Origin of the sequence: Streptomyces caeruleatus (genome assembly GCF_001514235.1) — a bacterium.
Classification (GTDB): Bacteria; Actinomycetota; Actinomycetes; order Streptomycetales; family Streptomycetaceae; genus Streptomyces; species Streptomyces caeruleatus.
The window spans coordinates 1,080,737-1,138,407 of sequence record NZ_KQ948924.1 but is presented as its reverse complement, the minus strand read 5'-3'; the positions used below and the strand labels follow the sequence as shown (position 1 = coordinate 1,138,407).

General features: G+C 70.6%; 46 protein-coding genes and 5 pseudogenes (1 of these 51 cut by a window edge). 27 read left to right on the top strand and 24 right to left on the bottom strand.

The features are described from left to right. Positions 1-6 precede the first annotated feature (6 nt). Both AQJ67_RS04950 and AQJ67_RS46570 read left to right on the top strand, forming a co-directional pair. Positions 7-669 (top strand): riboflavin kinase, encoded by a 663-nt coding sequence (locus tag AQJ67_RS04950; RefSeq protein WP_062716709.1) that lies wholly within the window; start codon positions 7-9, stop codon positions 667-669. A 24-nt stretch (positions 670-693) separates the two neighbouring features. Beyond that, positions 694-798 (top strand): annotated as a pseudogene (locus AQJ67_RS46570) (IS5/IS1182 family transposase); the annotation flags it as partial. A 124-nt stretch (positions 799-922) separates the two neighbouring features. Here the strand turns inward: AQJ67_RS46570 and AQJ67_RS04945 are convergent. Both AQJ67_RS04945 and AQJ67_RS04940 read right to left on the bottom strand, forming a co-directional pair. Further along, complete coding sequence (locus AQJ67_RS04945) at positions 923-1,195, bottom strand: hypothetical protein (protein WP_062716708.1); 273 nt, start codon at positions 1,193-1,195, stop codon at positions 923-925. After that, entirely contained in the window at positions 1,192-2,478 is a 1,287-nt protein-coding gene (locus AQJ67_RS04940; RefSeq protein WP_062716707.1) for a cytochrome P450, read from the bottom strand. Before AQJ67_RS04940 ends, AQJ67_RS04945 begins: the two co-directional genes overlap by 4 nt. 198 nt (positions 2,479-2,676) lie before the next feature. Between AQJ67_RS04940 and AQJ67_RS04935 the strand changes: the two genes are divergently transcribed. The 10 genes and pseudogenes from AQJ67_RS04935 to AQJ67_RS04890 all read left to right on the top strand — a co-directional run. Continuing rightward, complete coding sequence (locus AQJ67_RS04935; RefSeq protein WP_062716706.1) at positions 2,677-2,895, top strand: MbtH family protein; 219 nt, start codon at positions 2,677-2,679, stop codon at positions 2,893-2,895. Between the two features lie 35 nt (positions 2,896-2,930). Continuing rightward, the gene (locus AQJ67_RS04930) at positions 2,931-10,235 is read left to right on the top strand and encodes an amino acid adenylation domain-containing protein (RefSeq protein WP_159058711.1); all 7,305 of its coding nucleotides are present in this window, start codon (positions 2,931-2,933) and stop codon (positions 10,233-10,235) included. Between the two features lie 4 nt (positions 10,236-10,239). Next, positions 10,240-10,956 carry an iron-containing redox enzyme family protein gene (locus AQJ67_RS04925; protein ID WP_062716704.1) on the top strand — a complete coding sequence of 239 codons (717 nt, stop codon included), beginning with the start codon at positions 10,240-10,242 and terminating at the stop codon, positions 10,954-10,956. Positions 10,957-11,085: 129 nt separating this feature from the next. Beyond that, positions 11,086-12,279, top strand: coding sequence for an aminotransferase class I/II-fold pyridoxal phosphate-dependent enzyme (locus AQJ67_RS04920; protein ID WP_062716703.1), 1,194 nt, complete (start codon positions 11,086-11,088; stop codon positions 12,277-12,279). 48 nt (positions 12,280-12,327) lie between these two features. Continuing rightward, entirely contained in the window at positions 12,328-13,605 is a 1,278-nt protein-coding gene (locus AQJ67_RS04915; protein WP_062716702.1) for a cytochrome P450, read from the top strand. A 17-nt stretch (positions 13,606-13,622) separates the two neighbouring features. Beyond that, entirely contained in the window at positions 13,623-14,612 is a 990-nt protein-coding gene (locus AQJ67_RS04910; protein WP_062716701.1) for a beta-ketoacyl-ACP synthase 3, read from the top strand. A 33-nt stretch (positions 14,613-14,645) separates the two neighbouring features. After that, positions 14,646-15,143, top strand: a complete 498-nt coding sequence (locus tag AQJ67_RS50140) for a hypothetical protein (protein WP_341846138.1) — start codon at positions 14,646-14,648, stop codon at positions 15,141-15,143. After that, complete coding sequence (locus tag AQJ67_RS50135; RefSeq protein ID WP_341846141.1) at positions 15,046-16,590, top strand: BTAD domain-containing putative transcriptional regulator; 1,545 nt, start codon at positions 15,046-15,048, stop codon at positions 16,588-16,590. The genes AQJ67_RS50140 and AQJ67_RS50135 overlap by 98 nt, the downstream gene beginning before the upstream one ends. A gap of 275 nt (positions 16,591-16,865) precedes the next feature. Beyond that, positions 16,866-17,324: pseudogene (locus AQJ67_RS44715) on the top strand (class I SAM-dependent methyltransferase); the annotation flags it as partial. A 109-nt stretch (positions 17,325-17,433) separates the two neighbouring features. Then, a pseudogene (locus tag AQJ67_RS04890) lies at positions 17,434-17,646 on the top strand (ATP-binding protein); the annotation flags it as partial. 383 nt (positions 17,647-18,029) lie between these two features. On the opposite strand, the gene AQJ67_RS04885 reads toward AQJ67_RS04890, so the two are convergent. From AQJ67_RS04885 to AQJ67_RS04875, 3 genes are read right to left on the bottom strand one after another with little or no spacing between them, the layout of a single operon-like run. Beyond that, positions 18,030-18,410 carry a cupin domain-containing protein gene (locus tag AQJ67_RS04885; protein ID WP_062716696.1) on the bottom strand — a complete coding sequence of 127 codons (381 nt, stop codon included), beginning with the start codon at positions 18,408-18,410 and terminating at the stop codon, positions 18,030-18,032. Positions 18,411-18,439: 29 nt separating this feature from the next. Next, complete coding sequence (locus tag AQJ67_RS04880) at positions 18,440-19,408, bottom strand: LLM class flavin-dependent oxidoreductase (protein WP_062716695.1); 969 nt, start codon at positions 19,406-19,408, stop codon at positions 18,440-18,442. Then, the gene (locus AQJ67_RS04875; protein WP_062716694.1) at positions 19,405-21,459 is read right to left on the bottom strand and encodes an aminotransferase class I/II-fold pyridoxal phosphate-dependent enzyme; all 2,055 of its coding nucleotides are present in this window, start codon (positions 21,457-21,459) and stop codon (positions 19,405-19,407) included. The genes AQJ67_RS04880 and AQJ67_RS04875 overlap by 4 nt, the downstream gene beginning before the upstream one ends. Before the next feature lie 166 nt (positions 21,460-21,625). On the opposite strand from AQJ67_RS04875, the gene AQJ67_RS04870 reads away from it, so the two are divergent. Then, on the top strand, positions 21,626-22,393 hold the full coding sequence (locus AQJ67_RS04870) for a methyltransferase (protein ID WP_159058710.1): 768 nt from the start codon (positions 21,626-21,628) through the stop codon (positions 22,391-22,393). Positions 22,394-22,532: 139 nt separating this feature from the next. Here AQJ67_RS04870 and AQJ67_RS44710 read toward each other — a convergent pair. Further along, positions 22,533-22,898, bottom strand: a pseudogene (locus AQJ67_RS44710) (FAD-binding oxidoreductase); the annotation flags it as partial. A 74-nt stretch (positions 22,899-22,972) separates the two neighbouring features. On the opposite strand from AQJ67_RS44710, the gene AQJ67_RS04860 reads away from it, so the two are divergent. Next, positions 22,973-23,284 (top strand): HAD-IA family hydrolase, encoded by a 312-nt coding sequence (locus tag AQJ67_RS04860; protein ID WP_425264134.1) that lies wholly within the window; start codon positions 22,973-22,975, stop codon positions 23,282-23,284. Positions 23,285-23,523: 239 nt separating this feature from the next. Next, entirely contained in the window at positions 23,524-23,808 is a 285-nt protein-coding gene (locus tag AQJ67_RS44705; protein WP_341846140.1) for a helix-turn-helix domain-containing protein, read from the top strand. A 319-nt stretch (positions 23,809-24,127) separates the two neighbouring features. Here AQJ67_RS44705 and AQJ67_RS04855 read toward each other — a convergent pair whose 3' ends face one another. Next, the gene (locus AQJ67_RS04855; protein WP_079055756.1) at positions 24,128-25,288 is read right to left on the bottom strand and encodes a magnesium and cobalt transport protein CorA; all 1,161 of its coding nucleotides are present in this window, start codon (positions 25,286-25,288) and stop codon (positions 24,128-24,130) included. Positions 25,289-25,491: 203 nt separating this feature from the next. Here AQJ67_RS04855 and AQJ67_RS04850 point away from each other — a divergent pair, with 203 nt between their 5' ends. Next, positions 25,492-26,616 carry a winged helix DNA-binding domain-containing protein gene (locus tag AQJ67_RS04850; RefSeq protein ID WP_062716690.1) on the top strand — a complete coding sequence of 375 codons (1,125 nt, stop codon included), beginning with the start codon at positions 25,492-25,494 and terminating at the stop codon, positions 26,614-26,616. A gap of 73 nt (positions 26,617-26,689) precedes the next feature. On the opposite strand, the gene AQJ67_RS04845 is transcribed toward AQJ67_RS04850, so the two are convergent. The 4 genes from AQJ67_RS04845 to AQJ67_RS04830 form a co-directional block, all read right to left on the bottom strand. Beyond that, positions 26,690-27,346 carry a LysE family translocator gene (locus tag AQJ67_RS04845; protein WP_062716801.1) on the bottom strand — a complete coding sequence of 219 codons (657 nt, stop codon included), beginning with the start codon at positions 27,344-27,346 and terminating at the stop codon, positions 26,690-26,692. A 159-nt stretch (positions 27,347-27,505) separates the two neighbouring features. After that, on the bottom strand, positions 27,506-28,294 hold the full coding sequence (locus tag AQJ67_RS04840) for a S1 family peptidase (protein WP_062716689.1): 789 nt from the start codon (positions 28,292-28,294) through the stop codon (positions 27,506-27,508). Between the two features lie 304 nt (positions 28,295-28,598). After that, positions 28,599-31,424, bottom strand: a complete 2,826-nt coding sequence (locus AQJ67_RS04835; RefSeq protein ID WP_062716688.1) for a helix-turn-helix transcriptional regulator — start codon at positions 31,422-31,424, stop codon at positions 28,599-28,601. Between the two features lie 156 nt (positions 31,425-31,580). After that, a complete protein-coding gene (locus tag AQJ67_RS04830; RefSeq protein ID WP_062716687.1) occupies positions 31,581-32,420 on the bottom strand; it encodes a helix-turn-helix transcriptional regulator in 840 nt (279 codons plus the stop codon). A 129-nt stretch (positions 32,421-32,549) separates the two neighbouring features. On the opposite strand from AQJ67_RS04830, the gene AQJ67_RS04825 reads away from it, so the two are divergent. Then, complete coding sequence (locus AQJ67_RS04825; RefSeq protein ID WP_062716686.1) at positions 32,550-34,220, top strand: AMP-binding protein; 1,671 nt, start codon at positions 32,550-32,552, stop codon at positions 34,218-34,220. Beyond that, positions 34,196-35,806 (top strand): AMP-binding protein, encoded by a 1,611-nt coding sequence (locus AQJ67_RS04820; RefSeq protein ID WP_425264136.1) that lies wholly within the window; start codon positions 34,196-34,198, stop codon positions 35,804-35,806. Before AQJ67_RS04825 ends, AQJ67_RS04820 begins: the two co-directional genes overlap by 25 nt. Positions 35,807-35,821: 15 nt before the next feature. Here the strand turns inward: AQJ67_RS04820 and AQJ67_RS04815 are convergent, their stop codons facing one another. Then, a complete protein-coding gene (locus AQJ67_RS04815; RefSeq protein ID WP_062716684.1) occupies positions 35,822-36,373 on the bottom strand; it encodes a GNAT family N-acetyltransferase in 552 nt (183 codons plus the stop codon). A gap of 41 nt (positions 36,374-36,414) precedes the next feature. After that, a pseudogene (locus AQJ67_RS04810) lies at positions 36,415-36,804 on the bottom strand (hypothetical protein); the annotation flags it as partial. A gap of 1,214 nt (positions 36,805-38,018) precedes the next feature. Between AQJ67_RS04810 and gcl the strand changes: the two are divergent. Beyond that, positions 38,019-39,803 carry a glyoxylate carboligase gene (gcl, locus tag AQJ67_RS04800; protein WP_062716683.1) on the top strand — a complete coding sequence of 595 codons (1,785 nt, stop codon included), beginning with the start codon at positions 38,019-38,021 and terminating at the stop codon, positions 39,801-39,803. A gap of 631 nt (positions 39,804-40,434) precedes the next feature. On the opposite strand, the gene AQJ67_RS04795 is transcribed toward gcl, so the two are convergent. The 3 genes from AQJ67_RS04795 to AQJ67_RS04785 form a co-directional block, all read right to left on the bottom strand. Continuing rightward, entirely contained in the window at positions 40,435-41,892 is a 1,458-nt protein-coding gene (locus AQJ67_RS04795) for a catalase (RefSeq protein ID WP_062716682.1), read from the bottom strand. 211 nt (positions 41,893-42,103) lie between these two features. Then, entirely contained in the window at positions 42,104-42,994 is an 891-nt protein-coding gene (locus AQJ67_RS04790; RefSeq protein WP_062716681.1) for a 2-hydroxy-3-oxopropionate reductase, read from the bottom strand. 143 nt (positions 42,995-43,137) lie between these two features. Further along, a complete protein-coding gene (locus tag AQJ67_RS04785) occupies positions 43,138-43,995 on the bottom strand; it encodes a TIM barrel protein (protein WP_062716680.1) in 858 nt (285 codons plus the stop codon). A gap of 135 nt (positions 43,996-44,130) precedes the next feature. On the opposite strand from AQJ67_RS04785, the gene AQJ67_RS04780 reads away from it, so the two are divergent. The 8 genes from AQJ67_RS04780 to AQJ67_RS04745 all read left to right on the top strand — a co-directional run bounded on the left by AQJ67_RS04780 (position 44,131) and on the right by AQJ67_RS04745 (position 51,641). After that, complete coding sequence (locus AQJ67_RS04780) at positions 44,131-44,382, top strand: YkoF family thiamine-binding protein (RefSeq protein WP_062716679.1); 252 nt, start codon at positions 44,131-44,133, stop codon at positions 44,380-44,382. Beyond that, entirely contained in the window at positions 44,379-44,747 is a 369-nt protein-coding gene (locus tag AQJ67_RS04775; protein WP_062716678.1) for a helix-turn-helix domain-containing protein, read from the top strand. The genes AQJ67_RS04780 and AQJ67_RS04775 overlap by 4 nt, the downstream gene beginning before the upstream one ends. Positions 44,748-44,881: 134 nt before the next feature. Further along, positions 44,882-45,394, top strand: coding sequence for a 2-oxo-4-hydroxy-4-carboxy-5-ureidoimidazoline decarboxylase (gene uraD / locus AQJ67_RS04770; RefSeq protein ID WP_062716677.1), 513 nt, complete (start codon positions 44,882-44,884; stop codon positions 45,392-45,394). A gap of 4 nt (positions 45,395-45,398) precedes the next feature. Then, positions 45,399-45,791, top strand: coding sequence for a hydroxyisourate hydrolase (gene uraH, locus AQJ67_RS04765; RefSeq protein WP_062716676.1), 393 nt, complete (start codon positions 45,399-45,401; stop codon positions 45,789-45,791). A gap of 5 nt (positions 45,792-45,796) precedes the next feature. Continuing rightward, positions 45,797-46,720: a factor-independent urate hydroxylase gene (gene pucL, locus AQJ67_RS04760; RefSeq protein WP_062716675.1), complete on the top strand. Its 924-nt coding sequence runs from the start codon at positions 45,797-45,799 to the stop codon at positions 46,718-46,720. A gap of 137 nt (positions 46,721-46,857) precedes the next feature. Continuing rightward, positions 46,858-48,237, top strand: coding sequence for an 8-oxoguanine deaminase (locus AQJ67_RS04755; protein WP_062716674.1), 1,380 nt, complete (start codon positions 46,858-46,860; stop codon positions 48,235-48,237). A gap of 223 nt (positions 48,238-48,460) precedes the next feature. Continuing rightward, entirely contained in the window at positions 48,461-49,852 is a 1,392-nt protein-coding gene (locus AQJ67_RS04750) for a nucleobase:cation symporter-2 family protein (protein ID WP_107122771.1), read from the top strand. Positions 49,853-49,994: 142 nt separating this feature from the next. After that, positions 49,995-51,641 (top strand): serine/threonine-protein kinase, encoded by a 1,647-nt coding sequence (locus AQJ67_RS04745; protein WP_062716672.1) that lies wholly within the window; start codon positions 49,995-49,997, stop codon positions 51,639-51,641. Between the two features lie 27 nt (positions 51,642-51,668). Here AQJ67_RS04745 and AQJ67_RS04740 read toward each other — a convergent pair whose 3' ends face one another. The 8 genes from AQJ67_RS04740 to AQJ67_RS04710 form a co-directional block, all read right to left on the bottom strand. Then, positions 51,669-52,118, bottom strand: coding sequence for a hypothetical protein (locus AQJ67_RS04740; protein ID WP_062716671.1), 450 nt, complete (start codon positions 52,116-52,118; stop codon positions 51,669-51,671). Between the two features lie 73 nt (positions 52,119-52,191). Then, positions 52,192-52,368, bottom strand: coding sequence for a hypothetical protein (locus AQJ67_RS46550; protein WP_244190359.1), 177 nt, complete (start codon positions 52,366-52,368; stop codon positions 52,192-52,194). A 7-nt stretch (positions 52,369-52,375) separates the two neighbouring features. Next, positions 52,376-52,798, bottom strand: a complete 423-nt coding sequence (locus AQJ67_RS04735; RefSeq protein ID WP_062716670.1) for an acyl-CoA thioesterase — start codon at positions 52,796-52,798, stop codon at positions 52,376-52,378. Positions 52,799-52,849: 51 nt separating this feature from the next. After that, positions 52,850-53,479, bottom strand: coding sequence for a hypothetical protein (locus tag AQJ67_RS04730; protein WP_062716669.1), 630 nt, complete (start codon positions 53,477-53,479; stop codon positions 52,850-52,852). Between the two features lie 130 nt (positions 53,480-53,609). Next, positions 53,610-54,218, bottom strand: coding sequence for a histidine phosphatase family protein (locus AQJ67_RS04725; protein ID WP_062716668.1), 609 nt, complete (start codon positions 54,216-54,218; stop codon positions 53,610-53,612). A gap of 126 nt (positions 54,219-54,344) precedes the next feature. Next, positions 54,345-54,746 carry a DUF5955 family protein gene (locus AQJ67_RS04720; protein WP_062716667.1) on the bottom strand — a complete coding sequence of 134 codons (402 nt, stop codon included), beginning with the start codon at positions 54,744-54,746 and terminating at the stop codon, positions 54,345-54,347. Between the two features lie 11 nt (positions 54,747-54,757). Then, complete coding sequence (locus AQJ67_RS04715; RefSeq protein ID WP_062716666.1) at positions 54,758-57,112, bottom strand: hypothetical protein; 2,355 nt, start codon at positions 57,110-57,112, stop codon at positions 54,758-54,760. A 116-nt stretch (positions 57,113-57,228) separates the two neighbouring features. Further along, positions 57,229-57,671, bottom strand: partial view of a pyridoxal phosphate-dependent aminotransferase gene (locus tag AQJ67_RS04710; RefSeq protein ID WP_062716665.1) — the final stretch only. The gene runs 766 nt beyond the window's last position; the window shows 443 of its 1,209 coding nt (coding positions 767-1,209); its start codon lies beyond the right edge, outside the window; it ends in the stop codon at positions 57,229-57,231.

Here is a 57,671-nt window from a genome sequence, read left to right as displayed (position 1 = left end):
AAGGACGTGACCCACCAGATTTCCGCACACCAGGGTGCCGACGAGGCGATAGCCGTGATCGGCGTCGTCAGGTCCGGCGACCGGCGAGGTCGCAGACTGGGCTTTCCCACGGCCAACCTCCACGACGTCGGCGCCGTGCGCCGGGACGGCGTATACGCGGCCACAGTCGGCCTTGAACCGAACGGGCCGACATTCGTCGCTGTCGTCTCGGTCGGCCACCGCCCGACGTACTACGGCCCTGACGGACTCCGGCTCCTTGAAGCCCATCTCCTGGGCTTCAAGGGAGACCTCTACGGCCGCACGGTGCTCGTGACACTGCGGCACCGCCTACGACCACAGCGCCGATTCGACACCTCGCCCGCCCTCGTCCGTCAACTGCAGGAAGACGTCCGCGACACCGCGCAATGGGCCGCTCGCAACGGCCTCAGCCACCTGATCACCGAACCTCCCCATAGCGAGCGCAGCAAGGGCCGTTGGGGTGTGGACCAGCGCAGTCTGCCACGCGACAGGTGCCGCCCCACCATCCGGGCGCTCAAGCGGACCGAAGTCATCACCGAAGCCGCGCGCAGCGCGCCCCCCGGCGCGGACCTGTACCACTGGGTCGCTGCACGGACCGGGTTCCCTTTGGCGGACGTCGCATGGCGTCTGGCCCACTTTTCGTCTCCATGACCGTGCCCGCCGCGCCTTGTTTTACGTCATGACGGCACGCCGCTGTGGTTCTCACGGGCCGCCCCGGGACGGACCCACGACCTGACCGCAGCCCGGGCCCACGGCATCGTTCAGGCATGTCTGACCCGGTTCAGTGACAACCACGCGCCACGTTCTGCGAGCAGTCGGGCCGTGGCGAGGCCCATGCCGTTGGACCCGCCGGTCATGATCACGTGAGCTGAACCGACGTCCACGTTGCGTACGTTTCCCGGCCTCATGCCTGGAGCCCCAACCCCTGCACCATCTCATCGACCACGAACCGGCAGCGGGGCAGGGGGCGTTGCCGCGGCCGCGAAGGTGCCGTGGCCCCGGCGGGCCGGTCGGACGGTTCCGCCGGTGCCGCCACCGGGATCTCCCGCAGCCACTGGGTGACGACACCGACCGGGACGTCGTGGTGGACAGCGGCGTCCCCGGCCGTGAGCCTGCCGGAGAGGATGTCCGCAAGGATGCGGAATCTTTCGGCCGGGGAAATCCGGCGGCCCGTCATGAACCGGTCCTTTCCCCGACCGTGTCGCAGGTGAGTCGCTTCATGCCGTTGAAGAAACCGGAAAGCACCTGGTCCGGTTCACCCACCGACCTGATGCCGGGAATGCGGGTGAAGAGTTCCCGGAACAGCACCGTCATCTCCAGCCGGGCCAGATGCGCGCCGAGACAGAAATGCGGGCCGCCGCCGAAGGACAGATGCGGGTTGGGAGAGCGGAGGATGTCGAACTCCTCCGGCCGCTCGAAGACCTTCTCGTCCCGGTTCGCCGACCAGTAGTACAGGACCAGCTTGTCGCCCTTGATGTAGGTTCGGCCGCCCAACTCGTGGTCCCTGGTGACCGTGCGCCGCATCCAGATGGCGGGGCTCGACAGACGGAGGATCTCCTCGACGGCACCCGGCAGCCGGTCGTCCAGGTCCGCGGTGAGGAGGGCGCGCTGGTCCGGGTTGTCGGTGAGGAGTTCGAGGCCGTGCGACAGGGCGGTGCGCACCGTTTCGTTGCCCGCGACGATCAGGAAGATGAAGAAGGACGACAGTTCCTGGTCGGTGAAGCGCTGTCCGTCCTGGCCCGCGTTCACCAGCGCGGACGTCAGGTCACCGGTGGGGGTGGCCCTGCGCTGCGCGCCGATGTCCGCCATCAGCTCAGCCAGGACGGACGCCGCCTGCAGATAGGCGGCCTCCTGTTCCGTCTGGGTCGCTCCCAGCAGTTCCGGGTCGTCGCCCGCCGCGATGACGTTCGAGCACTCCAGGACGGTCGGGTAGTGGGACCTCGGTATCCCCATCATGTCCAGGATGACCAGCAGTGGGACCCGACTCGAGACCTCGGCGACGAAGTCGCGGGGCCCTGATGTGGCGAGGGCGTCGGAGAGGTCGCTGACGACTTCGGCGGCGATCCGCTCGATGTCCCCGGTGAGCCTGCGCATCATCCGAGGGCTGAATGAACTGGAGACGATCCGGCGGATGCTCGCATGGCGCGGATCGTCCATGTTGACCAGCGATCCGAAGAACTCGTTGAACTCCGGGGGCATGTCGGTGATGGTGAGCGCGCTGGGTTCGGAACTGAACACCTCGGCGTTGCGGTTCGCCTCGGACACATCGGCGTGGCGGACCAGGGCGTAATAGCCGGGGCCGCTCTCGGCCCACGGGGATTTCGGTTCCGGGAAGCGAACGGGCGTCGGATGTTCGCGCAGCAGCCGGAAGGCAGTCGCCCGGTCCTGGGGCGGGCGGCCCCAGAAAGCAATGTCTCCGAGGTTCACGTCCTCGATGCCGGTGATGGGTGTGACCGTCATTCCGCAAATGTGTGGGACCTCGCTTCACCTTCGGTTAAGCGGTCCGCCCCCCTTCAGCGGAACCGGCTCGCAGTGCACGCAGGGCTGTGTCGACGGCCGCTTCAGCCTTGGCCGAGTCACCCGCTTAACCAGAGATGAACTGGGAGGCGGAAGAGTCCGGCAGCGACGCGGTGGAACAGGGTTGAGGGGAACGCGCCGATGAATCCGTTCGACGATCCGGAGGCCCGGTACCGGGTTCTGGTCAACCAGGAAGCGCAGTACTCACTGTGGCGTGCGGACATCGCCGTCCCGGCCGGTTGGACCGTGGTCCTCTCGGACGGCGGACGCCAGGAGTGCCTGGACCACATCGACGCCCACTGGACCGACATGCGCCCCAGGAGCCTCGGGCAGGACCGACCGCGGGCGGCACGCTCATGAGGCTCCCCCTGACATCTGCGCAGCGTGGCATGTGGATGGCGGAGCAGTTGGAACGGGGCCGTTCGCGACGGGAGATCGTCGAGTACCTGGACATCCGGGGGCCCGTCGACCACGGCGCGCTGGTGGAGGCCTGGCACCGGACGATCGCGGACACGGAGGCGGTACGGGTTCGCTTCGCGGAGGAGACCGGGTACAGCGGCGGTACCGATGGCTTCGGCACGGAAAGCGGGGGTGGTACCGGGCGTGGTGCCGGTTCCGGCGCCCGTGCCGCACACGGCTCGGACGGCTGCGGGCCGGGACGCGTCGGCGAAGTGAGAGCCCGCGGCTCAGCCCGCCCCGGCGCCGACGGCACCCGCACCCCGGCCGGCACCCGTGCCGCCGGCGGCACAGGCCCTTTCCCGTCCGACGCCGCCGGCCCTGTACAGATCCTTGAGGTGTGGCCCGCGGTCGACGTCCCCCTGCTCGACCTCACCGACCGCCCCGACCCGGAGGCCGCTGCCCTGGTCTGGATGGACGCCGACCGGGCCCGGCCGCTCGACCTGCGTCGGGGCCCGCTGTTCGAGGCGACCCTGATCAGGGTCGGCCGTGACCGTCACTTCTTCTATTACCGCACCCACCACATCGCGCTGGACGGCTACGGGGCGACCCTGTTCAGCCGTCGGCTGGGTGAGGTGCACGGTGCCGTGCGCCGGGGACTGTCGCCCGGCGCCTGCCCGTTCGGGTCGCTGAGTGACCTGGTTGACGAGGACATCGTGTACCGGGCCTCGCAAGACTTCGAGCGTGACCGGGAGTTCTGGAGCGGGTACTTCGCCGACGGGCTTGAGCCGGTGAGCCTGGCGAGCGGTGAGCTGCCGGAGCCGGACACACCCCACCGGCGGGTCCGGCACGTCGACCGGTCGGTGATCGACGCGGGTCGCGCCGGGCTGCGGGCCCACCCGTCAGCCGTGCTGACCGCGGGCATGGCGGCGTATGTGCACCGCATCACCGGCGCCCCCGAGGTCGTACTGGAGCTGCCGGTGGCCGTCCGGACGAGCGCGGCAGCTCGGCGGACCCCCGGCATGACCGCGAACGTGGTGCCGCTGCGGCTGCGCGTGACACCGGACAGCGACCTGGCCGGGCTCGCCCGGGAGGCGTCCCGCGAGATCCGGCAAGCACTGCGCCACCAGCGGTACCGCTACGAGGACCTGCAACGCGATCTTCGCTGGCTGCGCTCAGGCACCGGCCTCGCCGCCCCCTCCGTCAACGTCCTGCCGCTGCACGACGACCTGACCGAGGCGTCCTGGCCCGGTACCCGCGTCACCCGGCACCGGCTGGCCAACGGCGCGGTCGGCGACTTCTCGGTGATGCTGACCGACCGGGGTGCCGGCCAGGATGTGCTGTTCGACTTCGAGGCCCACCCCGAGCGGTACGGCGCTCAGGAGGCCGTCGGGCACCAGGACCGCTTCCTGCGTGTCGTCGCGGCCATGACCGCGGAGCCGGCCCGCCCGGTGGGCCGTATCGGCCTGCTGGGGGAGGACGAGCGCCGCCTGGTGGCCGCCGGCTGGAGCGCGCCCCGCCGGCCGAACGACCAACGGCCGCTGCCCGCCGTACTGGAGGAGCAGGCCGAACGTACCCCCGAAGCGGTCGCCGTCGCGTGCGGCGACCGGTCGGCGACCTACCGCGACCTGCACCGCGAGGCGGGCCGGCTGGCACGGCACCTGATAGCGCTCGGCGCGGGCCCCGAAGCGGCGGTGGCCGTCGCGCTGCCCCGGTCGGTGGAGCAGATCACCGCGATCCTGGCCGTGGTCAAGACGGGCGCCGCCTACCTGCCGGTGGACACCGGCTATCCGCCGGAGCGGATCGGCCAGTTGCTCGACGACTCCGCACCGGCCTGCGTGGTCACGGACCGCGCCACGGCGGACGGCCTCCCGCCGGGCCCGCCGCGCGTGGTGCTGGACGACCCGGAGACCTGCGCAGCGGTCTCCCCGATGCCCGACGGCCCGGTGACGGACGTGGAGCGGACGGCTCCGCTGCGGCCCGCGCATCCGGCGTACGTGATCCACACCTCGGGCTCCACGGGGCGGCCCAAAGGCATCGCGATGCCAGGCTCCTCGGTCGTCAACCTGGTCACCGGACACGCCGAGCTGCTGCCCGGTGGGGCGGGCACCGTCACCGCCCAGTTCGCGCCGGTGAGTTTCGACGTGTCGGTGCAGGAGATCTTCTACTCGCTCGCCTCCGGCCGGACACTGGCCGTGCCCGAGGCCGAGGTCCGGCGCGATCCGCGGGAACTCGTGGCATGGCTCCACCGGCACCGGGTCAACGAGCTGTTCGCACCGAACCTGGTCATCGAGGCACTCTGCGCGGCCGCTCTGCAACAGGGCGCCACCCTGCCGCACCTGCGCGACCTGGTGCAGGGCGGCGAGGCGCTGACCATCGGCCCGGCCACCGCCGAGTTCCTGCGCGGCGGGCCGCCCCGACGGCTGCACAACCACTACGGACCGGCCGAGACCCACCTCGTCACCTCGACCACACTGCACCGCGACGGCACACCCCTGCCCACCCGGGTGCCGATCGGGCTGCCGTTCCGGAACGTAGGAATCCATGTGCTCGACGCCCGCCTCGAACCCGTACCGGTGGGCGTGACCGGCGAGTTGTACGTGTCCGGCGACCAGGTCGCCCGTGGCTACTGGCACCGCCCGGGACTCACCGCCGCCCGCTTCGTCGCCTGCCCGTCCGGACCGGCCGGCGACCGCATGTACCGCACCGGCGACCTCGTACGCCTCCGAAGCGACGGCATGCTCGACTACCTGGGCCGCGCCGACCACCAGGTCAAGATCCGCGGTATCCGGGTGGAACCCGGCGAGACCGAGACCGCGTTGCGGCGCCACCCCGACGTCACCGCCGCGGCCGTCGTCGCCCGTGAGGACCCCCCGGGCGACCGGCGCCTCGTCGGCTATGTCGTACCCGCCCCCGGCAGCACTCTCGACCTGCGGGAGATACGCCGCCAACTGGCCTCGCAGTTACCGGAGTTCATGGTCCCCTCCGCGCTCGTGGAACTCGACGCTCTCCCGCTGAGCCCGAACGGCAAGCTCGACCGCACGGCACTGCCCCGCCCCACCCGGTCCCGCCCGGCCGCCGCGCCTACGACCCGGACCGGCACGCAGGCGGCCCTGTGCGGGCTCTTCGAGGAGGTGCTCGGCACCACGGGGGTGGACCTCGACGACGACTTCTTCGACGCCGGGGGACACTCCCTGCTCGCGGTACGCCTCACCGCCCGCGTACGCGCCGTACTGGGGGCCGAGCTGCCGGTCCGTGCCGTCTTCGAGCACCCGACCGTCGCGGGTCTGGCCGCCCTGCTGCAGACCGCGATACCCGGCACGACCCTGCCTCCGCCACTGGCCCGCGCCGAGCGGCGCCCGGAGCGGGTACCGCTGTCCCCGGCCCAGCGCCGACTGTGGTTCCTCAACCGGGCAGAGCCGGACTCCGCCACATACAACATGCCGATCGCCGTGCGGCTGTCGGGAGACCTCGACACCGGCGCGCTGCGGGCGGCCACAGCCGACCTGACACACCGCCACGAGGTGCTGCGCACGATCTGCCCGGAGTCCGCGGACGGCGTGCCGTACCAGTCGGTGCGCCCGGCTCCCGCCATATCCGCGATCGAGGTGCCAAGGGCGGTTCCTGGGCCTGCCGGCGCGCCGACCGTCTACGGCAGTCCACTGACGGTCGCCACCCGGGCGGAGTGGTCGGGGGCGGACGCGGCGTCCCCTTCTTCTTGTTCTCTTGCACCCGGCACCCTGCTCACAGTCGCCGACACCACCCCGGCCGAGCTACCGGAGGCGGTCGCCGAGCTCGTCGGGCGTGGGTTCGACCTGCGCAGCGAGCCGCCGATCCGGGTCGGGCTGCTTCGGCTGAGCCGTACCGAGCATGTTCTGGTGGTGGTGCTGCACCACGCGGCGGGCGACGGCTGGTCGATCGCGCCACTCGCCCGTGACCTGGCGCGCGCCTACGCGAGCCGGCTGCGCGGCGAGGCCCCCGACTGGGCTCCGCTGCCCGTCCAGTACGCCGACTACACGCTCTGGCAGCACCGTCTCCTCGGCGACGAGACAGACCCGGCGAGCACCGCCGCCCGGCAGGCCGCGTACTGGACCCGGACGCTGGCCGGCCTGCCGCAGGAGCTCGGCCTGATCACCGACCGGCCCCGGTCGGCCCGGTCCTCGGGCAAGGGCGGCACCGTACCGGTGCGGATCGGCCCGGAACTGCACACGAGGCTGGTCGCGTTGGCCCGGGACCACCGGGTCAGCCCGTTCATGGTGCTGCACGCCGCGCTGGCCGCCCTGCTCCATCGCCTCGGGGCGGGGCCGGACATCCCGGTCGGCACTCCGGTCGCCGGACGCGGCGACCCGCTCCTCGACGACGTCGTCGGCGCCTTCGTGAACACCCTGGTGCTACGGACCGACCTGACCGGCGACCCCGGCTTCGGCGACCTGCTGGCCCGCGTCCGGGAAACGGACCTGGCGGCCTACGCCCACCAGGAGCTGCCCTTCGAGCGGCTGGTCGAGCTGCTGAACCCGCCACGGAGCCCCGGCCGCCACCCCCTCTTCCAAGTGCTGCTGGCCTTCCACAGCACCCCCGAGGCCGGACTGGAACTACCGGGTCTCACCGCCGATCGTCTGCCGCCCGGACCCCGCCCGGCCAAGTTCGACCTGTCGCTGAGCCTGACCGAACGGTTCACCCCCGACCGGCACCCAGCCGGCCTCGACGGCACGCTGGATTACGCGGCGGACCTGTTCGATGAGGAGACCGCAGCGACGATGGCCGCCCGCTTCGAGCGACTGCTGACGGCGGCCACGGAGGACCCGGAGCGCCGTCTGTCCACCCTCGACCTCATGCTGCCCGGCGAACGCCGACGCGTCCTGGTCGAGTGGAGCGGCACCAGGGGAGCCGCCGCCCCGACCACGCCGGTGAGGCTGTTCGAGAGCCAGGTGTCCCGGACCCCGACCACCACCGCCCTCATCTGCGGAACCGCGCGACTCTCCTACGCCCGTCTCGACGTCCGCGCCAACCGCATCGCACACTGCCTGCACGCCATGGGCGTACGTCCACAGGACCCGGTCGGCATCTGCTTCGGCCCCTCCCCGGACCTGCCGGCCGCGTTCCTGGGCGTACTCAAGGCGGGCGCCGTCTGCGTCCCGCTCGACCCCGGCCATCCGACGGAGCGGCTCGGGCTCGTCCTGTCCGACACCGGCGTACGCGTGCTGGTCACGGATGCGCACACCGCGGCGCGGTCCGCTGCTCTCCCCGCCCAGACCCTCCGACTCGACGACCCCGCCGCTCTGGCCGGTCGACCCGCATACGCCCCCGCCACCCGCCCCACCCCCGGCGACGCCGCCTATGTGCTGCACACCTCGGGCTCGACCGGCCGCCCCAAGGGCGTCGTGGTCACCCACGGCTCGCTCGCCGCCTACCTGACGCACTGCCGCGCGGCCTACTCCGGCCTGTCGGGGACCGTCACCGCCCATGCCTCGGCCGCGTTCGACGGAAGCCTGACCGCGCTGCTGGGACCGTTGGTGAGCGGCGGCCGGCTGCGCCTCCAAGCCCTGGACGAGCCCCTGCCCAGCCGCCCGGCCCTCCTCAAGGGCACACCGAGCCACCTGCCGATCCTTGCGACGCTGCCCGGCCGGCACGCGCCCACGGCCGAACTCGTCCTGGGCGGCGAGCCGTTGTACGGCACCGACCTCGAACCGTGGCGCGCCCGCCACCCGGACGTGGCGGTGGTCAACTCCTACGGCCCCACCGAGACGACCGTCGCCTGCCTGGACCACCGCCTCGCGCCGACGGATCCGCTGCCCCATCGGGTGCCGATCGGCCGACCGCTGCCCGGCGTCCGGGCGTACGTCCTGGACGGCAGGCTGGAGCCCGTCCCGGCAGGCGTGACCGGCGAGTTGTACGTGGCCGGTGACCAGGTCGCCCGCGGCTACTGGAACCGCCCCGGACTCACCGCGGCCCGCTTCGTGGCCTGCCCCTACGGTCCCCCCGGCGACCGCATGTACCGCACCGGCGACCTGGTACGCCACCGTCCCGACGGCCGGCTCGAACACCTCGGCCGCGCCGACCGGCAGATCAAGGTCCGCGGTCACCGAGTCGAACCCGGCGAGATCGAAGCCGCCCTCCTGCGCTGTCCCGGCATCGACGCCGCCGCCGTAGTGTCCCGCGAGGACCACCCCGGCGACCGGCGCCTCGTCGCCTACCTGGCCCCCGGCACCGCCGCGGACGACAGCGAGCTCCGGCAACGGCTCGCCGCCACCCTCCCGGTGCACCTGCTTCCGTCCGCCTTCGTCCGCCTGGACGCGCTGCCCCTGACCGTCGGAGGAAAGATCGACCGCGGTGCCCTTCCCAGCCCCCCTCAGGTCCGCCCGGCCGCCACGAGCACCGCGCGTTCCGGCCTGGAAGCCGTGCTGCAGGGCCTGTTCGAGGACGTTCTCGGCACCGGGGGCGTCGGCGTGCACGACAACTTCTTCGAGCGGGGCGGCCATTCGCTGCTGGTCCTGCGGCTGCTCTCCCGCATCCGGTCCGTGCTGGGCGTCACGCTGCCGGTGCGCGCACTCTTCGAGGCGCCGACCGTCGCCGCCCTCGCGGCCCGCGCCACCCACGAGACCGTCCCCGCCCACACCGCGCTGGAGGTCCTGCTGCCGCTGCGCACCACCGGCCACCTGCCGCCCCTCTTCTGCGTCCACCCCTCCGGCGGTCTGGCCTGGCCCTACGCGGGCCTGCTCGGCGGTCTCGACCCGGACCGGCCGCTCTACGGGCTGCAGGCGCGCGGGCTGGCCCGGCCGGGGGAGGCGCTGCCGTCCTCGGTCGAGGAGATGGCGGCGGACTACCTCGACCGGATCAGGAGCGTCCAGCCGGCCGGCCCCTACCACCTGCTGGGCTGGTCGTTGGGCGGTCTGATCGCGCACGAGCTCGCCGTCCAGGCGCAGGCACAGGGCGAGGAGGTGGCCCTGCTGGCCCTGCTGGACGCCCGTACGCCGCGGCACCTCGTCCCCGTACCGCAGGAACGGGAGCTGGCGGGCCACCTTCCGCCGGGCACCGACGAGGAGCTGCGGTCCCGGCTGCCGTCCGTCGGGACACACGGGCTCAGGATCGCCCGCGACTTCACCCCGGGCCGGTTCCACGGCGACGTCGTCTGCTTCACCGCCGCCCGGGAGCGGAACCCGGCTCCCGCCCACGCCTGGCAGCCCCATGTGCGCGGCCGGATCACCGAGCACGCCGTCGACTGCGGCCACCTGACCATGACGGCCCCGGAACCCCTGCGGCACATCACAGAAGAGCTCAGTTCCCTTCTGAAACAAGCGAGGTAGACCGATGACCGAAACCGCAGTCACTCCCGAGGCCGCTGTCTCCGACACCGCGTTCTTCGAGGAACTCGACCGCGTCGTCGCCGAGGGCTGGGCCCGTATCCACACCGGGCCGTTCTACCGTCATGTACGGGAACACGGCGCCGACCGGGAGCTGTATCGCCGGACGATGTGCCAGCTGTGGCACTACATCCAGCACAACCCGCTCAACCAGGCGGTCGCCGTGCTCGGCATGCCCCCGGGCCGCACCCACCTGATCCGTTACGCCGTCGACCACTCGCTGGAGGAACTGGGCCACGAGAAGATGATCGAGCACGACCTTCGGCTGGCCGGACTGCTCGACGAACCGCTCTCGGCTTCCGTACCGCTGCCCGCCACCCAGGCGTTCATCGGCTGGCTGTACTACGTCAGCCTCCGCCAGGGGGCCGTGGCCCGGATGGGCTACAGCTACTGGGCGGAGAGCTCGTACGACCAGATCGGCGAGCTACTGGACCATCTGCGGGGCGACCTCGGACTGACGGACCGTTCGATGAGCTTCTTCGTCGCCCACTCCACCATCGACGCCAAGCACTCCGACGAGGTCCGGAAGGCCCTGGAGCGCAACGCGGACACCCCCGAGGTCCGCCGCCAGGTCATCGAGGTGGCCCGAACCTCCCTGTACCTGAACGCGGCCCTGCTCGACAACGTCCTGGACGAGTACCTCGCGAGCCGTTCGGCGGCATAAACACAATGCGTGGCTCCGAAATTTTCGAAGTGTCATTCGAATGCCAGATCGAGCCAATCCTTAACCGGCCCTGAAGCAGTTTTCTGCACAGTGGCCGTATCACCCTCCGAGCGAATTGCCGAGGAATATATGAGCCTCCTGGACAAGTGCGCCGCTTACACGCGGCGCGATGAATTGCGTGAAGTCGGGCTCTACCCCTACTACACCCCGTTCGAAGGGCACGGCCGCCCGGTCGCCCGACTCGACGGCAACGAGTACCTCATGTGCGGCTCGAACAGCTATCTCGGCCTCTCCGTCGATCCCCGGGTCCGCGAAGCGGCCAGGACGGCCATCGACGACTACGGCACCTCCTTCAACGGAAGCCGTCTCCTCAACGGCAACTCGAAGCTGATCGAGGAACTGGAGGCCGAACTCGCCGACTACTTCGGCAAGCCCGCCGCCCTGGTGGTGGGCACCGGCTACCAGACCAACCTGGCCGCCGTCGGCACCCTGCTCTACCGGGACCTCGGCGACCCCAAGCGGATCGCCCTGGTGGACAAGCAGGTGCACGCCTCGCTCATCGACGGCATCCGGCTCAGCCGCTCCGCGGATGCCGCGCTGCGCTGGTTCAGGCACAACGACGCCGAGGACCTGGACCGCAAACTCGCCGCCTGCCCGTCCGACACCGAGACTCTCGTCATCGTCGACGGCGTGTACTCGATGGAGGGCGACCTGTGCGACCTGCCGGCCATCGTCGAGGTGTGCCGGCGGTACGACACGACGCTGCTGGTGGACGACGCGCACGGGGCCTCCGTCCTCGCCGACGGACGTGGCACCGCCGCCCACTTCGGCCTGACGGACGACGTGGACCTGATGACGATCAGCTTCGGCAAGGGCCTCGGCTCCTGCGGCGGCGTGGTGCTCGGCAGCGAGATCCTCATCCAGTACCTGCGCAACCACGCCCGCGGGGTGATCTTCTCCTCCGGCCTCGGACCGGCCGACGCCGCCGCGGTGCTGGAGACCGTACGCATCATGCGGGACGAGATCTGGCGGCCCAAGCGGGTCCTGGAGATCGCCGACGAGATCCGTCGCTCGCTCACCGCACTCGGCTACGACGTGGGTCCCAGCGCGTCCCCGATCGTGCCGGTGACGATGCCGGACGACGCCACGGTGTTCACCGCCTGGCGCAAGCTGATGGACCTCGGTGTCTACACCAACGCCGTGATCGGCCCGGCCGCCTCCCCCCGGCTGCGCACCAGCTGGATGGCCACCCACACCCCAGAGCACGTGGACCGTGCGGTGGCGGCGTTCGCCGCGATCCGCGACGAGATCCTGCCCCGCTAGGTCCCGCCCCTCTCACCCCCCTCACGAACGGTCAAAGGAGCGCCCGCCGTGGCAACTCGGACGATCAGTGACGCAGAGGACATCGACCTTTCCTCGATCCAATTCTGGGGCCGCTCGCTCGAAGACCGGGCGGCGGCGTTCAGGGTGCTGCGCGAGCAGCCCCACCCCCGGCACTTCGCCGAGCCCCCGAGCACCTGGGGCGTCGGTGCCGGCTACTACGCGCTGGTCCGCTACGCCGATGTGCTGGAGGCGGACCGAAATCCCAGGATATTCAGCTCGGAGCCCAGCGCACTCACGATCTCCGACATGCCGGATGAATTCAACGAATTCTACGGATCGCTCTTCAATATGGATGATCCCCGACACGCGAAGATACGCGGAATTGTTTCCCGGTCATTCTCTCCACGCATGATGCAGAGGATCTCGGGGGATCTCCAGGGCCTGGTCTCGGAGGTCGTCGGAGGACTGATCGAGGCCGGGCCGGGAGACTTCGTCGCCCAGGCGTCGGCGCGTGTCCCCCTGAACTTCATCAACGACATGATGGGGGTCGGCCGTTCGAGCTACGACCTGGTTCTGAGGTGCTCGAACATCATCGCGGCAGGCTACGACCCGGAGTACCTCGGCCGGACCCCGCGCGAGCAACACCTCACGTTCCTCCGTGCCGGCCGGGATCTGAAGGACCTGATGCTGGAGATCGGCGAGGAGCGTAAGCGCACTCCCACCGGGGACCTGACCTCGGCACTGGTCAACGCCCACCAGGACGGGGACGGCCTCACAGACGCGCAACTCGCGTCGTTCTTCATCATCCTGCTGGTCGCGGGCAGTGAAACGGTCCGCAACTCCATCTCGCACGGCCTGAAACTGCTCACCGACAACCCGGACCAGCGGGAACTCCTGCTGTCCGACCTGGACCGCTACCTGCCCGGGGCGATCGAGGAGATATTCCGGCTGTCGTCGCCGGGCATCTGGATGCGCAGGACGCTCACCTGTGATCACGAGATGAACGGACACCAGTACAAGAAGGGCGACAAGGTCCTGTTGTTCTTCTGGTCCGCGAACCGTGACGAAACGGTCTTCGACCGGCCCGAAGAGTTCGACATCACCCGGTCCCCGAATCCGCACCAGGCGTTCGGCGGTGGCCCGCACTACTGCCTGGGTGCGCAGCTCGCCCGCATGGAACTCGCCGCCTTCTACAAGGAGTTGCTCACCCGGATCCCGGACATCCGCTCCGTGGGCGAGCCGGACCGGCTGCTGACGAACCACATCAACGGCATCAAGCGCATGAACTGCGCCTTCGACGCCGATGCCGCCCGCTCCCGGGCCTGAGGGAAGGCTGACCAGTGATGCCGAACCGAGCTGCAACCCGGTACTCCCGCATCCTGGGAGTCGGCGCCTACCGCCCTCCGCGGATCGTGCGGAACGCGGACCTGGCAGCCGTGACCGGGCGTACCGACGAATGGATCCGCCGCCGCACCGGCATCGTCGAACGGCGCTACGCCGCGCCGGACGAGACGGTGCTGGAGATGGCCGTGCAGGCCTCGACGAAGGCCCTGGCGGCCGCCGCCGTCCCGCCCGCCGGGGTGGACGTGGTGCTGCTCGCCTCCATGTCGGACCTGCACCAGAGCCCGCCCTCGGCGCCGCGGTTGGCGCATCGGATCGGCAGTACGGCGGCCGCCCTGGACCTGGACGCGGCATGCTCCGGCTTCTGTCACGCCCTCTCGCTCGCGGGCTCGCTGGTGCGCAGTAACCAGGCCGACCATGTGCTGGTGGTCGGTTCCGAGCGCATGACGGACATCGTCGCCCCCGACGACCCGTCGTGCGGCTTCCTGTTCGCGGACGGAGCGGGCGCCGTGGTGGTGGGCCCCTCCGACGAGCCGGGCATCGGCCCCACGGTCTGGGGCTCCGACGGCGGCCGGGCCTCGCTGATCGCCCATGACGCGAGCTGGTTGGAGTACCGCGACGATCCGGAGCGGCGCTGGCCGGCCATGCGGATGGAAGGGCAGGACGTGTACCGGTGGGCCATCGAGACCATGCCCACCGTCGCCCGCAGGGCACTGGCCGAGGCCGGGGTCGAGGCGGCCGATCTTGATGCGTTCGTCCCGCACCAGGCCAACCTGCGCATGATCGACACCATGGTCGAACGGATGGAGCTGCCCGGGCAGGTGACTGTGGCCCGCGACGTGATCCACTCCGGCAACACCTCCGCCGCGTCGATCCCCCTGGCCGTGTCACAACTGCTGGAGATCGGTGTGCTGCGCAGCGGGAGCCTGGCCCTGCTGGCCGGTTACGGCGCCGGACTCTCGTACGCGGCACAGGTCGTGCTCCTGCCCTGACCGGTACCGTCCCCACCGCTGTGGAGCGCGCGCGTGGAAACCCTGTTGCTCACTGAGGCGCATGTCGCCGGTGTCGTCAGGACGTTTGGCTCGAATCGCTTCATGGACCTGACCACCGACCGGCTGCGCACCCGATTCGCCCTGGCCGGGGAGTCCGATGCCCGCTCCCCGGCCAGGGGCGGTTTTCAGCGGGGCCCGGGCAGCACCGGGGTCATGGAGTGGATGCCGCACCACCAGCCGGGCCGGGCGGTCACGATCAAGATCGTGTCGTACACCCCCTCGAACCCGGACGGCCACGGCCTGCCCACGATCGGCGCCACGCCGGGCCGCTTCGACGACCTCACCGGCCGGCTGCCGGCCCGCGCCGACGGCGGCCTGCTGACGGCGATCCGCACCGGCGCGGCGTCGGCCGTCGCCGGCCGCCTGCTGGCCGATCCGGCGAGCCGGGTCCTCGGGATCGTGGGAGCCGGCGCCCGGGCGGTGCCCCAGGCCCAAGTCCTCAGCAGGTCTTCCCACTGGAACGCATCCTGATCCACGACACGGACGAGAGCCGCACCGCGACCTTCCCCGCCCGCGCCCGCGTCAAGTTCCTGGACGCGGACTCAGCCCGGCAGCCGCCCTGGCCGACCTGGAATCGTCCGCCGGCATCATCTGTACGGTCACTTCGGTCGGCGTGGGCGACGCCCCGGTGCTCCTCGGCGAGAACCTGCGACCGCACGTCCACATCAACGCCGTAGGCGCCGATCCGCCTGGCAAGGTCGAGATCCCGCTGCCGGTCCTCAAGTCCGCGCTGGTCACCGCGGACCATCCGGAGCAGGCCCGCCGTGAGGGCGGGTCCCAGCAACTGGGGGAGGCCGACTTGGGACCGGACCTGATGGACCTGATGGCGCTCTGCGTCACCCCCGCTCCGGCGGCCCGACACCGAAACCGCACCACGGTCTTCGACACGAACACCCTTCTGAGGACGCGCTCGACCCCTACGCCTCCCCGGGCGATTGACCATTTTGTTAAAAGCTCAAAGGTGTTCTTCTCCATTGCTGGCACCAGGCACTATATTTCCCCGTGGAGTCTTGAACTTTCAATCAGTACGCATCCTCCATGTCCGACGCGCACCCGCGGTCAGGGCTTCCCCCATGGAAGGACAGTAGTGATAGCACAGTCCGAACCGACGTTCTCCGTGCTGGGCGCCATGGAAATCCGTGGAACGCATGGGAAACTGCCGATAGGAGCCCATAAACAACAGGTGCTGCTGGCCCGGCTGATCTGCCAGGCGAACAGGGTCGTCCCGGTGGCCGACCTCATGGACACCCTGTGGGGGGATCGCCCGCCCCGTACCGCAGAGAAGATCATCCAGGTCTATGTCCACGACCTGCGGAAGGTGTTGATGGGTGGTCTCGGGGAGAAGGGTGAACGCATCACCTTTGTTCGCCCGGGTTATACCCTGCGCAGTGACCCGGATGAAATCGACGTGAACAATTTCGACCGACTTTCCAAGGAGGGATTCGTCCTCTTGCTGCGGGGGGATTATCAGGCGGCGCTGAGCAGGTTACGCCAAGCATTGCGGATCTGGCGCGGCCCAGCGTTCCTGGGTCTCACCGAATCGCTGTTCCTCAGCAGGTCGGCAGACAGCCTCAACGAACGGTTGTTCGCCGCACTCGGGGCCCGAATCGACGCGGAGCTCTGCCTCGGCCGGCATGCCTGGCTCGTCCACGAACTCTCCCAGCTCGTCTCGGACCACCCGTACCGGGAGCAATTCCACGGCCAGTTGATGCTCGCCCTCTACCGCTCCGGCCGACAGTCCGAGGCCCTGGCCGCCTACCAGTCCCTCCGCCGCCTCCTGGTCGAGGAACTCGGCGTGGAACCACACTGGCGCCTCCGCGAACTCCACCATGCGATCCTCGACCAGCGGCAGGATCTGCACGTCGCTCCCCGCTTCGTCCTGGACGTCGACGTCGACATCACACTGGCCCGCTCGTGACCCCGGTGCGTTCAGCAGGCGGGCTGAGATGTCGCATTCAGGCGTGCGGGCGGACGGTCTGGGCAGGCGTGCACCCGGCAGGCCGCAGGGAGACTCCAGGTACAGGTCCGCGAGGTCCTCACGCAGCGTCTCGGGCGATCAACGACTGTGAACCTCCTTTCGGACGTTGAAGCCGATGCCCTCCTGGTCGAGTCCTGGTAGCCGCTTGGGCCCGGCGTCGCGGCCGTCGTCAGCTGCCACGGTGGCGGATTGATTCGGTGTGTACTCGTCATGCCATGACCGGCCTCTACGATGATCCGATGCGCCAGCCCGCCGCAGAGCCGTACTGGAACACCAACGTCGCCCGGCACCCGGGCATCCTCCGGTCTGTTCCCGAGGGGTGCGGCGATGCCCTGGACGTTGGCTGCGGGGACGGGCTGCTGGCACGGAAGCTCGCTGGGCGGGTGAAACACGTCACCGGGATCGACCGGTCGCCGAACATGATCGCCTGTGCACGCGAGTCGGTTGCTGGCGACTCGCAACTCACCTTCGTCGAGGGAGACTTCCTCACCGCGGAACTTCCTGCTGCGGGGTACGACTTCGTTTGCTCGGTGACCACGATCCATCACATGGACTTCGAGGCGGCCCTCGTCCGTATGTGTGAGCTGCTGCGGCCTGGCGGCATGCTGGTGGTGGTCGGTCTGGCCCGCGAGGCGAGCGTGACGGAGTGGGCGGCGTTGATCGCGGCTGCCCCGATCGTGCGGATCACGAAGGTGCTGCGTCGTGCGCGTGGCCCGCAGGACATGCCGGTCGCCGACCCGCAGATGAGTTATGGGCAGGTGCGGGCTGCTGCCCGGCGGATGCGTACGGCCCGACGTGCTCATCCTCGACGACTTCGCCATGCGCCAGCTCTCAGCGGCCCACGCCGACGACCTCTACGAACTCGTCAGCGAGCGGCAGGGGCGGTCCCTGATCATCACGAGCAACCGGGCGCCCAGCGACTGGTATCCCCTCTTCCCTAACCCCGTCGTCGCCGAGTCCCTCCTCGACCGGCTCATCAACACCAGCCAAGCCGTCGGTCAAGTAGCCGCCATCGGCGCCCCGGGCTGGGGAATTACGTGAACTCAGCCCCGGGGAAACACGTGAACGTCCACACGGCCAGACCAACATCGCCGCCGCCCTCCGCCGCACCAGCCGGGACTACCACCGACCCTACGAGCCCTCGGTCTCGCGTGATGCACCCAGACAGATCTCGATCAGGCAATGACCCTGGCACGCTCCGCGGTGGAATGCGGGCGGGGCGATCCCCCATACCGATGACCTTCACGGTCTGCTGCATGGGTTCTCTCACGTTGTCGATCCGAACGTTGCTGATGATGAGGTGACCACCGCTGGTGGGGCGGTGCTCTATGGCCATGACGACCTCACCGGGTCCGCGTGGTGACTTCGACAGCGCGAAGTCAGGAAGTGATGTCGACGAAGAGCCCGAAGCAGTAGCTGCCGGGTGCTGCGGACCGGGTGATAAAGCGGTGGCGGGTGCCTGCGGGGACGTAGAAGGCGGCGGGGGAGACCAAGGTATGGCTCTCCCCTTCGACTTCGACGGTTATGGTCGCCCCTCCCGGCTCTATGGAGAAGAGCAGGTAGATCTCCGAGGTGTCGTGGACGTGGGGCTCGGCGACGGGGCGGTCTACGAGGTCGCTGATCTCGGCGCCGGCGAATTCGACGGGGATGCCGCCGAACATGTCCCGAGTGAGCAGGAAAGGCACTGGTGTGTGGTGTCCGGAGACCTCGCGCAGGGCGGGGAGGGGGCCGGCCGAGGTCGGTAGGGCGTTCCGTGTCATGTGTCTGCCTTTCGTCGAAGTGGAGTGGCTCAGCAGCGGCGGAGGGCTGGGATGACCTGCTCTCCGAAGAGGCGGTAGGACTCCTCCACGGCCGGGCGGTCGAGCCAGTCACCGGCGAAGAACCCGATGACGTTCGCGGCGCCGGTCTCGCGGGCCTGATGGATGAGTTGTTCGGCGACCTCGGAGGGGGTTCCGGCGACGATGTCGGAGGCGGGGAGGTCGGGGAGAAGACGCCGGGCGGACTCGCTGCGGTCGGCGGCCGCGGCGCTGCTGGCTGCCACGAACACGGTGCGGCGGAGCGCCAGGTCGCGGGGCCGGGGGCGGCGTCCTCGGCGGTCGGCGGCGGCGCGGTAGGCGTCGAAGATCTCGGTGATCTGCTCGGTGGGCAGGAAGGCGCTGCACAGGCGGTGTCCCCGGTGGCCCGCCGACGCTGCCGAGTGGGTGCTGCGGGCCGCCGTCCATGGCCGCGGCGGCGGGTTCTGCACCGGGCGCGGTACGACGGTGAGCTGGTCGAAGGACCAGAATCGCCCGTGATGGGAGAAGGACGGCTCGGCCAGCGCCCGGTCGAGGATGTCGAGGGCCTCCTCGTAGCGCGGGCCCGTCTCCTCGGCAGGGATGCCGACCGCCTCAGCCTCGGCGGGGCCGGTTCCCCTGGCCACGCCCAGTTCGGCGCGGCCGTTGCTGATCTGGTCCAGGGTTCCGATCTCCTCCACGACCCTCCAGGGTTGCCACAGCGGCAGCACCAGGCCGAGGAACCCGATACGCAGGGTGCTGGTGCGGGCGGCGACTGCGGCGGCGAACTGTCCGGGCGCGGGGCAGACCCGCAGTCCCTGGAAGTGGTGTTCGCTGAAGAACACCCCGGTGAATCCCAGGTTCTCCGCCCGCACCGCGCAGTCCAGCCGCCAGGCGTACTCGTCGGCGCACTGCCGGGCGTCGAACTTGAGCGGGTCCGACTCCGCGGAGACGTTGAGCTGTTCGAAGGTCCAGGCGTCGATCACCGCTCTTGCCCCGCCCCGGGTACCGACAGCAGGAAGGCCCAGGTGGACGGCACGCCGAGCGGTTCGCACCGTTCCAGCCGGAAGCCCGCGTCGGCGAAGGCCCGCAGGTACGTTCCCTTCGTGTGCAGCGGAACGCCCATCACCGCGTGGACCAGTTCGAACTCCAGGCTGAAGATGGGCTGGGGCCCGCTGTGGTGCTCCCAATCCTGGACGGCGGTGTCGGCGAACAGGAAGTGCGTGGCGTTGGGGAAGGCCGTGCGGATGGAGCGCAGGACGGCCGCATGGTCGTCGTCGGTGGCAAAGAGATCATGCAGCATCAGGAAGCCGGTGACGAGATCGACCTCAGGGAAGGTGCGGGTGCTGAGCGTGTCGAGCACGTTCTCGCGGACGATCCGGACCCGGTCGGCAAGGCCCGCAGCGCGGACTCGGTCGGTGGCCAGCGCGCAGGCGGCCTCGCTGATGTCGATGCCTATGCCGCGGCGCCGGTCGTCTGCCTCACACAGCCGCATCAGCCGGGTGGCGTCGCCGCAGCCGATGTCGGCCATCGTGACGAAGTCGAGGTCGCCGAGGACCGCGGCCTCGGCCTGCCGCATGAGGGAGCGGTCCGCCTCGCCCGCGCCCACCGCGACCAGCCCCTCGTCGCGGCGGACCTCCGCACCGTAGGCGACCTCGCCGGTGGCCAGGCCGTGCAGGTTGGCCAGGAGGCTTCCATAGCCACCCACGCCCCAGACGAAGAGACCGATCTGCTCGACGAGCGCGCGTCCGGCGTCGGTGATCGCCGCAGCGGTTTCGAGCAGCCGGACGTGGCCCAGGAGGGCGGCGGTCCGCAGCAGGGCGCGGAGCCGACCCTCGGGCACGCCCACCTCGCGGGCGAGGGTGGAGACCTCGACGGGCCGGTCGCCGAGCGCGGACCAGACACCCAGGCGGTGCAGGGCGAAGGCGACCTGGGCTCCGATGTAGCCGTTGAAGAGGGCGGCCGGTTCCATGGGCTGCAGTGTGGGGACCGGCCGCAGCCAGTGCGGGATGTGGTCCACTGCCTCGGGCTGACCGTCGCGGAGCGCGGCGAGCGCGTCGGCGAAGCGTTCCATGTCCGTCGGCGTGCTCAGGGTGACGCGCAGCCAGCCGGGGCGTCCGAAGGGGGCCAAGTCCCGCACCAGGATGCCATGTTCGTGTGCCAGGCGGCGGGTCGTGTCCGTGCTGTCCGGTCCCGCCTCGACCATGACGAAATTGGCTGCCGAGGGGAGGCGGCGGATGCCGCGCTCGTCGAGCAGGCCGTAGAGCACGGCGCGTGCCTCGTCCGTCCTGCGGCGGACAGACGGCAGGAAGTCCTGTTCCGCCAGCAGCGTGGGCACCGCCACCTGGGCCAACCGGTTGACGTGGAACGGCATGGACTGTCGCGCCCGCCAGAGCCGGCCGACCAGGCCCTCCGGGCCGACGGCGTACCCCACACGCAGCGACGCCAGCCCCCACGCTTTGGAGAAGGTGCGCAACACAAGCGCGTGCCGTCCACTGAGGGCCTCCTCGACGGCGGACACCTTCTCATCAGCGACGAAGTCCATGTACGCCTCGTCCACGACCACTACGCTTCCATGGGCGTCGGCGGCGTCCAGCACGCGGGCGAGGTCGTCTGGGCCGAGCAGGGCCCCGGTGGGGTTGTGAGGGTTGCAGAGGAACACCAGCGCGGCACCCTGCTCGCACGCAGCGACGATGGCGTCGGCGGTGCCCTTGACGTCCTCGCCTGCCGGTAGTTTGAGCGGGTCGTGGCCGGCTGCGGTGCAGGCGAGCCAGTAGCCGGGGAAGGTACCGGCGGGCACGGCGATCCCGCCCTCGCGTCCGAAGGCCGACACCGCGAGATGGATCAGCTCGTCCACGCCGTTGCCGACAGCGACCTGTTCCGGGGCGCAGCCGAGATGATCGGCGATGGCGCGGCGTAAGTGCGCGGACTCGGCCGCCGGGTACCGCTGGCTGCGGTGCGCCAGTTCCTCGCTGAGCCGGTCCAGGACGCGGTCGGGGAGCCTGTAGGGGGACTCATTCTGGTGCAGCCGGAGCATGTCCTCAGTGACCGGAGTACCGGTCCCCTCTCCCGCGTAGTCGACACCAGCCGATTCAAACATTAGAGACCTTTCTCGCAGAGTGATTTCAGCGTTCAAGTAAATTGCAGACAGGGGGCATATTAGGCTGCTGCGCCCGAGCAGGCGTGGAAAACTTTCAGCCAAAGTGAGTGAATGGCATTCGATAGACCAGCACGAACGCTATCTTTACCGCGTGACCGAAAATATTGGGAAAACCTTTACGGGAGAAATACTCGTCAGCTCTAGAAGCTTTACCGAGTACTGCGAACACTTCGCTCTGGACCCGTCCTTGTTGCGGTCCGGGAAAGTGCTTGACTGCCCGGGTGGAGCCAGCGACTTCGGTGCGCGCATCCGAGAGCTGGGCGGCCGCGCGGTGAGCGCCGATCCGCAGTACGCCTTGAGCCCGCAGGAGCTCGGTCGGCTGGTCGACGGTGAACAGGCACGCGTCAACGCCTGGGTGCATGCGCAGCCCGACCGCTTCGGGCTGCGGCCGGGCGCCCCGTGGCCACTCGCCGCGGCGTGGCGGGCTACAGCCGAGGGGTTCCTCTCCGACTACCGGCGGTGCCGGACGGAGGGATCGGGGCACTATGTATCCGCAGCCCTGCCCGCGCTTCCCTTTCCTGACCGGGAGTTCACGCTGGTGATCTCAGGTTTCCTGCTTTTCTCCTATACCGACCGATTCGACCTGGACTTCCACCTTTCCGCAGTACGCGAACTGCTCCGGGTGTGCTGCGGACAGGTGCGGCTCCATCCGCTCAACGACTCGTCGGGGCGCCCCTATCCGTATATGCGGAAATTTCTCGACATTCTGCACGGTGAGGGGGTCACCAGCCGCCTGCTCGATGTGACCTCGTCGAGCGACCCACGGGACGACAGGACGCTGGTCCTCGTCCCGCGAACCGTCACACGGTGACGTGGTCACCGCCTCGCTGAGAGGTCGTCTTCTCCGCTGTTTCATCCCGGAATTAACCTCGCGCTTTCGCGGGCCCAGCAGAATCGGAGGTCTTCGTGTTGTAGCTGATCTTGAGTCGTAAGCCCTGCAAGGGGAAGCAGTACCCGGTGACCCCCTTCGCGGTCCGCCGTCCCAGCCGCACGAGGGCGCCCGTGCCGGTGACCATCTCCACGGCGAGTACGTAGTCCCGGGTGACCCCGTACTTCACGCAGCAGACGCCCCCCCCCGCGTTCGTCGCGACGTTGCCGCCGATCGTCGACCACGGGGAACCGGCCGGGTCCGGCGGGTACCACAGGCCCTTCTCGGCAGCCGCGGCGCGCAGATGGTCGTTGACCCCGCTCGGCTCGACGACGGCGAGGCGCTCCACGGGGTCGATCTCGAGGATTCGGGTCATCTGCTCGGTGGACAGCACGACGCAGCCGTCGACGGCGTTCGCGCCTCGCCGCCCTCGCCGAGTGGCACCGCGGACACCGCCATGTGGACCCGCACCGACCCCGACGTCCTCGCCATCCTGTCCCGCGCCGCGCAGCCGGACTGCCCATGGTGCTGCTCTCCAACGCCCCGCACTTCCTCGCCGACGTCCTCGACGCGACCGACTGGCGGCGGGAGCTGATGACCGATGCCGTGTACTCGGCCCGCCTGGGCCGGTGCAAGCCCGATCCGGCAGCGTACGAACAGGCCGTGGCGGCCACCGGCATCCCCGATCCGGGACGGGTGTTGTTCGTCGACGACCGGGCGGACACCTGCGACACCGCTTCCCGCCTTGGCCTGCGCATCCTGCACTACACGAGCCAACCCGTAGACCTGGCGCACGAGTTGCTGCCCGCGCCGGCCAACAGCCCTTGTGCCTGACCCGAGGGCCGCCCCACGCGCCACCACCCCGACCCCAGCTTGCTGCGCGTCGTCGCGCGTACGCCGGTTGCTGGCACGAGGGTCACTTCCAAGAGGTTGGCCATCACAGATCCACTTCGGGCTGGCGGAATCGTCACCTTTGAGGTTTGCCTGCGGTGTGTACTGGGGTGGAACCGGTCGGCAACCATTCAGTCAGGCCGCGAGACCCGCGTGCAGATCCGGATGCGGAGAGCTGAGATATCCGCATCGCGACCAAGGGACTGCGGTACTGGCGCAAGCGATGTCCGGGGCTCCGCGCCGCGCAGTTAGGGCCGATGGTGCAGGTCAGCCCGGATGCGATCTCGAAAATCGAGAAGGGTCAGTACAAGTGTCCGCGAGACCTCGCCGAGCGCCTCGACGCCGTTCTGGAGACAGGCGGAGTCCTCACGCGCGCCTGGGGGATGGTCTTCGGCGATGCGGAGACTACGCCCACTTCATGCCCGAGGCTGGCGGCAAGGGCCGTAGAGCCATTGACGCCCTGTTGAGCCGACCTTCCAAGGCCGCTGTGGCCGCACAGCAGAGGCGATTCCTCGGAGCCCGCAAGAAGGAGGGGCGCAACATCGCTGCGCCCCTCCTTGGCGTTCTATGGCCCGGTAAGACTCTTACTCTGAGTGACGATCGGTGCTGCCGCTGGCCGGGGCTGCGGGAAGTTGGGTCGAGGCCGGCGGTCCCAGTGGGGGAGGGAAGCGGTGAAGCGGAGTGCGTTTGATTCTCCCCAGAATCTCCCCAGCGCCGCAGAGACGTTTGAGGCGTCCGCGATCGGGGGTCTCCGACCTGTTGAGTGGCCCCTCGCCCAGTGGTTACTCAGAGCCAATCTCGCCGCTTGAAGATGACGTACAAACTAGTGCAAACCACAGCCATCAGGACGATCGCAAAGGGGTATCCGAGCACCCAGTGCAGCTCCGGCATGTGCGTGAAGTTCATCCCGTAGATCGTCCCGACCAGCGTCGGAGCGAACAAAATCGCCGCCCACGACGAGATCTTCTTGATCTCCTCGTTCTGCTCGAACCCCGCCTCCGCCAACGCCCGCATCTCCGCGTTCTGTTGCTGCGTGACCAGCGTCGCGTTGACCGTGAGGATTTCCGTGAGGGCCTGGCGGAAGCCGTCGACGCGTTCGCTGGTGTGGGTGACGTGGTCGGCGACGTCGCGGAGGTAGCGCTGGAGTTCCTCGTCCGTGCCGTACTTGGAGAAGCCGGCCATCAGGCCGTGCAGCATGCCGACGAGGGGGCGGGTGGCGCGCTGGAACTCGACCATTTCGCGGGAGAGTTCGTAGATACGGCGGGAGACCTCGGGGTCGCCGCGGAAGACCTCGGTCTCGATCTCGTCGATGTCGTTCTGGACGCCCGTCACGACCGGAACGTAGCCGTCGACCACGGCGTCCAGTATCGCGTAGAGCACCGCCTCGGGACCGAGTTTGAGCAGCTCCGGGGTCTCCTCCATGCGGCGGCGCACCGCCGAGAGGTCGGGGGCGGCGCCGTGGCGGACCGTGATCACGAAGTCGGGGCCGACGAAGACGTGGAGTTCGCCGAAGTCGACCTCCTCGGGTGCGTCCAGGTAGCGGGCCGCGCGCAGGACCACGAAGAGGGTGTCGCCGTAGCGCTCCAGCTTGGGCCGCTGGTGGGCCTCCATCGCGTCCTCGACCGCGAGCGGGTGCAGGTCGAACTCCGCGGCGAGGGAGAGGAGCTCGGCCTCGGTGGGGCGGGCCAGGCCGATCCAGGCCATGCCGGACGGCTGGTCGCGCAGCTCACGGAAGGTCTCGGCGAGGGTGGCGGGGGAGGAGACCCGGACTCCGTCCTGGTACAGCGCCGCCTCCACGACACTCGCCACCTCGCTGGAATCGGCCGGCGACGAGGGAGGCGACGGGGCCGGGGCCGGCGGCTCCGGGGGCTGTGGCGGAGTCAGGGCTCGGCGCCAGACGGACTTCATGGAATTCTTCGAGGCTGGGCGGGCGCGTCGCTCGGACATCGCGGCTGCCTCCCGGACGAGACGACGAGTACGTGTAGGTGTGCGTGCGTGCAGGTGTGCCTGTGCCTGTGCCTGTGCGCGTGCGTGGGTGTGATCACGGAGCAGGATATACGGGGCGAATGACCAGGGCGGGGTCGGGCGATCACGGATTCCGTGAGAGTTGCGGACCGCGGCTGTCCGCAAGCCTCACTAGCGTGCGGAGCATGACGAAGTCGACCAAGGCAGCGAAAGCGGTGGCCCGAACCGCCCCCGTCCTCACCACCCGCGCCCTCAACCGCGCCACCCTCGAACGGCAGCTCCTGCTGCGCCGCTCGCCGCTGTCCGCCATGGCGGCCGTGGAACACCTCGTCGGGCTCCAGGCCCAGGAGGTCAAACCGCCGTACTACGCGCTCGCCGCCCGCCTCGACGGTTTCACGCCCGAGGACCTCGCCGGGCCGCTGGCCGACCGCGCCGCCGTACGCATCGTCACCCTGCGCTCGACGATCCATCTGCACACCGCCGACGACAGCCTCACCCTGCGCCCGCTGGTCCAGCCCGCCCGGGACCGCGAGGTGAACCTCTTCCGCAAGGGTCTGGCCGGCGTCGACCTGGACCGGCTCGCCGGCCTCGCCCGTGACCTCGTCGAGGACGGGCCGCGCACCATGAAGCAGTTGCGCGAGGCCCTGAGTGCCCAGTGGCCGGACGCGGACCCGCAGTCCCTGGCCGTCGCCGCCCGCTGCAAGCTTCCCCTCGTCCAGGTCACCCCGCGCGGACTGTGGGGCCGCAGCGCCCAGGTCGCCCTCACCACCGTCGAGCACTGGCTGGGCCGTCCCGCAGGGCAGGCCGCCTCCCCGGACGACACGGTGCTGCGTTATCTGGCCGCCTTCGGGCCGGCCTCCGTGAAGGACATGCAGACCTGGTCAGGGCTGACCCGGATGCGCGCCGCCTTCGAACGGCTCCGCCCCCGGCTGCTCACCTTCCAGGACGAGAACGGCGTCGAGCTCTTCGACCTCCCCGACGCCCCGCGCCCCGACCCGGACACCCCGGCCCCGCCCCGCTTCCTGCCCGAGTTCGACAATCTGCTCCTCTCCCACGCCGACCGCGCCCGCGTGATCCCGCCCGCGAACCGCGGCCGCACCTGGCAGGCCAACACCTTCTACTGCCCGCTCCTCGTCGACGGCTTCCTCGCGGGCGTGTGGCGGATCCTCGGCGACGCCCTCGTCATCGAGCCGTTCACCGAGCTGAGCAGGCAGCAGCGGGCGGAGGTGGCGGAGGAGGGGGAGCGGATGCTGCGGGTGCTGCACTCGGAGAAGGCGTACGACGTCCGGTTCGGGAGCGTCATCCCCTAGGGCGCGCATTGCAGCCTGTGGTGTTGCTGCCTCCGTGCCGCTGCCTCCGTGTCGCTGCCCCCGTGCGGCGGTCTCAGTCCGTCCGGCCCGTCACCGCCACCGTCAGGCCCAGCCCGATCATGGTGAATCCGCCTGCCCCGCCGATCAGCGACAGCCGGCGGTCCGAGCGGGCGAACCAGGTGCGGGTGGCGGAGGCGGTCAGGCCCCACAGGGTGTCCGTGACCAGGCCGATCGTGATCGGGATCAGGCCCAGTAGCAGCATCTGCAACGGGACTTGGCCCGCGGACTGGTCGACGAACTGGGGGAGTACGGCGGCGAAGAACACGACGCCCTTGGGATTGGTGACGCCGACCAGGGCGCCGTCGAGGATCGTGCGCAGATCTCCGCGGGCAGGGCGAACCGGGCGCGCCGAGGACGGTTCGGTCGCCGTCACGCGCAGCTCCTTGCGGTGCCGGAACGCCTGGACGCCAAGGAACACGAGGTATGCGGCGCCCGCCAGCTTGACCCCGAGATAGACCGCCGCGGACTGTTCCACCAGCGAGCCGACGCCCACCGCGACCGCGACGACCAGCAGATACGAGCCGAAGACGTTGCCGAGGGCCGTCGCCAGGGCCGTGCGGCGGCCGTGGGCCAGGGCCCGTCCGATGACGAACAGCACGCTGGGGCCCGGGATCAGGACCACCAGGAGCGACATGGCCGCGAAGGCCAGCAGTCGATCGGTCGACACCATGCCCGTCACCTCGCATCATCTCCGTACGGTTCCGGCCATTCAAACCCGGGACGCACGGACATGGACAGGGGGCGTTGCGGGCCGCTCGTGGAGGCCCGCAACGCCCCCTGGTCTTCACCCCGAGGTGTGCTCGGGAGACCTTCTGGACGACGCTTCCGGTCAGGACTCGACCTGCTCGGTCACCTCGTCCGAGAACGTGGTCAGCCGGGTGTAGATGCCCGGATAACCGGCCTGGGCGCAACCCTCGCCCCAGGAAGTGATCCCTGCCAGGGCGCCCCCGATGATCAGGGGACCGCCGCTGTCGCCCTGGCAGGTGTCGACGCCGCCGGAGGTGTATCCGGCGCAGACCATGTCGGACGAGAGGAAGTCCGACCCGTAGGAGCTCGCACAGCTGGAGTCGGAGACCGTCGGCACGGTCGCCGTGCGCAGCTGGTTGGAGGAGCTGCCACCCGAGGAGGTGGTGCCCCAGCCGATGATGCGGGCGGTGGTGCCGGCCGCGTACACGCCGGTGTCCGAGGAGTCGACGTACGACGCCGGCGTGTACGGCATCGACGTGGACAGGGTCAGCACGGCCACGTCGTTGCCCTCGGTGACGTCCGTGTAGTCCGGGTGGACCCAGATGTCGCTGACCCGGGCGACGGTGCCGTTCGTGCCGTTGAGGTAGGTGCGGCCGCCGACGACGCGGACGCTGCTGGTGGACTCGCCGGCCATGCAGTGGGCCGCGGTGACGACCTTGGTGGCCGAGACCAGCGTGCCGCCGCAGAACTGGTTCTGCGAGGCGTCCGTGATCTGCATCATGAACGGGTACGCGGTCGTCGTGGTCGTGGTGCCGCCCACGATGCGCGAGGAGGCGGCCTCGGCGGTGGGGGCGCTGAGCAGTGCGGTCGCGGCGGCGGCAGCGGTCGCCGCGACGACGGCGGTCTTTCTGGCACGGGTGAGCCCGAACATGAGACTCCTCAGGGGGAATTGCCGGTGGGGGGTCGCGCGGGTGTGGGGGGTTGTGCACGAGGGCCGCGGGACCGACCCCCGTGTGCCCGGCGAGCGGCACGCACTCAAGGTAGGTCCCGGAAGTTCCCCTTCCCAATGAGGGAACCCCCTAAGGGAGTTGGGCAGGGAAAACCCTCGGTCGGGTTCGGTCAAACCTCCACCGACCGACAAGGACGGGTGAACTCACGCACCGTCAGGGGGTGTACGGCACCCTGAACTCACGTCGTACGGCACCGTGAACTCACGTTCGTACGGCACCGCGAAATCACGTCGTACGGCGACCCGCCGCCAGTCTGACGATGTCGACCCGGGATCGGATCCCGAGCTTGCGGTATACGCGGGTCAGTGTCGCTTCGACCGTTTTGACGCTGATGAACAGGCGCGCGGCGATCTCCCGGTTCGTCGCGCCCTCCATGACCAGGGCGGCGACCTGACGCTCCATCGAGGCGAGCCCGTCCAGAGCGGCCAGTCCGTCGGGACCGCTCGGCGGCGCGACCGCGGGGGCGTTGGCCGACTCCACGGGACGCGCGGCCGCCTCGACCTGCCGGAGCCAGGGCAGCGCCCGGCAGCGGCGGAACAGCCGGGCCGCCTCGTCGTACGACGTCGGACCGGGAGTGGCGGTGCGCAGCCGGGCCAGGGCGAACGCGGCCCGGGCCTCCTCCAGGCTGTAGCCCAGCTTGCCGAGCCGGTCCTGCGCCGACGTCAACTGGGCCACCGCGGCGTCCCGTTCGCCGCGCGCGGCGCGCAGCAGCGCCTCGGCCCGGTCCAGGACGGCCAGGACGCATCCGCGGTCCAGCCGCAGTGCCACCTCGCGCGTGACGTCGATGACGTCCCGCGCCTCCGCGAACTCCCCGCTGCGCACCAGCGCCTCGGCGAGGTCGCCGTGCCAGCGGCCGCGCGCCGGGTCCGTGATGCCGAGGCCCTGCTCCACCTCGCGCACCCGGCGCAGCGACACGACGGCCGCCTCCACGTCCCCGGCCACCAACTGGGCGTGCCCCAGGGCGGCCAGAGCGCGCGAGACGTACATCTGGTCGCCGTCCTCCTCGGCGTGCTCCACCGCTTCCCGCGCCAGCGCCAGCGCCCGGTCCACCTCGCCGCCCGCGGCCTCCGCCAGCGAGGTCAGCACGGCGGACGCGACCTCGCCGATCCCCGTGTCACGGGCGAGGCGCAGGCTCTCCCGGGCCAGGTCCAGGGCGCGCCCGCAGTGCCCGGAGTGCAGTTCGGTCTCGGCCACCCCGCGCAGGAAGTGCACCTCGCTCTCGACCGACCCGCGCCTGCGCACCTCGCGCAGCAGGGCGGTGACCGTCGCGCGGGCCTCGGCCAGCTGGTCGCTCATGATCAGCCAGCGGAACCGGGAGTAGCCGGCGCCGTTGTGGTGGCACGCCACCCTCGGGTCCTGCGGCTCCTCCAGCGCCCGCCGGATGGTCGCGGGTGCGTCCGCGTGGCCCATCAGCGTCTCGATCTGGGCCTGGAAGGCGAGCGCCATCAGCTCGGTGTACCGGTCGCCGGCCCGTGCGGCCAGCTCCGCCGCGTACGCCGCCTCGCCGCGGGCCTCGTCGAAGTCGCCCTCCACGAGCAGGGCTCGCCAGGTGAGCTGGTAGTGGACCAGGGCGAGCAGCCTCGGGTCGTCGCCGGCGTCGGCCAGGGCCTGCGGGAAGATCGCGTCGACCTCCGTCATGGCGTGCCCCGCCGTGTCGATCACGATGATCCAGGCCCGCACCCGGTCCTCGGGCACGGCCGTGCGGCTCAGCACCTCCCGGGCGATGTCCCGGGCGAGGTCCAGCTCCCCCGCGGTGATCGCGTCCTCGGCCGCGGCCAGCCGCACCACTTCCGGGCTCGGCACGCTGTCCGCGGGCGTGTGCCGGGCGGCGAGCAGCCCCAGCTGCGCGGCCACCGACGGCGCGCCCCGGTCCCGGGCCAGGGCCGCGGCCTCGGCGAGGCGGGCGGCGACCTCCGGGTCGGTGCCGTGGGTGGCGAGGGCCAGGTGCCGGGCGCGTTCGATGGGGTCGGAGGCCGCCGTGGACAGCGCGGCGTGCGCGGCCCGGCGTTCCTGCGCGGGCGCCTCCGCGTACAGCGCGGCCGAGACCATCGGGTGCGCGAACCGTACGGCGGGACCCTCGGGCTCGGTCGCCAGCAGCCCGAGTGCGGCGGCCTGGGCGGTCTCGGCCTCGGCGTTGTCGCGTCCGGCGGCGTGCAGCAGGGCCACGGTCGGGCGGGCGCCGGCGCTCGCCACGAGGAGGGTGCGACGGGCCTCCTCGGACAGCATCTCCAGACGGTTCAGCACCAGGGCGCGCAGCGAGGTGGGCACCGGCAGGGGCTCGCCGGGCCGGGGCGGGGTGGGGTTCTCGGCGAGGGCGCGGCCCAGTTCCAGGGCGAACAGGGCGTTGCCGCCGCTGGTGCGGTGGATGTCCCGGACCGTGGAGCGGGGCAGGCCGGTGTAGCCGCGGTGGTCGAGCAGGGCGGACAGCTGGGCGCGCGAGAGGGGGCCCAGCCGTACGGCGAGGGTGTCCGGCGGGGACGCGCGTAGATGGCGGTCGTACTCCTGGCCCTCGGTCCGCACCGCGAAGAGCATGCGCACCGGGGTGTCGCCGAGCCGGCGGGCGGCGAAGCCGAGGAGTTCGGCGCTGGCCGGATCCAGCCACTGGAGGTCGTCGGCGACGACGAGGACGGGGCCGGTGTCGGCGAGGGCGCGCAGGGCGGACAGCACGGCCAGGCGCAGAGCGAGGCCGTCGCGCTGGAGGGTGGACTCGCCGCGGCCGGTGAGCGCCGACTCCAGGGCGGTGCGCTGGGCGGCGGGGAGCCGCTCGGACACCTCGTCCAGGACCAGGCCGAGGAGGTCGGCCAGGGCGAGGAAGGGAAGGTGGGATTCGGACTCCGTGGGCGAGCAGCGCAACACGGTGCGCGCCGCCCCGCCGTATTCCGCGGCCAATGCCCGCAGGACGGTCGACTTCCCAATTCCGGCGGGCCCGTGAAGCAGCACGCTGCCACCCCGCCCGAGCTGCTCACGCGCCGCCGTGAACAGCTCCTCCCTGCCGATGACCAGGTCGGGGCGGCATCTGGCAGGCTCCTTGAAGTCCCGTCGCACGGTCACCGCTCCCCTCCGTGTGTCGTGTCCGGGCCAATATTAGGCAACGGATCTTTGAAATTCGGACTGCCGACATGGTGAGCCAAATAACAGATGTGCAGGGTTCGCGATCGGCAGGGGGAAATTCAAGGCGCGGATGAATGAATGGCCCCACCTCAGCCCCTACGGCAGCAACCCGCCCCGGCGTGCCGCAGCCACCGCCTCGCCGCGGGTGTGGGCGCCGAGTTTGCGCATGGCCGAGCGCAGGTAGCTCTTGACTGTTTCCGTGCGGAGGCCCAGGTGCTCGGCGGTGACCGCGTTGGTGGCGCCGGCCGCGACGCAGCTCAGGACGTCGACTTCGCGGGGGGCCAGTTGGACGGTGGGGCGGTGGTCGGGCGGTGGGGCGGGCGTCCCCTGGGTCAGGAGGCCGCACGCGTCGAGGAGGTCCGTGCGCAGGGCGGGGTCGCTGATGCGGGGAGCCAGCGCGCGCAGGGCCGCGTGGGCCTCGCGGACCTGCTCCCAGGCGGCGCCCCGGTCGTCGTACGGCGCCGGCCGGGCCGCCGCCAGCAGGCCCCGCACCTCGTCCCGCACCACCAGCGCCTGCTCCACGTCCCGCGCCGCCTGCACGGCCGCCGTCAGCGTGCGGTCGCCGAGCGGCTGGGCCGTGCGCAGGGCGCCGTACAGGACGCCGCGCACCCGGCGCCGTACGACGACCGGGATCGCCAGCACCGAACGCAGCCCCTCCGCGGCGACCGCGGCGTCGTACTCGTGGGTGATCTGCCGGGAGACGGAGTAGTCCGTGACCGCGCAGGGGCGGGCGAGGGCGACGGCCTTGCCGCCCAGGCCGTTGCCGGCGGTCACCGCGAGTCTGCTCAGGGACTCGGTCGCCGTGCCGTTCAGTTCGCTGATGCGCATCCGCGGGCGCCCCGGCTCCACCATGCCGCCGAAGGCGACCGGCAGACCCGTCGAGCGGCGCAGGCGTACCAGCGCGCCCCTTATCTCCACCGATGCGGCCGCGTCCACTGCCACGTGCTCGCCCTTTCACCGCTGTTTCCCGAGCGCACACCCCCGTTCGGGGGTAGTGAGACCCACGTCACGGATTACACGATGACAGAGAGCCGCCCGGCAAGGTCCGGTCAATCAGGAGGACAGATGACTACGGGGACGGAGCAGTTCCGCAGAGCGCGGGACTTCCTGCTCGACCACCGCGAGGACTACGCGACGGCCTACGAGGGCTTCGCCTGGCCGCGACCCGACCGGTTCAACTGGGCGCTCGACTGGTTCGACGTCGTCGCGGCCGGAAACGACCGCCTCGCGCTGCACATCGTCGAGGAGGACGGCAGCGAGGTCCGGCTGTCGTTCGCCGAGATGGCCGAGCGGTCCGACCGCGTCGCCAACTGGCTGCGCGCGCGGGGCGTCCGTGCCGAGGACCGCGTCCTCGTCATGCTCGGCAACCAGGCCGAGCTGTGGGAGACCGCCCTCGCCGCGATGAAGCTGCGCGCCGTCGTCATCCCGGCCACCCCGCTGCTCGGCCCGGCCGACCTGCGCGACCGGGTGGAACGCGGACGCGTCCGGCATGTCCTGGTCCGGGCCGAGGACACCGGGAAGTTCGACGAGGTGCCCGGCCGGTACACGCGGATCAGCGTCGGCGGGCAGCGCGAGGGCTGGCAGACGTACGAGGACGCCTACGCCGCCTCCGCCGAGTTCACCCCCGACGGGCCGACCGCCCCCGACGACCCCCTGATGCTGTACTTCACCTCCGGCACCACCGCCCGCCCCAAGCTGGTCGAGCACACCCACGCCTCGTACCCGATCGGGCATCTGGCCACCATGTTCTGGATCGGCCTCAAGCCCGGCGACGTGCACCTGAACATCTCCTCGCCCGGCTGGGCCAAGCACGCCTGGTCCAACCTCTTCGCCCCGTGGAACGCCGAGGCGACCGTCTTCATCCACAACTACACCCGCTTCGACGCGGCCCGGCTGATGGCCGAGATGGACCGCGCCGGCGTCACCACCTTCTGCGCCCCGCCGACCGTCTGGCGCATGCTCATCCAGGCCGACCTCAGCGCCCTGCGCACCCGGCCCCGCGAGGTTGTGGCGGCGGGCGAGCCCCTGAACCCCGAGGTCATCGAGCAGGTCCGGCGCGCCTGGGGCGTGACCATCCGGGACGGCTTCGGGCAGACCGAGACCGCCGTCCAGGTCTCCAACAGCCCCGGCCAGCCCCTGAAGACCGGCTCGATGGGCCGCCCCAGCCCCGGCTTCCGCGTCGAACTCCTCGATCCGGTCTCCGGCGCCCCGGGAGCCGAGGAGGGCGAGATCGCCCTCGACCTGTCCGCCCGCCCCGTCGGCGTGATGACCGGCTACCACGGCGACGCCGACCGTACGGCGGAGGCGATGGCCGGCGGCTACTACCGGACGGGGGACATCGGTTCGCGGGACGCCGACGGCTACATCACCTACGTCGGCCGCGCGGACGACGTCTTCAAGGCCTCCGACTACAAGATCAGCCCGTTCGAGCTGGAGAGCGCCCTGCTGGAGCACGAGGCGGTGGCCGAGGCGGCCGTCGTGCCCGCGCCGGACGAGGTGCGGCTCGCGGTGCCGAAGGCGTACGTCGTCCTGGCGGAGGGCTGGGAGCCGGGGCCGGACACGGCCAAGGTGCTCTTCGAGCACTCCCGGGAGGTCCTGGCCGCCTACAAGCGCGTCCGCCGCCTGGAGTTCGCGCCACTGCCCAAGACCGTCTCCGGCAAGATCCGCCGCATCGAGCTGCGCGAGGCGACCGCCGCCGGGTCGGACGCCGAATACCGCGAGGAGGACTTCCGGTGAACTCCTACACCCACGGGACCGGCGACACGCCGCTGCTCGGCGACACCATCGGAGCCAGCCTGGACCGGGCCGTCGCCGCCTGGCCTGACCGGGAGGCGCTGGTCGACGTGCCGTCCGGGCGGCGCTGGACCTACGCCGAGTTCTCCGCCGACGTGGACGAGCTGGCGTACGCGCTGCTCGCGAGCGGGGTCGCCAAGGGCGACCGGGTGGGCATCTGGGCGATCAACTGCCCCGAGTGGGTCCTGGTGCAGTACGCCACGGCCCGCATCGGCGCGATCATGGTGAACATCAACCCGGCCTACCGCACCCACGAGGTCGAGTACGTCCTCAACCAGGCCGGCATCTCCCTCCTCTTCGCCTCCGTCAGTCACAAGACGAGCGACTACCGGGCCATGGTCGAGCAGGTGCGCGGCAAGTGCCCGCAGCTGCGCGAGACCGTGTACATCGGGGACCCCAGCTGGGAGGCACTGGTCGCGCGGGCGACACCGGCGCCGTTCGAGGAGCTGTCCTGCGACGACCCCATCAACATCCAGTACACGTCCGGCACCACGGGGTTCCCCAAGGGAGCCACCCTCTCCCACCACAACATTCTCAACAACGGCTATTTCGTAGGGGAGTTGATCGCCTACAGCGAGCAGGACCGGGTGTGCATCCCGGTGCCCTTCTACCACTGCTTCGGCATGGTCATGGGCAATCTGGCCGCCACGTCCCACGGCGCCTGCATGGTGATTCCGGCCCCGTCCTTCGACCCGAGGGCCACGCTGGAGGCGGTCCAGCAGGAGCGCTGCACGTCCCTGTACGGCGTCCCCACCATGTTCATCGCGGAGCTGAACCTCCCCGACTTCGCGTCGTACGACCTCTCCACCCTGCGCACCGGCATCATGGCGGGCTCACCCTGCCCGGTGGAGGTGATGAAGCGGGTCGTCGCCGAGATGCACATGGCGGAGGTCTCCATCTGCTACGGCATGACCGAGACGTCCCCGGTCTCGCTCCAGACCCGCAGGGACGACGACCTCGAACACCGCACCGGCACGGTCGGCCGCGTCCTGCCGCACATCGAGGTGAAGATCGTCGACCCCGCGACCGGCGTGACCCAGCCCCGCGGTACGGCGGGCGAGCTGTGCACCCGCGGCTACAGCGTGATGCTCGGCTACTGGAACGAACCCGAGAAGACCGCCGAGGCCGTCGACGCCGGGCGCTGGATGCACACCGGGGACCTAGCGGTGATGCGTGAGGACGGCTATGTCGAGATCGTCGGCCGCATCAAGGACATGATCATCCGGGGCGGCGAGAACATCTACCCGCGGGAGATCGAGGAGTTCCTGTACGGCCACCCGAAGATCGCGGACGTCCAGGTCGTCGGCGTCCCCCACGAGCGCTACGGCGAGGAGGTACTGGCCTGCGTCATCCCGCGCGACGCGGCCGATCCGCTGACACTGGAGGAGCTACGGGCCTTCTGCGACGGGCAGCTGGCGCACTACAAGATCCCCAGCCGGCTCCGGATCCTGGAGTCCTTCCCGATGACGGTGTCCGGGAAGGTGCGGAAGGTGGAACTGCGCCAGAAGTACGGGACCGCCCCGGCCTAGGGCCTGTCGTTTGGATCATGCAGGCGTCGCCGAACGACAGGCCCTGGTCGCCGGCCGGTTCCGCTGGTCGCGGCGCATGCACACGCGCGGCCAGCGGTTGAGGCCGAGTTCCGCCTCGTGGGCGCGGATCCTGCGCAGCCCGGCGGTGAGCTCGGTCTCGGCCAGTGTGCGGAAGCCTAGACGGGCGTAGTACGGCGCGTTCCACGGGACCTCGGTGAACGTGGTCAGGGTGAGGGCGGCCAGGTCTTCCTCGTGTGCGCGGTCGGCGGCGTACGCGAGGAGGGCGCGGCCCAGGCCCCGGCGGGCGGCGTCCGGGTGCACCGAGACCTGCTCGATGTGCAGGGCACCGTCGACGGGCTCCCAGATGAGATAACCCACCGGGCGGTCGTCGGCGTCGCAGGCCACCCAGGCGCGGCCCGCCCGGCGGTAGCCGTCCAGGACGTCGAGGGCGGGCGGCTCGTCGTCGGCGACGGCCGCCATGCCGAGCTCGCGGAAGGCGGCCCCCGCGGCGCGCTCGATGTCCTGGAGCACCGGGAGCTCGTCGGCCGTGGCGGGGCGGATACGCATGGGCCGAGTGTCCGTCGACGTCGGCCCCCAGCGCGAACGGATTACCGCGCGCCCTCCGCGTCCAGGTCGTCGGCGAGGCTGTTGACCGGCTGGGGCGTGCCCGTGAGGTCCAGCACGAACAGCGGCACGCCCAGCGAGTCGGCGCGGGCGCGGGCGTCGGGGGCGTACCCGGCGAGGGAGAAGTAGACGCAGTCCGCGGACTCCGTCATCGCGGTCAGCCACAGACACTCCACGTCCCGCAGCGAAGCCGGCGCCACGGTCGGATCGACCTGCGCGAGCAGCCCGTGCGCGGCGATCCCGATGCCGGTCGGTGGCCGCTGGTCGGCGCGGCGGATGTCCCGGTAGCCGAGCCAGCGCAGATAGACGGCGGCGGCCGTGACGGCGTCGTGGGCGGTGCGGATGGTGATGGGCTGGAAGGGGCGGCGGGGGGTGGGGCGCTCCGGGGTGTCGGCGCCTGTGCGCGTGCGCGTGTCGGGGTGTACGTCGGTGGCCGGCGGAGGCTTCTTTTCCGAGCCCGGGTCCGGGTCCGAGCCCGAGCCCGGGTCCGAACCCGAGCCCGGGTCCGGAGCCGGGGGCGCGTCAGCGCTCGGGTCTGCCTGCGCGCCTACCTCCGTGCCTGGACCCGAGCTCGCGTTCACGTCCGCCCCCGGGTTCGCGCCCGCGCTCAGGTTCGAGCCCGGGTCCGGAGCCGGGCCCGCGTCAGCGCTCGGGTCTGCCTGCGCGTCCACCTCCGTGCCTGGACCCGAGCTCGCGTTCACGTCCGCCCCCGGGTTTGCGCCCGGGTCCGGAGCCGGGCCCGCGTCAGCGCTCGGGTCTGCCTGCGCGTCCACCTCCGTGCCTGGACCCGAGCTCGCGTTCACGTCCGCCCCCGGGTTCGCGCCCGCGCCCAGGTTCGTGCCCGTGCCCGGGGCCGCTTCCGCGCCCGCCTGGCTGTGCGTGGCTCCGGCGACGTCCCTTTCTCCGTCCGTCCTCGGCCTTGCGTCCGTCCCCGGGCTTGCGTCCGTTCCCGGGCTTGCGTCCGTCCTCGGCCTCGCGTCCGTGCTCGGGATCGGGGCTGGTCCTGTGACCGGGGCCAGGCTCGTGGCCGCCGTCCCGGCGCCGGTGTCTCCGGTGTCTCCGGCGCCGCCTGGGCCCGTGGCCTCGTCTTCGCCCCGTGGCGTCTCCACCACCCCCACCCGCAGCAGCACCCCGCAAGGGCACCCCAGCTCCGGACGGGGCCACTCGTTCTCACGGCCGCACTCCGCGCAGCGCACGCGGACCCATTCGTCGTCCCAGGTCCGATGGACGACGGCGGTCGCGACCCCGTGCGGGTCGAGCGTCGGCGCGACGGGCACCCCGCAGGCGCACGGGTAGACGGGTGCCGCGTACAGATGCTCCCGGCGGCAGGCCGGGCAGCGCAGCGGCACGCTCTCGGACATGGCCACTCCAGGACGCCCTCGTATCGGGACAGCGCTCCCATCGTCCTCCAGGGGGCGCCCGGTTGTCCGCCCCTTGACGGCCTTCACCGGCCCACCTACATTGCTTCCAGATAGTAGAAAAGTGTTTCCGCAATGTGGAAATCAGTGCGGAACCGACATCGTCACGGAATTGCTCACCGCGGGGCGCGACGGGAGTGCGAATCCGACAGCCGAAGCAGGAGTACTCAATGGCTCGTATGACCGCTGCCCGAGCGGCAGTCGAGATCCTCAAGCGCGAGGGCGTCAGCAACGCGTTCGGCGTGCCGGGTGCGGCGATCAACCCCTTCTACGCGGCCCTCAAGGCCTCCGGGGGCATCAACCACACCCTCGCCCGCCACGTGGAGGGCGCCTCGCACATGGCCGAGGGCTACACGAGGACCCACCCGGGCAACATCGGCGTCTGCATCGGCACGTCCGGCCCGGCCGGCACCGACATGATCACCGGCCTGTACTCCGCGATCGGCGACTCCATCCCGATCCTGTGCATCACCGGCCAGGCACCGACCGCCGTGATCCACAAAGAGGACTTCCAGGCCGTCGACATCGCCTCGATCGCCAAGCCGGTCACCAAGATGGCGGTGACCGTCCTGGAGGCCGCCCAGGTCCCCGGCGTCTTCCAGCAGGCCTTCCACCTGATGCGCTCCGGCCGTCCCGGCCCGGTCCTGATCGACCTGCCGATCGACGTCCAGCTCACCGAGATCGAGTTCGACCCGGAGACGTACGAGCCGCTCCAGGCGTACAAGCCGGCCGCGACCCGAGCCCAGATCGAGAAGGCGATCACGCTCCTCAACGAGTCCGAGCGGCCGCTGATCGTCGCGGGCGGCGGTGTCATCAACGCCGACGCCGCCGAACTCCTCGTCGAGTTCGCCGAGCTGACCGGCACCCCGGTCGTCCCGACCCTGATGGGCTGGGGCCTGCTGCCCGACGACCACGAGCTGAACGCCGGCATGGTGGGCCTGCAGACCTCGCACCGCTACGGCAACGCGACCTTCCTGGAGTCCGACTTCGTCCTCGGCATCGGCAACCGCTGGGCCAACCGCCACACCGGCAAGCTCGACGTCTACACGGCCGGACGCAAGTTCGTCCACGTCGACATCGAGCCCACCCAGATCGGCAAGATCTTCGCCCCGGACTACGGCATCGCGTCCGACGCGAAGGCGGCCCTGGAGCTGTTCGTCGAGGTCGCACGGGAGCTGAAGGCGGCCGGCAAGCTGCCCGACCGCTCGGCGTGGGCCGCGTCCGCGCAGGAGCGCAAGGCCACCCTCCAGCGCCGTACGCACTTCGACGACATCCCGATCAAGCCGCAGCGTGTCTACGAGGAGATGAACAAGGCCTTCGGCCCGGAGACGCGGTACGTCTCCACCATCGGCCTCTCGCAGATCGCCGGCGCCCAGATGCTGCACGTCTTCAAGCCGCGGCACTGGATCAACTGCGGTCAGGCGGGCCCGCTCGGCTGGACCGTCCCGGCCGCCCTGGGCGTCGCCAAGGCCGACCCGGAGGCGCAGGTCGTCGCCCTGTCCGGCGACTACGACTTCCAGTTCATGATCGAGGAACTGGCGGTCGGGGCGCAGCACAAGATCCCGTACGTCCATGTCCTCGTCAACAACTCCTACCTGGGCCTGATCCGTCAGGCGCAGCGGGCGTTCGACATCGACTTCCAGGTCAAGCTGGAGTTCGAGAACATCAACTCGCCCGAGCTCGGCGTCTACGGCGTCGACCACGTCAAGGTCGCCGAGGGCCTCGGCTGCAAGGCGATCCGGGTGACCGACCCGGCGGAGCTCGGCGCGGCCCTGGAGCAGGCCAAGAAGCTCGCCGCCGAGCACCAGGTGCCGGTCGTCGTCGAGGCGATCCTGGAGCGGGTCACCAACATCGCCATGTCGACCACCAACGACATCAGCAACGTCGTCGAGTTCGAGGAGCTCGCGACGGAGCCGGAGCACGCGCCCACGTCCATCAAGACCCTGAAGGTCTGACACGCCCGCTCCACCCGCCCGGACACCGAAGGGGCGGTCCAGCCGAAAGGCCGGACCGCCCCTTTTCCGTGCTCCCCCGTGAACCGTGCTCCCCCGTGAACCGTGCTCCCCCGTCGAGGCCCGCCGCCCCCGTGTCGGCGGGCCTCGTGTGAGAACAATGTGCCCTGCACCGGGCGCGGTTGAAGCCTCGCGACGTGTGTTCAGAGGTTGATTTGAGGGTTGCGTAGAGGGCGTACGACCGGTGGCGTACGCCGGTAGGGCTCGGGGAACACCGAAGAGCGCCGGGTACGGGACCGTCCGTACCCGGCGCTCTTCGGCCGGTGAGGTAGGGGGTTGTGGCCGTCCGACGGTGCGAGGCTGGGCGCGACAGGACGTTCGCGCCGCCGGACGGGGTCTTTGGGGGGAGGCTCGGGACCGCGGCGGCAGCGACGGAACCGGGGGCTCCTTCCCTCTGGTCGAGAAGGAGGCCCGGACCTTCACCACCGCACTGGCTCGCACGCCGCCGCGGTCCTCACGTTGCCCGCGCCCCGTTGCCGGTCGACCACCCCTCATCCGGGTCGATCGGCGCTGTGGCGCGGGCGGTGCGTCCGGCTCATGACCTCCCGTCAGGAGTCGGACGCAGCCCGGGGGTTCAGTCCTCGCGCAGGGCGCGGACCGCCTCCTCCACGCGCTTGCCGTACTCGGGGTCGGCGGCGTGGAAGTGGGCCAGGTTCTTCTCGATCACGTCGTCGCGGGAGACCTGGGACAGGCCGCCGGCGATGTTCGCGATCAGGCGGGACTTCTCCTCGGCGGACATGAGGCGGTACAGCTCGCCCGCCTGGAAGAAGTCGTCGTCCTTGGTGTGCAGCGGGGCCTCGTGGGTGCCGGTGTGGCCGGTCACGGCCAGCGGGGCCGACAGCGGGCGGCCGGTCTCCACCGGGCCGTCGTAGGAGTTCGGCTCGTAGTTCTTCGCGGCACGGCCCTGGGAGTTGGTCGCCATGAGGCCGTCACGGCCGTAGTTCCGCGCGCTCGTCGCCTTGGGGGCGTTCACCGCCAGCTGGGTGTGGTTCACGCCCAGGCGGTAACGGTGCGCGTCCGCGTAGGCGAAGAGACGGCCCTGGAGCATCTTGTCGGGGGAGGGGCCGATGCCCGGCACGAAGTTGTTCGGGGAGAACGCGGCCTGCTCGACCTCGGCGAAGACGTTGTCCGGGTTGCGGTCGAGGACGAGACGGCCCACGCGCTGGAGCGGGTAGTCCTTGTGCGGCCAGACCTTGGTGAGGTCGAACGGGTTGAAGCGGTAGTCCGCCGCCTCGGCGGCCGGCATGAGCTGGACGTACAGCGTCCACGACGGGTGCACGCCCCGCTCGATGGCCTGCAGCAGGTCCGTCTGGTGGGAGCCCGGGTCCTTGCCCGCGAGCTCGGCGCCCTGCTCGGCGCTCAGGCAGCGCACGCCCTGGTTCGTCTTGAAGTGGTACTTGACGAAGAAGGCCTCGCCGTCGGCGTTCGTCCACTGGTAGGTGTGCGAGCCGTAGCCGTTCATGTGGCGGTACGACGCCGGGATGCCGCGGTCGCCCATCAGCCAGGTCACCTGGTGCGTGGCCTCCGGGGCGTGTGCCCAGAAGTCCCACACGTTGTCCGGCTCCTGACGGCCCGTGAACGGGTCGCGCTTCTGCGAGTGGATGAAGTCGGGGAACTTGATCGGGTCCTTGATGAAGAACACCGGGGTGTTGTTGCCGACGAGGTCGTAATTGCCCTCCGCCGTATAGAACTTGACCGCGAAACCGCGCGGGTCGCGCACCGCGTCCGCGCCGCCGAGGCTGTCGGCCACGGTCGAGAAGCGCAGGAACACCTCGGTCCGCTTGCCCACCGCGCTCAGGAAGTCGGCGTGGGTGAAGCCGGTGACGTCGTCGGTCACCTCGAAGTGGCCGTACGCGCCGGAGCCCCGGGCGTGCACCACGCGCTCCGGGATCCGCTCGCGGTTGAAGCGCGCCAGCTTCTCCAGCAGGTGCTGGTCCTGGAGGAGGAGCGGGCCGCCGACGCCGGCGGAGGCGGAGTTCTGGTTGTCGGCGACCGGGGCGCCGGCCTCGGTCGTGAGCACGCGCTTCGACATCGTGGACCTTCCGTGCGGTGGCACTTCCGTGCTGGTGGCAGCGGAAAACTCTTTCCGCTTGATGGAGCCTAGAAGTGGGAGAATCTGAACGTCAACAGTTTGTTGAAGTTGTTTGCAGCGGTTGATTCCGGGCGACGCCCCCGCCTGGGCGCGACAGGACAGATGTCAGCGGGGGCGCCGCCCGGAAGTCTCGGGGTGCGGTCGGACCTGGTCAGACCTGGGCGCCGGAGAGGCGCTCCACGGCCCGCAGCAGGGCCGAGTGGTCCAGGCCGCCGTCGCCCTGCGCACGCAGGGACGCGACCAGCTGGGCGACGACGGCGCCGACGGGCAGGGCGGCGCCGACGTTGCGGGCGGCGTCGGTGACGATGCCCATGTCCTTGTGGTGCAGGTCGATGCGGAAACCGGGCTTGAAGTCGCGGTTCAGGAAGTTGTCCTTCTTCCGCGTCAGCACGGTCGAGCCGGCCAGGCCGCCGCCCAGGACGTCCAGCGCGGCCGTCAGGTCCACGCCGGACTTCTCCAGGAAGACCACGGCCTCGGCGCACGCCTGGATGTTCACGGCGACGATCAGCTGGTTGGCCGCCTTCACGGTCTGACCCGAGCCGGGCGGCCCGCACAGCACGATCGTCTTGCCGAGGGCTTCGAGGATCGGCTTCGCGGTGTCGAAGTCGGCCTGCTCGCCACCGACCATGATCGACAGCACGGCCTCGATGGCCCCCGCCTCGCCGCCGGACACCGGGGCGTCCAGCACGCGGATCCCCTTGGCCTTGGCGGCCTTCGCCAGGTCGACCGAGGTCTGCGGGGTGATCGAGGACATGTCGATCAGCAGCGCGCCGGACTTCGCGTTCTCCAGGATCCCGTCGGGGCCGTAGGAGATGGCCTCGACCTGCGGGGAGGCCGGCACCATCGTGATGACGACATCGGCGTCCTTCACGGCCTCGGCGATCGAGGCGGCCACCGCACCGCCTGCGGCGGCCAGGCGGTCCAGCTTGTCCTGCTCCAGCGTGAAGCCGGTGACCTGGTAGCCCGCCTTGATCAGGTTCTCGGACATGGGGGAGCCCATGATGCCGAGGCCTATCCAGGCGATCTTGGGGAGGTTGCTCATGATTGGGGGTACCTCTCTGAACTGCTGTGGTGCGCAAACGAATAGATGCCGGTCAGCGAAATTCAGCCCGTCCGGCGTTTGAGGACGAGGCCCTTTCGGGGCCGAAGCGGGGGTCTGGGGGCAGCCCCTCAGGGCCGGCGCCGTCAGCGGCCGGCGCGGTGCTCCACCGGCAGCCAGCCGAACGCCTCCGCACTCGGACGGTCACCCGGCTTGTACTCAAGCCCGACCCAGCCCTCGTAACCGGCCTTCTGCAACCGGCCCAACAGCTCCTCAAGCGGCAGCGCCCCCGTGCCGGGCGCGCCGCGCCCCGGGTTGTCGGCGATCTGCACATGGCCGGTCTTCGCGGCGTACTGCTCGATCACCGCCGGCAGGTCCTCGCCGTTCATGGACAGGTGGTACAGGTCCATGAGGAACTTCGCGTTGCCCAGCCCCGTCGCCTCGTTGACCTTGTCGACGACGCCGACGCCGGCCGGGGCGCTGACCAGCGGGTACAGCGGCGACTCCGGCTTGTTCAGCGTCTCGATCAGCAGGATCGCGCCGATGCGGTCGGCCGCCCGGGCCGCGAGGACCAGGTTCTCCAGCGCGAGCGCGTCCTGCTCGGCCGGGTCCACGCCCTCGACGCGGTTGCCGTACAGGGCGTTGAGCGCCTTGCAGCCCAGGGAGGCCGCGAAGTCCGCCACCACGTCGATGTTGGCGCGGAACTTCTCCGACTCCTCGCCCGGGACCGACAGGGCGCCGCGGTCGGGGCCGGGCAGCTGACCGGCGTAGAAGTTCAGCCCCGTGAGCTGGACGCCCGCGTCCTCGATGGCCTTCTTCAGGGCGTCGAGCTCGGACTGCTCGGGGGTGGGGGAGTCGACCCAGGGCCACCACAGCTCGACCGCGGTGAAGCCGGCCGCGGCGGCGGCCGCGGGACGCTCCAGGAGCGGGAGTTCCGTGAAGAGGATCGACAGGTTGACGTTGAAGCGCTGCTCTGCGGCTGTGTCCGATTCAAAGACTGGCATATCGCCGGCGCTCCCTTCCGTGTCAAGTTTCCGTATTGCGGAAGTTAGTTTCTGCTTATTGGAAGATTGCCGTTGTGTGTCCCAGCTTGTCAAGAGGGCTCGGCGGAAGGCGGCGCCGCGCGTTAGGTTGACCGCGTGCGATTGAGAGTGGAGTTCACGACCGAGCCCTTCGATCTCGACGAGGCGCCCGCGCACGCGTTGGCGGCCCGCGAGGTCATCGAGGCGGCCGCGCTGGACGCGGTGGACGTCGGTCCGTTCGGCAACACGGCGGAGGGCGGTGCCGACGCCGTGCTCACCGCCGTGGACGCCCTGCTGCGCAGGAGCCTGGAGGCCGGTGCCACCCGGATCTCCCTCCAGCTCAACGTGGTCGGGGAGGGCGACCGGTGACCGGCGCCGGGGGCGAGCCCTTCATCGCGGCCGTGAAGCCGCTGGTCGACGCCATGGGTGGCGAGATACTCCCGCCGGACGAGGCCGGCCCCGAGGACGTCGTGCTCTCCTGGCAGGGTGCCGACGTCGTCGCCGTACGGCTGCCCCAGCTCGCCGACTCCCTGGACCACATCCTGGCCGCCATGGAGCGCAGGAAGGGCCGGCCGCTGGCCGACCTGGACCGCAAGGCCAAGCAGGAGGTCGTACGGATACTGGAGGCGCGGGGCGCCTTCTCCGTGCGGCACGGCGTGGAGACCGTGGCGAGCGCGCTCGGGGTGAGCCGCTTCACCGTCTACAACTACCTGAACCGGGACAAGAACGCCTGAGGTGGTCGGCGGGGGGCCCGCCCGGTTTCGTCGCCGCGAATTTTCAACAAAGTGTTGACGTCTCGTCGTCGTAGGGCGTTAGCTATCGGCACGCCCGTTCAGTACGAAGGCCCTGCGCGGCCACGGAGGCTCCCGTGACGTCGAATTCCACGCCCCCGGGCCTGACCCGGTTCAACGCCCTGGAGGAGCACGCGGCGTTCGCCGCGCTCCACGAGGCGTGCGCCTCCACGGCATGGGCGAAGCGGCTGCTCGCCGCCCGCCCCTACGCCACCGCCGACGACCTCTACGAGGCCAGTGACGCCGCCACGGCCGAGCTGACCGCCGAGGACCTCCAGGAGGCGATGGCCGGGCACCCGCCGATCGGCCGCCCCAAGCCGGGCGACCCGACCTCGGCCCGGGAGCAGCGCGGCATGGCCGGCGCCTCCGAGGAGCTCAAGGCGGAGATGCTCGAACTCAACCTGGCCTACCAGGACCGGTTCGGCCATGTCTTCCTGATCTGCGCCACCGGCCGGACCGGCGAGCAGATGCGCGACGCGGTCAAGGAACGGATCGGCAACTCGCCGGAGCAGGAGCGGGAGATCGTCCGCACCGAGCTGGGCAAGATCAACCGTATCCGGCTCGCCCGCATCGTCGAAGAGGAAGCCTGACCCCATGAGCACCGCCACCACCGCCTCCGTGTCCACCCACATCCTGGACACCAGCGTCGGCCGCCCCGCCGAGGCCGTCGCCGTCCAGCTCTCCGCCCGCACGGGCCGGGACGCCGGCTGGCAGACGCTCGGCGGCTCCGCGACCGACGCGGACGGGCGGTGCAAGGACCTCCCGGCGCTGCCGGAGGGGACCACACACGTACGGCTCGACTTCGCCGTCGAGCCGTATTTCGAGAAGAAGCAAGCCGATGCGCAGCAGGACGCCCCCGCGAATCGGGACAGCGGTGCCGTGTTCTTCCCCGAGGTGGCGATCACCTTCGCCGTGCAGCCTGGGGAGCATTACCACGTACCGCTGCTGCTCAACCCGTTCGGCTACTCCGTTTACCGAGGGAGCTAGCAGACATGCCCACGATCCTGGGACAGAACCAGTACGGCAAGGCCGAGAACCGAGTCGTAAAGATCACGCGGGACGGCGCCACCCATCACATCAAGGACCTGAACGTCTCCGTCGCCCTCTCCGGCGACATGGACGAGGTCCACTACTCCGGCTCGAACGCCAACGTCCTGCCGACCGACACCACCAAGAACACGGTGTACGCGTTCGCCAAGGAGTACGGCATCGAGTCCGCCGAGCAGTTCGGCATCCACCTCGCCCGTCACTTCGTCACCTCGCAGGAGCCGATCCACCAGGCCCGGATCCGGATCGAGGAGTACGCCTGGGAGCGGATCGACGCCTCCGACGCCAACTCGCAGTTCATCGGCGCCGACGAGGTCAAGCACTCCTTCGTCCGCAAGGGCCAGGAGACCAGGGTCACGCAGATCACCTACGACGGTGAGAAGTGGGAGGTCGTCTCGGGCCTCAAGGACCTGGTCGTGATGAACTCGACGAACTCCGAGTTCTGGGGTTACGTCAAGGACAAGTACACGACGCTCAAGGAGGCGTACGACCGCATCCTGGCGACCCAGGTCTCCGGCCGCTGGCGGTTCAACTGGACCGACGACGAGCAGCGGATGCCCAACTGGGAGAAGTCCTACGAGCAGACCAGGAAGCACATGCTCCAGGCCTTCGCCGAGACCTACTCGCTCTCCCTCCAGCAGACCCTGTACCAGATGGGTTCGCGGATCATCAACAACCGCAGCGAGATCGACGAGGTCCGCTTCTCGCTGCCGAACAAGCACCACTTCCTCGTCGACCTGGAGCCCTTCGGGCTGAAGAACGACAACGAGGTGTACTTCGCCGCCGACCGCCCCTACGGCCTGATCGAGGCCACCATCCTGCGGGACGGCTGCGAGGCGAAGATCCCGATGGACCTCACCAACCTCTGATCCATCCCCTTTCGGCACCCGTGACCGGGGAACCCGCCTCCCCGCGGACCCGGCTCCCCGGTCACGGCACTCAAAACTCCCGGGGTCCTGCCGTGCCCTCTCCGATCAGCACAACTCCCGTGAAAAAGGGGCGAACCATGGCAGCAGCCCAGCGTATCGTCATCGAGAACTGTTCGATCGCCACCGTCGACGCGCAGGACACCGAGTACGCGACGGGGTACGTCGTCATCGCCGGCAACCGCATCGAGTCCCTCGGCGCGGGCAAGGCCCCCGAGGGCCTGGAGAACGTCGTACGCCGTATCGACGCCACCGGGCACCTGGTCACCCCCGGCCTGGTCAACACCCACCACCACTTCTACCAGTGGATCACCCGGGGTCTGGCCACCGACCACAACCTCTTCAACTGGCTCGTCGCCCTCTACCCGACCTGGGCGCGCATCGACGAGCAGATGGTGCGCTCGGCCGCGCAGGGCTCGCTGGCGATGATGGCCCGCGGCGGCGTGACCACCGCCATGGACCACCACTACGTCTACCCGCAGGGCTCCGGCGACCTCTCCGGCGCCATCATCGGCGCCGCCCGTGACATGGGCGTCCGCTTCACCCTCGCCCGCGGTTCCATGGACCGCAGCGAGAAGGACGGCGGGCTGCCGCCGGACTTCGCCGTCGAGACCCTCGAAGGCGCGCTCGCCGGGACCGAGGAGACCGTCAAGCAGCACCACGACGCCTCCTTCGACGCCATGACCCAGGTCGCCGTCGCCCCCTGCTCGCCCTTCTCCATCTCCACCGAACTCCTGAAGCAGGGCGCCGAGCTGGCCCGCCGCCTCGGCGTGCGCATGCACACCCACGGCTCGGAGACCGTGGAGGAGGAGAAGTTCTGCCACGAGCTGTTCGGCATGGGCCCCACCGACTACTTCGAGTCCACCGGCTGGCTCGGCGAGGACGTGTGGATGGCGCACTGCGTCCACATGAACGACTCCGACATCGCCGCCTTCGCCCGCACGAAGACCGGCGTCGCCCACTGCCCGTCCTCCAACGCCCGCCTCGCGGCCGGTATCGCCCGTGTCCCCGACATGCTGGCGGCCGGCGTCCCGGTCGGCCTCGGCGTCGACGGCACCGCCTCCAACGAGTCCGGCGAACTGCACACCGAACTGCGCAACGCCCTGCTCATCAACCGCCTCGGCGCCCACCGCGAGGCCGCCCTGAACGCCCGGCAGGCGCTGCGGCTCGGGACGTACGGCGGCGCCCAGGTCCTCGGCCGGTCCGCCGAGATCGGCTCGCTGGAGCCGGGCAAGCTCGCCGACCTCGTGCTGTGGAAGATGGACACCCTCGCCCACGCCTCCATCGCCGACCCGGTGACCGCCCTGGTCTTCGGCGCGGCCGCCCCGGTCACGGCGTCGTTCGTCAACGGCCGTCAGATCGTGGAGCAGGGACGGCTCCGCACGGTCGACGAGGACGCCATCGCCCGCTCGACGCGGGAAGAGGCCCAGCGCCTGGCGAGGATCGCCGCGCAGGCCTGACGGTCTCAGAAGAACTCCGGTCGGGAGGGACGGCTCCCGACCGGTAGCCGTGGACCCGAGCGGGGTCCATGGCGGCCGTCTCCGGGGCGCGCGTGAACGCGTGCGCCCCGGAACGGTCACCGTTTCCCCCGGAACGGGCCCGTCCCCGGTCCCGCACGACCGCGCACCACCTCCAAGAAACCCACGTCCGAGCCGACGTGTTAGCTGACCCGGAGGAACCGCCGTGACCGCCCACCCCGTTGACGAGAAACTCCCCGCACTCAAAATGGCCACCACGGGCCTGCAGCACGTGGCCGCCATGTATGCGGGAGTCGTCGCCCCACCCCTGATCGTCGGCGCCGCCATCGGCCTGAGCGCCACCGACCTGACCTTCCTCACCGGCGCCTGCCTCTTCACCGCCGGCCTCGCCACCTTCCTGCAGACCCTCGGCATCTGGAAGATCGGCGCCCGGCTGCCGTTCGTCAACGGTGTCACCTTCGCCGGCGTCGCCCCCATGACCGCGATCGTCGCCTCCACCGAGGACAAGTCCGACGCCCTGCCGATCATCTTCGGCGCGGTCATCGTCGCCGGCCTCCTCGGCTTCCTCGCCGCCCCCTTCTTCAGCAAGGCGGTCCGCTTCTTCCCACCCGTGGTCACCGGTACGGTCATCACGCTGATCGGTATCTCCCTCCTCCCGGTCGCCTTCGGCTGGGCGCAAGGCCCCAACCCCGCCTCGGACGACTACGGTTCGGCGACCAACCTGGGCCTGGCGGGCGGAACCCTGCTGATCGTGCTGCTCCTGCGCCGCTTCACCACCGGCTTCGTCAAGCAGATCGCCGTACTCCTCGGCCTGGTCGTGGGGACGCTGATCGCGATCCCGTTCGGTGTCACGGACTTCGGCCCGGTCGCGGACGCGGACGTCATCGGCTTCCCGACCCCGTTCCACTTCGGCGCCCCGCAGTTCCAGCTCGCCGCGATCGTCTCGCTGTGCGTGGTGATGGTGGTGTCGATGACCGAGTCGACGGCCGACATGCTGGCACTGGGTGAGATCGTCGACCGCCCGGCCGACGAGAGGACCATCGCGGCCGGCCTGCGCGCCGACACCCTCGGCTCGGCGATCAGCCCGCTGTTCAACGGCTTCATGTGCAGCGCCTTCGCGCAGAACATCGGCCTGGTCGCGATGACGAAGATCCGCAGCCGGTACGTCGTCGCCGTCGGCGGTGGCTTCCTGGTGCTGATGGGCCTGTGCCCGATGGCGGCCTCGCTCATCGCGGTCGTGCCCCGCCCGGTGCTCGGCGGCGCGGGCGTCGTCCTCTTCGGCTCGGTCGCCGCGAGCGGCATACAGACCCTCGTCCGGGCCGGCCTCGACAAGGACAACAACGTCCTGATCGTCGCCGTCTCGCTCGCCGTAGGCATCGTCCCGATCACGGCGCCGGAGTTCTACCACGCCTTCCCGGAGACGGCGCGGATCGTCCTCGACTCCGGCATCTCGACGGGCTGTGTGGCGGCGGTCGTGCTCAACCTGGTCTTCAACCACCTCGGCAGGGGCGGCCGGGACGCCCATGACGTGACCCACCCGATGGAGGCGGGAGAGGAGATCACCGGGACGCCGCCCCGGACCCCTGCGACTCCCTGAGGTCGGCGAACAGCTCCGCCTGGCAGATGGCCGGGACCTTCCGCACCCGAATTCCGCTTAGGCTTCTGCCTCGGTCAACTCTTGGTTGACCCGGGGTTCAGGGGATTGAGGGGGACAAGGGGATGAGGGGGGAAGCGGGCCGATGAGCAACGCGACCGAGGTGTTCCAGCCACTCCAGGCGGACGATCCGTCCGTAGTGGCCGGATACCGTCTCGCCGCCCGGCTGGGCGCGGGTGGCATGGGCCGGGTCTATCTGTCGCACACGCAGGGCGGCCGGCCGGTGGCGATCAAGGTGGTGCGGCCGGAGCTGGCCGACGACCCGGCCTTCCGGCGGCGGTTCCGCCGGGAGGTGGAGGCGGCCCGACGGGTCCGGGGCGCGTACACCGCCGAACTGATCGACGCCGACACGGACGGCGTACCGCCCTGGCTGGCCACGCTGTACGTGCCCGGACCCTCCCTGACGGAGGCCGTCGCCCGGCGCGGACCGCTGCCGGTGCCCGCCGTGCTGTGGCTGATGGCGGGCGTCGCCGAGGCACTCCAGGCCATCCACGGTGCGGGCATCGTGCACCGGGACCTGAAGCCGTCGAACGTGCTGCTGGCCGCCGACGGGCCCCGGGTGATCGACTTCGGCATCTCGCTGGCCACCGACCTCAGCTCCCACACCGCCACGGGCTCCACCGTCGGCACGCCCCATTTCATGGCTCCCGAGCAAGCCGCCGGGGGCGAGGTCACGGCCGCGACCGACGTCTTCGCACTGGGCCAGACCGCGGCGTTCGCGGCCCTGGGCCGCCCGCTGTACGGGGAGGGCTCCGCGGTCGGCGTGCTCTACCGCATCGTGCACGACGAACCGGACCTGTCCGTCCTGCCCGAGCCGCTCCGCCCCCTGTTCGCCCGGTGCCTGGCCGCGGCCCCGGAGGAGCGCGCCACCTTGGCGGAGGTCGTCGAGTGGTGCCGGCGGCGACTGGGCACGGACGCCGACGCGGGTGCGGGGCCGACCGTCTGGCGGGACGTCATGGGGCCGGAGCCAACAGTTCCGTCCCCCGTGCCCGACCCCACCCGGATCCTGCACACGCGGCCGCTGGTCGTCACACAGCCGCAGCGGACGGGGCCGGACGATCGACGGGCGCGCAGACGGCGTACGGCACTGATCACGATCGCGGCCGTGCTGGCCGGGGCGCTGGTGCTGACGGGCTTCGCGTGGATGGTCTCGCAGGCGGGGGGCCGGTTCCGGGACTGGGTCGCGGGCGCGCCGACCACGTCCGGTGCGGGGGAGTCCGAAGGTTCGTCGGGGGGCGGGTCGGGGGCGTCGTCGTCGACCTCCGCACCGACGTCGCAGGACGATGCCGAGGCGGCGGGAAGCGGTGACAGGACGCCGGAGGCGTCGAAGCCCACCCCGACGAGGTCCCCGTCACCGCAAGTCCTCACCCAGGCCCCCGTGCTGCTGAACGCGGACACCTCACTGAGCTTCGAGGAGCCGCTCTGGCGCGAGGACCGCAAGGGGGACATCCGTCTCGACTGCGACAGCTCCAGCTGCGCGATCGAGAGCGACACCAGCGTGTTCCTCCAGATGCCCGGCAAGGCGGGCACCACCCTCGACGAATGCCGTCTCATGCTCGGCGGCGCCGACCAACACCGCTGGACGCTGGCCTCCGTGGCGGCCGGCACCGAGATCTGCGTCAAGCACCCGTCCGGGGACATCGCGCTGCTCGTGGTCCAGACGAAATCGACGGCACTGCCGGAGATCGCCTTTCTCAGCATGGACATGACGGTCTGGAAGAACGCCGCCTAGTCGCACCGCGATGTCCCCGTATCCGGGTCACCGGGTGAAGGTCACCCGGTTCTCCTTCAGGGCACCGCAGTTGGAGCCCGTCACCTGCACGTACACGTTCTTGATGTGACCGCCCCAGTCCACGCAGTGCGCCTTGCCGTAGACGTAGGTCGGTCCGGCGTACGACGTGTACTGCCCGTAGTCCTCGTCGTACTCCTCGGTGTCGGACACGTAGATCCACGCCGACATGTCCATGGCCGTGCCCGGGTTGTTGCGGATGGTCGCCACGCAGTTCTTGCCGTTGGACGCGTTGTACGTCAGGTAGATGGTGCCCAGCGAGCCGATGGCCGCGGAGTTCACCGTCTTGTAGCTGCTCCCGCAGACCTTCTGCGGGGTGGTGTTGGGCGCGGCGGAGGCGGGCGCCGTGAGGGCGGCTGTGGTGCCCACCGTCAGGGCCGCCAGCGCGGCAGCGGACAGGACAGAACGTGCGTATCGCATATTTCCCCCTGGTCTCCATTGGAGGTGGTTGCTCCTGCATGGTGTGACCCACCGGGTATGCGAATGGTTGTGCTCAGTTCTGACGCTTCCTCAACAGAGCCGCCGCCAGCACCAGCGCGCCCGCCGCGATCAACGTCCCTACCTGGAAGGCGAGTTGGTGACCGGCCGCCGTGGCCGCCCCCGAATGCAGCGGCGGGAGTACGTCGGTGACGTACGACCCGTCGACCGGCGCCCGGCTCAGCAGTGCCATGCCCTGACTAGAGCCCGAACAGGCTCGGGTCCGAGGCCAGTTCCTTGAAGTAGTCCTGCGGGTTGGCGACCATCCTGCGCTCCTTGAGGTCCAACAGACCACCGACCGCCGTCAGCTCGGCCGCCACCGTGCCGTCCGCCTTGCGAACGGTCTGCCGGATCTGGAACGTCTTGCCGCCCGACCACTCGAAGGCGCAGGTCACGTCTACCTCGTCACCGGCGAGCAGCTCCCGCTTGTAGCGGATCGTCGTCTCCAGCGCGACGGGGCCGACGCCCTTGCCTATCAGGCCCGCCTGGCTGATGCCCGCGGCCTGGAGCAACGACCAGCGGGCGTGCTCCGCATAGTTGATGTACACGCTCTGGTTGACGTGCCCCTGCACATCCGTCTCGTAGCCGCGGACGGTGACCCGGACGGAAAACGGCTCGCTCACTGCTTCCTCTTCTCGCCTTCGATGTCCTGTGCACCGATCTTGGCACGCCCGTCATGCCCGGCGCGGGGATGCCAGCAGATATCGCGCTCTTGTGCGAGGTTCGGTGTGCTCGCCGGCCTGCCACCCCGCCTCCTCCAGTGTGGCGGCGCAGGCCCGCAGCCGCGCGCCGTCCGGCTCGTGCACGGCGACCGCCTCCGGCTGTGGGGTGGCCCGCACCCGGTAGCCCTCCTCCAGGTCCGGCCCGGCCGGACGGTGCCCGGCGGCCTCCAGGGCGAGCGCGGCGGCCTGCACCAGATGCGTACGCTCCCATGCGCACGGCCGGTCCGTCGCCCCGTCCGGGTTGGTCATCCGGCGCAGCTCCAGCAGCCCCTGCCAGGCGCTGTGCACCTCGCGGACCCGGGCCGGCCCGCTCCTCGGCGGGCTTTCCTCACCGCCGATCCGGGCCGCGAACACCCCGCCGGCCGCGGGAGCCTCGGCCTTCGCGGGCGCCGTCGGATCCGCCTCCCGTATCCGATGCCCGGCCGGCGTCAGAAAGTGATCGTGCGGCGGCCGCGGGTGCCGGAAGGCGAGCCCTCGCTTCACCAGTGCCGCGAGCTGGGCCTGCGTACCCCTGAGCCGCCCGGTGACCGGGTCGGCGGCATCGATGACACGCCGTTGGGCGGCGGTCGGCGGTCGGGACACGGCGTGCTCCTTCCCGGGCGGGCGTCGACGCGGGCGTGGGCGTCGACGGGGGTGTGGGCGTCGACGGGGGCGTGGGCCTCTACCGCGCCGGCCCCTGCCGGTCAGGCACACGCCCCATCTGCTGGGAAGGCTACGACCCGGGTCTGACATTCCACTCGGCGATCACCGGCCGCCCGTGCTCCGTGCCCAGCCGGCACACCGTCCCCGTCGCCAGCTGGAACAGCGCCCCGTCCGCCGCCGGCAGCCCCAGCCGCCGGGCCGTGAGCACCCGCAGGAAGTGCCCGTGCGCCACGAGCGCCACACAGCCTTCGCCGTCGCCGAGCGCGGCGTCCACCTTGGCCAGCATCCGGTCCGCGCGCTCCCCGACCTGCCGCACGCTCTCCCCGGGGCGGTCGGGCGGTCCGGGCGCGACCCCGTCCGTGAACAGGAACCACCCCGGCCGCTCCCGCTGGATCTCGGCGGTCGTGACCCCCTCGTACCCGCCGTAGTCCCACTCCCGCAGCTCCGCGTCGACCGCCACGTCCGCCACCTCGTGCAGCCCGATGAGCTCGGCGGTCTCCCGTGCTCGCCGCAACGGGCTGACGAAGGCGGCCCCGATGCCCTGCGCACGGATCAACGGCGTCAGCCGCCGCGCCTCCTCGCGCCCGTGCTCGGTCAGCGGCACGTCCGTCCAGCCGGTGTGCCGCCCGGACCGTGACCACTCGGTCTCGCCGTGCCGGACCAGAAGGAGATCACCCACGTGCGCGCCCTTCCCGCTCGCCTCCCAGCACCGTGCCACAGCGTCGCCGACGGCCGCAGGGCGGATTGGGCCGGACGGCCCGCGCCGGGCCCGTCCGCACGGCCGTCGCCCTGCCTCACGGCCGGTTCAGACCCCCGGCAGGCTCTGCACCGACTGCGCGAGCTGTCCGACCGCGACGACGAGCGGGGCCACCGGCTGGACGAACTCGTTCAGCCGGTGCAGGGCGCGCCGCAGGACGGTCGGCTGTGGCTCCTCCTCCTGGAGTTCCTCGCGCAGCCGGCGTAGTTCCCTGCTGGTGGCGTCGGGGTCGTCGAGCGCGGTGCGGTGCTCCTCCAGCAACCGCTCGACCACGGCCAGGAGTTGTGCGGTGCGAGCGGCCTGCTCCGGGTCCTGCGTCTGGAAGGAGACGGCGCCGGACGACGCCTGGGCGCCGTCTCCCACGGCCTGGTTGCCGACGTACTGGGTGCCGCCGCTGATCATGACGCCCTTGTTGACGGGAGGGCCCTGGTGCCCGTCGTCGTTTCGCATGAGGATGTCCCCTACTTGTCGGAGCCGCCGGCGGCGCTGAGGGCGGAGGCGCCGGACTGCTGCGGGATGTTCTGGGTGGCGGTCGCGCCCGCGCCGATCGCCTGGTTGCCGATGATGCTCGTCCCGCCCTGCTGGATGAGCCCCTGGTTGAGGATCGTCTGCTGCTGGGTGCGGAAATCGGTGATGTCGTAGCCGTGGGCGTCGAGGAACTCCCGGATGGCGGCGAGGGTGTGGCGTTCCACGAGGGAGACGATCCGGCCGGCGTCCACGACCTGGAAGTAGTTGTGGTAGTCGGGGCTCAGCGCCATCTCACGGACGCTCACCCGGGCGCCGTAGTCGAAGACCGGGTCCTGCTCCATGGCCTTCAGCTCGTCCACCATGCGTCGGGTGTGCCGGGTCTCGAAGCGGGCGTGGCGCAGTGCCCGGTACGGCGCGGCGAAGAAGGCGCCGCCGGTGCGGGCGAGGGAAGCCAGCAGCAGGCCACGCCTGCCGTCGGGGCCGAGCGGGCCGCGCAGGCGGTCCACGACGTGGTAGTCCGCGGCCACCGGGCCGAGCACGTGGTTGTCGCAGTGCAGGTGCAGCGTTCTGCCCGCGGTCGAGAAGTGCAGGAACACGCTGGGCACCACGTCCCCGCCCCACATCGGGACGTGCACCGCCAGATAGTGGCGGACGGTCCCGGTCGGGCGCAGCATGATCTGCTCGACCTCTTCGGGGGACAGCCGGACGGTCGGGGTGATGCTGCGCTCCGCCTCGATGAACCGCTCGTCGTCACCGATGGTCGTGCCGTTCACGAACACGCGGTCCTCGATGACGAGGGACCCGAGTGCCTCCTCGCCGGGTTCCGCCTCCTCGCCTGCTTTCGCCGCCCCGTCGGTGACGCCGCGCTCGGCGACCGCGCGCAGTCGTGCGCGGACGTGGTCGACGAGTTCGGCGACCGTGAAGGGCTCCGGCTCGGCGGGGCGCGCGGTCATGCCGGCCCGGTCGTCCGAGGGCAGGAGCGGCACCGCGAGCGACCACTTGGAGTGGGTCTCCGAGTAGCCGATGAACGGGGTGTACCCGCTGTACACCGTGACGTTGCCGACCTGGGCCTGCCGGACGGCCGCGAGTCGCTCGGCCATCCACTTCCGCCGCGGGACGGTGGGCCGGGGCTGCAGGGGGAACGTGTCGCGGGTCATGGTGGTGCGCAGCAGCTGGTCGATGTCCCGGTCGTGGTCCACGACCGTCACATGGGCGAACACCACCGCCCCGATCGACGCCAGGACGGCTGGCACCCCGCCCAGATAGGAGCCGAGCAGCCAGCCGAAGAAGCCCGGCACGGGCAACGACGAGACCAGGGAGGCGAAGTAGAAGGCGAGCAGTGCCACCACCGCGGCCGTGACGGCGCCGGACACCAGCGCCCTGCTGCCGGGCTGGTGGTGCCCGCGGGTGGCCAGGCTCGGCTGGGCGCCGGGGCGCCGGGTGGTCGACAGGAGCAACGCGACGTACAGCAGCCACAGCGGTGCGAGCAGCGCCACGACGGCGAACGCCCCCGCCAGGCGCAGGTCGCGCCCGTGACGCAGTTCCTGTGCCGTCAGGCAGTGGCGTGCCACCGACACCAGGTCGACCTCGGGTGAGGGGGCCACGGCACTGGCCTCGTCGGCCAGAACCTCCTCCACCACCCGGTCGGCGAAGCGTTCGTCCACGTAGGCCGCGGTGCACAGATAGCGGGTGACATCACCCGGTGTGCTCCCGACCGGCATGCGGACCTGTGGGGTCGTCATGCCGAGCCCTCCCTTTCTCCTCCTGGCCGGTGACGTCCTCCGGGCGGCGACGGACCTCGGGGCGGTGACGGACCTCGGGAGGCGGGTGCCGGGTGGCCCGGCGGTCAGCAGCGCGAGCAGTGCGCCGACCGCCAGGCCGAAGACGAGGGCCGAGAGCGTGAGGTCCTTCAGCAGGGTGTCTGTCGGGGACACCTCCGCATCGGGGACGAGGGTGTCGAGCAGGCCGACCCGCAGCAGGGCCTCGACCTCGGCCGCCAGCACACCCACGGCCAGACAGCGGATCCAGCCCGCCCCGTGGCGCGGCAGCCGCCATGCGAAGAGGGCGAGCCCCGCGAGCAGCGCCACGACGCAGACGTTGTCGATGACCAGGAAGGTCACGCTGCCGTACCGGTCGAGGGAGTACTCCCAGCCGGGGACGAGGGCCGCTTCGGTGAGGGTGCGTAAGGTCTCGTCGCCGGAGAGCTCTATGTAGAACTTCTCGATGTAGAAGTCCCAGACCGGGCGCTGTGCCCACGGGCTGCCCCCGACGACGACGAGCAGGAGCAGCAGGGCTGTTCGGCCGCGTAAGAACGAGGGCGAGTCGGACCCACTCCGAGACAAGAACACCTGTCGGTTCCCCCATCCCTGACCCCAGAGATCAGGGGCCGCACTCTATGGCATCCCCCTCCTCTGTGATCGCGAATCGGCGAACATCGGCAAACCCCGCTCAGCCGCCCCGGCGGCTACTGCCGGTACCCGCTCAGGAACCGCCCGATCCGCCCGATCGCCGCCTCCAGGTCGTCCGCGTAGGGCAGGGTCAGGATCCGGAAGTGGTCGGGTGTCGGCCAGTTGAAGCCCGTGCCCTGGACGACCTGGATCTTCTCCCTCAGCAGCAGGTCCAGGACGAACTTCTCGTCGTCGTGGATCTTGTACACCTTGGGGTCGAGGCGCGGGAACGCGTACAGCGAGCCCTTCGGCTTCACGCACGACACCCCGGGGATCTCGTTGAGCTTCTCCCAGGCCACGTTGCGCTGCTCGCACAACCTCCCGCCCGGCGTGGTCAGTTCCCGGATCGACTGGCGGCCGCCGAGCGCGGCCTGGATGGCGTACTGCGCGGGGGCGTTGGCGCACAGCCGCATGGAGGCCAGCATCGTCAGGCCCTCCAGGTAGTCCTTCGCGTGCTGCT

What these genes read in the sequence shown, in the direction of transcription:
- AQJ67_RS04945 (WP_062716708.1), bottom strand. Translation starts at nt 1,195, where the DNA reads ATGACGGGCCGCCGGATTTCCCCGGCCGAAAGATTCCGCATCCTTGCG.
- AQJ67_RS04940 (WP_062716707.1), bottom strand. Translation starts at nt 2,478, where the DNA reads ATGACGGTCACACCCATCACCGGCATCGAGGACGTGAACCTCGGAGAC.
- AQJ67_RS04935 (WP_062716706.1), top strand. Translation starts at nt 2,677, where the DNA reads ATGAATCCGTTCGACGATCCGGAGGCCCGGTACCGGGTTCTGGTCAAC.
- AQJ67_RS04930 (WP_159058711.1), top strand. Translation starts at nt 2,931, where the DNA reads ATGGCGGAGCAGTTGGAACGGGGCCGTTCGCGACGGGAGATCGTCGAG.
- AQJ67_RS04925 (WP_062716704.1), top strand. Translation starts at nt 10,240, where the DNA reads ATGACCGAAACCGCAGTCACTCCCGAGGCCGCTGTCTCCGACACCGCG.
- AQJ67_RS04920 (WP_062716703.1), top strand. Translation starts at nt 11,086, where the DNA reads ATGAGCCTCCTGGACAAGTGCGCCGCTTACACGCGGCGCGATGAATTG.
- AQJ67_RS04910 (WP_062716701.1), top strand. Translation starts at nt 13,623, where the DNA reads ATGCCGAACCGAGCTGCAACCCGGTACTCCCGCATCCTGGGAGTCGGC.
- AQJ67_RS04885 (WP_062716696.1), bottom strand. Translation starts at nt 18,410, where the DNA reads ATGACACGGAACGCCCTACCGACCTCGGCCGGCCCCCTCCCCGCCCTG.
- AQJ67_RS04875 (WP_062716694.1), bottom strand. Translation starts at nt 21,459, where the DNA reads ATGCTCCGGCTGCACCAGAATGAGTCCCCCTACAGGCTCCCCGACCGC.
- AQJ67_RS04860 (WP_425264134.1), top strand. Translation starts at nt 22,973, where the DNA reads ATGGTGCTGCTCTCCAACGCCCCGCACTTCCTCGCCGACGTCCTCGAC.
- AQJ67_RS04855 (WP_079055756.1), bottom strand. Translation starts at nt 25,288, where the DNA reads ATGTCCGAGCGACGCGCCCGCCCAGCCTCGAAGAATTCCATGAAGTCC.
- AQJ67_RS04850 (WP_062716690.1), top strand. Translation starts at nt 25,492, where the DNA reads ATGACGAAGTCGACCAAGGCAGCGAAAGCGGTGGCCCGAACCGCCCCC.
- AQJ67_RS04845 (WP_062716801.1), bottom strand. Translation starts at nt 27,346, where the DNA reads ATGGTGTCGACCGATCGACTGCTGGCCTTCGCGGCCATGTCGCTCCTG.
- AQJ67_RS04840 (WP_062716689.1), bottom strand. Translation starts at nt 28,294, where the DNA reads ATGTTCGGGCTCACCCGTGCCAGAAAGACCGCCGTCGTCGCGGCGACC.
- AQJ67_RS04825 (WP_062716686.1), top strand. Translation starts at nt 32,550, where the DNA reads ATGACTACGGGGACGGAGCAGTTCCGCAGAGCGCGGGACTTCCTGCTC.
- AQJ67_RS04815 (WP_062716684.1), bottom strand. Translation starts at nt 36,373, where the DNA reads ATGCGTATCCGCCCCGCCACGGCCGACGAGCTCCCGGTGCTCCAGGAC.
- gcl (WP_062716683.1), top strand. Translation starts at nt 38,019, where the DNA reads ATGGCTCGTATGACCGCTGCCCGAGCGGCAGTCGAGATCCTCAAGCGC.
- AQJ67_RS04795 (WP_062716682.1), bottom strand. Translation starts at nt 41,892, where the DNA reads ATGTCGAAGCGCGTGCTCACGACCGAGGCCGGCGCCCCGGTCGCCGAC.
- AQJ67_RS04790 (WP_062716681.1), bottom strand. Translation starts at nt 42,994, where the DNA reads ATGAGCAACCTCCCCAAGATCGCCTGGATAGGCCTCGGCATCATGGGC.
- AQJ67_RS04785 (WP_062716680.1), bottom strand. Translation starts at nt 43,995, where the DNA reads ATGCCAGTCTTTGAATCGGACACAGCCGCAGAGCAGCGCTTCAACGTC.
- uraH (WP_062716676.1), top strand. Translation starts at nt 45,399, where the DNA reads ATGAGCACCGCCACCACCGCCTCCGTGTCCACCCACATCCTGGACACC.
- pucL (WP_062716675.1), top strand. Translation starts at nt 45,797, where the DNA reads ATGCCCACGATCCTGGGACAGAACCAGTACGGCAAGGCCGAGAACCGA.
- AQJ67_RS04755 (WP_062716674.1), top strand. Translation starts at nt 46,858, where the DNA reads ATGGCAGCAGCCCAGCGTATCGTCATCGAGAACTGTTCGATCGCCACC.
- AQJ67_RS04745 (WP_062716672.1), top strand. Translation starts at nt 49,995, where the DNA reads ATGAGCAACGCGACCGAGGTGTTCCAGCCACTCCAGGCGGACGATCCG.
- AQJ67_RS04740 (WP_062716671.1), bottom strand. Translation starts at nt 52,118, where the DNA reads ATGCGATACGCACGTTCTGTCCTGTCCGCTGCCGCGCTGGCGGCCCTG.
- AQJ67_RS46550 (WP_244190359.1), bottom strand. Translation starts at nt 52,368, where the DNA reads ATGGCACTGCTGAGCCGGGCGCCGGTCGACGGGTCGTACGTCACCGAC.
- AQJ67_RS04720 (WP_062716667.1), bottom strand. Translation starts at nt 54,746, where the DNA reads ATGCGAAACGACGACGGGCACCAGGGCCCTCCCGTCAACAAGGGCGTC.